The organism is Streptomyces sp. ALB3 (assembly GCF_044385685.1).
Taxonomy (GTDB): Bacteria; Actinomycetota; Actinomycetes; order Streptomycetales; family Streptomycetaceae; genus Streptomyces.
Genome location: NZ_JBISCE010000004.1, coordinates 56,969 through 114,121 on the forward strand (window position 1 = coordinate 56,969; position 57,153 = coordinate 114,121).

50 protein-coding genes and 1 riboswitch (2 of these 51 only partly in view) are annotated in these 57,153 nt (G+C 71.1%); of the genes, 39 read left to right on the forward strand and 11 right to left on the reverse strand.

The features are described from left to right. The 5 genes from ACHFIV_RS05700 to ACHFIV_RS05720 form a co-directional block, all read left to right on the forward strand. On the forward strand, positions 1-1,132 hold the 3' portion of the coding sequence (locus ACHFIV_RS05700; RefSeq protein WP_398964335.1) for a L,D-transpeptidase. Its footprint begins 86 nt before the window's first position; 1,132 of the gene's 1,218 nt are visible here — the last part of the coding sequence; its start codon lies off the left edge, out of view; its stop codon occupies positions 1,130-1,132. 202 nt (positions 1,133-1,334) lie between these two features. Next, positions 1,335-2,585 (forward strand): L,D-transpeptidase, encoded by a 1,251-nt coding sequence (locus ACHFIV_RS05705; protein ID WP_398964337.1) that lies wholly within the window; start codon positions 1,335-1,337, stop codon positions 2,583-2,585. A gap of 96 nt (positions 2,586-2,681) precedes the next feature. Next, positions 2,682-3,449, forward strand: coding sequence for an enoyl-CoA hydratase/isomerase family protein (locus ACHFIV_RS05710; protein WP_398964339.1), 768 nt, complete (start codon positions 2,682-2,684; stop codon positions 3,447-3,449). A gap of 251 nt (positions 3,450-3,700) precedes the next feature. After that, complete coding sequence (locus ACHFIV_RS05715) at positions 3,701-4,216, forward strand: ATP-binding protein (RefSeq protein WP_398964341.1); 516 nt, start codon at positions 3,701-3,703, stop codon at positions 4,214-4,216. Positions 4,217-4,717: 501 nt separating this feature from the next. Next, positions 4,718-4,933 (forward strand): EF-hand domain-containing protein, encoded by a 216-nt coding sequence (locus tag ACHFIV_RS05720; RefSeq protein ID WP_033298481.1) that lies wholly within the window; start codon positions 4,718-4,720, stop codon positions 4,931-4,933. Positions 4,934-5,062: 129 nt separating this feature from the next. Here ACHFIV_RS05720 and ACHFIV_RS05725 read toward each other — a convergent pair whose 3' ends face one another. From ACHFIV_RS05725 to gcvT, 4 genes are all read right to left on the reverse strand, one after another. Continuing rightward, a complete protein-coding gene (locus ACHFIV_RS05725) occupies positions 5,063-6,448 on the reverse strand; it encodes an L-serine ammonia-lyase (RefSeq protein ID WP_398964343.1) in 1,386 nt (461 codons plus the stop codon). A 157-nt stretch (positions 6,449-6,605) separates the two neighbouring features. Continuing rightward, positions 6,606-7,865, reverse strand: a complete 1,260-nt coding sequence (gene glyA, locus ACHFIV_RS05730) for a serine hydroxymethyltransferase (protein WP_398964345.1) — start codon at positions 7,863-7,865, stop codon at positions 6,606-6,608. An 18-nt stretch (positions 7,866-7,883) separates the two neighbouring features. After that, a complete protein-coding gene (gene gcvH / locus ACHFIV_RS05735) occupies positions 7,884-8,261 on the reverse strand; it encodes a glycine cleavage system protein GcvH (RefSeq protein ID WP_099174367.1) in 378 nt (125 codons plus the stop codon). Between the two features lie 90 nt (positions 8,262-8,351). After that, positions 8,352-9,479, reverse strand: a complete 1,128-nt coding sequence (gcvT, locus tag ACHFIV_RS05740; protein WP_398964346.1) for a glycine cleavage system aminomethyltransferase GcvT — start codon at positions 9,477-9,479, stop codon at positions 8,352-8,354. 169 nt (positions 9,480-9,648) lie between these two features. After that, positions 9,649-9,746: riboswitch (glycine riboswitch) on the reverse strand. A gap of 173 nt (positions 9,747-9,919) precedes the next feature. On the opposite strand from gcvT, the gene ACHFIV_RS05745 reads away from it, so the two are divergent. From ACHFIV_RS05745 to ACHFIV_RS05795, 11 genes are all read left to right on the forward strand, one after another. Next, positions 9,920-10,609, forward strand: coding sequence for an AAA family ATPase (locus tag ACHFIV_RS05745; RefSeq protein ID WP_398964348.1), 690 nt, complete (start codon positions 9,920-9,922; stop codon positions 10,607-10,609). A 238-nt stretch (positions 10,610-10,847) separates the two neighbouring features. Next, the gene (locus tag ACHFIV_RS05750) at positions 10,848-11,624 is read left to right on the forward strand and encodes an enhanced serine sensitivity protein SseB (RefSeq protein WP_398964350.1); all 777 of its coding nucleotides are present in this window, start codon (positions 10,848-10,850) and stop codon (positions 11,622-11,624) included. 153 nt (positions 11,625-11,777) lie between these two features. Next, a complete protein-coding gene (locus ACHFIV_RS05755; protein ID WP_398964352.1) occupies positions 11,778-12,611 on the forward strand; it encodes an enhanced serine sensitivity protein SseB C-terminal domain-containing protein in 834 nt (277 codons plus the stop codon). A gap of 354 nt (positions 12,612-12,965) precedes the next feature. Continuing rightward, positions 12,966-13,958: an ABC transporter permease gene (locus tag ACHFIV_RS05760; protein WP_398964353.1), complete on the forward strand. Its 993-nt coding sequence runs from the start codon at positions 12,966-12,968 to the stop codon at positions 13,956-13,958. A gap of 44 nt (positions 13,959-14,002) precedes the next feature. Beyond that, complete coding sequence (locus ACHFIV_RS05765; RefSeq protein WP_398964355.1) at positions 14,003-15,763, forward strand: ABC transporter substrate-binding protein; 1,761 nt, start codon at positions 14,003-14,005, stop codon at positions 15,761-15,763. Between the two features lie 90 nt (positions 15,764-15,853). Then, positions 15,854-16,843 carry an ABC transporter permease gene (locus ACHFIV_RS05770; RefSeq protein WP_398964357.1) on the forward strand — a complete coding sequence of 330 codons (990 nt, stop codon included), beginning with the start codon at positions 15,854-15,856 and terminating at the stop codon, positions 16,841-16,843. Further along, positions 16,840-17,928, forward strand: coding sequence for an ABC transporter ATP-binding protein (locus ACHFIV_RS05775; protein WP_398964358.1), 1,089 nt, complete (start codon positions 16,840-16,842; stop codon positions 17,926-17,928). Before ACHFIV_RS05770 ends, ACHFIV_RS05775 begins: the two co-directional genes overlap by 4 nt. Next, on the forward strand, positions 17,925-19,217 hold the full coding sequence (locus ACHFIV_RS05780; protein WP_398964360.1) for an ABC transporter ATP-binding protein: 1,293 nt from the start codon (positions 17,925-17,927) through the stop codon (positions 19,215-19,217). Before ACHFIV_RS05775 ends, ACHFIV_RS05780 begins: the two co-directional genes overlap by 4 nt. Positions 19,218-19,235: 18 nt before the next feature. After that, the gene (locus tag ACHFIV_RS05785) at positions 19,236-19,907 is read left to right on the forward strand and encodes a trimeric intracellular cation channel family protein (protein ID WP_398964362.1); all 672 of its coding nucleotides are present in this window, start codon (positions 19,236-19,238) and stop codon (positions 19,905-19,907) included. Between the two features lie 61 nt (positions 19,908-19,968). Next, the gene (locus ACHFIV_RS05790; RefSeq protein WP_398964364.1) at positions 19,969-20,835 is read left to right on the forward strand and encodes a thioesterase family protein; all 867 of its coding nucleotides are present in this window, start codon (positions 19,969-19,971) and stop codon (positions 20,833-20,835) included. Between the two features lie 19 nt (positions 20,836-20,854). After that, complete coding sequence (locus tag ACHFIV_RS05795; protein ID WP_398964365.1) at positions 20,855-21,826, forward strand: helix-turn-helix transcriptional regulator; 972 nt, start codon at positions 20,855-20,857, stop codon at positions 21,824-21,826. On the opposite strand, the gene ACHFIV_RS05800 is transcribed toward ACHFIV_RS05795, so the two are convergent. Next, positions 21,798-22,631, reverse strand: coding sequence for an alpha/beta fold hydrolase (locus ACHFIV_RS05800; RefSeq protein ID WP_398964367.1), 834 nt, complete (start codon positions 22,629-22,631; stop codon positions 21,798-21,800). The genes ACHFIV_RS05795 and ACHFIV_RS05800 overlap by 29 nt on opposite strands. Before the next feature lie 10 nt (positions 22,632-22,641). Next, positions 22,642-23,268, reverse strand: coding sequence for a TetR family transcriptional regulator (locus ACHFIV_RS05805; RefSeq protein ID WP_398964369.1), 627 nt, complete (start codon positions 23,266-23,268; stop codon positions 22,642-22,644). A gap of 104 nt (positions 23,269-23,372) precedes the next feature. On the opposite strand from ACHFIV_RS05805, the gene ACHFIV_RS05810 reads away from it, so the two are divergent. The 3 genes from ACHFIV_RS05810 to ACHFIV_RS05820 all read left to right on the forward strand — a co-directional run bounded on the left by ACHFIV_RS05810 (position 23,373) and on the right by ACHFIV_RS05820 (position 25,180). Beyond that, positions 23,373-23,528 (forward strand): hypothetical protein, encoded by a 156-nt coding sequence (locus ACHFIV_RS05810; RefSeq protein WP_398964371.1) that lies wholly within the window; start codon positions 23,373-23,375, stop codon positions 23,526-23,528. 15 nt (positions 23,529-23,543) lie between these two features. Next, a complete protein-coding gene (locus ACHFIV_RS05815) occupies positions 23,544-23,873 on the forward strand; it encodes a DUF4190 domain-containing protein (protein ID WP_398964372.1) in 330 nt (109 codons plus the stop codon). Positions 23,874-24,010: 137 nt separating this feature from the next. After that, complete coding sequence (locus tag ACHFIV_RS05820; protein WP_398964374.1) at positions 24,011-25,180, forward strand: cysteine desulfurase family protein; 1,170 nt, start codon at positions 24,011-24,013, stop codon at positions 25,178-25,180. Here the strand turns inward: ACHFIV_RS05820 and ACHFIV_RS05825 are convergent. Beyond that, entirely contained in the window at positions 25,173-25,859 is a 687-nt protein-coding gene (locus tag ACHFIV_RS05825) for an N-acetylmuramoyl-L-alanine amidase (protein ID WP_398964376.1), read from the reverse strand. The genes ACHFIV_RS05820 and ACHFIV_RS05825 overlap by 8 nt on opposite strands. 61 nt (positions 25,860-25,920) lie before the next feature. Between ACHFIV_RS05825 and mnmA the strand changes: the two genes are divergently transcribed. Further along, positions 25,921-27,054: a tRNA 2-thiouridine(34) synthase MnmA gene (mnmA, locus tag ACHFIV_RS05830; protein WP_398964378.1), complete on the forward strand. Its 1,134-nt coding sequence runs from the start codon at positions 25,921-25,923 to the stop codon at positions 27,052-27,054. Positions 27,055-27,304: 250 nt separating this feature from the next. Continuing rightward, positions 27,305-27,601 (forward strand): DUF3303 family protein, encoded by a 297-nt coding sequence (locus tag ACHFIV_RS05835; protein WP_398964380.1) that lies wholly within the window; start codon positions 27,305-27,307, stop codon positions 27,599-27,601. Positions 27,602-27,659: 58 nt separating this feature from the next. Here the strand turns inward: ACHFIV_RS05835 and ACHFIV_RS05840 are convergent, their stop codons facing one another. Both ACHFIV_RS05840 and ACHFIV_RS05845 read right to left on the reverse strand, forming a co-directional pair. Further along, positions 27,660-28,460: an alpha/beta fold hydrolase gene (locus ACHFIV_RS05840; RefSeq protein WP_398964382.1), complete on the reverse strand. Its 801-nt coding sequence runs from the start codon at positions 28,458-28,460 to the stop codon at positions 27,660-27,662. Between the two features lie 61 nt (positions 28,461-28,521). Beyond that, positions 28,522-28,857 (reverse strand): DUF427 domain-containing protein, encoded by a 336-nt coding sequence (locus tag ACHFIV_RS05845; RefSeq protein ID WP_398964384.1) that lies wholly within the window; start codon positions 28,855-28,857, stop codon positions 28,522-28,524. Positions 28,858-28,958: 101 nt separating this feature from the next. Here ACHFIV_RS05845 and ACHFIV_RS05850 point away from each other — a divergent pair, with 101 nt between their 5' ends. The 15 genes from ACHFIV_RS05850 (at position 28,959) to ACHFIV_RS05920 (ending at position 49,225) form a co-directional block, all read left to right on the forward strand. Beyond that, a complete protein-coding gene (locus ACHFIV_RS05850) occupies positions 28,959-29,498 on the forward strand; it encodes a TIGR00730 family Rossman fold protein (protein WP_398964386.1) in 540 nt (179 codons plus the stop codon). A gap of 15 nt (positions 29,499-29,513) precedes the next feature. After that, positions 29,514-30,203: an SDR family oxidoreductase gene (locus ACHFIV_RS05855; RefSeq protein ID WP_398964388.1), complete on the forward strand. Its 690-nt coding sequence runs from the start codon at positions 29,514-29,516 to the stop codon at positions 30,201-30,203. 32 nt (positions 30,204-30,235) lie between these two features. Beyond that, complete coding sequence (locus tag ACHFIV_RS05860) at positions 30,236-31,261, forward strand: methionine synthase (RefSeq protein ID WP_398964389.1); 1,026 nt, start codon at positions 30,236-30,238, stop codon at positions 31,259-31,261. A gap of 37 nt (positions 31,262-31,298) precedes the next feature. Then, positions 31,299-33,497 carry an NAD-dependent DNA ligase LigA gene (ligA, locus tag ACHFIV_RS05865; protein WP_398964391.1) on the forward strand — a complete coding sequence of 733 codons (2,199 nt, stop codon included), beginning with the start codon at positions 31,299-31,301 and terminating at the stop codon, positions 33,495-33,497. 315 nt (positions 33,498-33,812) lie between these two features. After that, positions 33,813-35,957, forward strand: coding sequence for a putative bifunctional diguanylate cyclase/phosphodiesterase (locus tag ACHFIV_RS05870; protein ID WP_398964392.1), 2,145 nt, complete (start codon positions 33,813-33,815; stop codon positions 35,955-35,957). Positions 35,958-36,145: 188 nt separating this feature from the next. After that, entirely contained in the window at positions 36,146-36,442 is a 297-nt protein-coding gene (gene gatC / locus ACHFIV_RS05875; protein ID WP_014153935.1) for an Asp-tRNA(Asn)/Glu-tRNA(Gln) amidotransferase subunit GatC, read from the forward strand. Between the two features lie 5 nt (positions 36,443-36,447). Next, positions 36,448-37,950, forward strand: coding sequence for an Asp-tRNA(Asn)/Glu-tRNA(Gln) amidotransferase subunit GatA (gene gatA / locus ACHFIV_RS05880; RefSeq protein ID WP_398964395.1), 1,503 nt, complete (start codon positions 36,448-36,450; stop codon positions 37,948-37,950). Further along, on the forward strand, positions 37,947-38,189 hold the full coding sequence (locus ACHFIV_RS05885; RefSeq protein WP_358674480.1) for a hypothetical protein: 243 nt from the start codon (positions 37,947-37,949) through the stop codon (positions 38,187-38,189). The genes gatA and ACHFIV_RS05885 overlap by 4 nt, the downstream gene beginning before the upstream one ends. A gap of 16 nt (positions 38,190-38,205) precedes the next feature. Beyond that, on the forward strand, positions 38,206-39,714 hold the full coding sequence (gene gatB, locus ACHFIV_RS05890; RefSeq protein ID WP_398964397.1) for an Asp-tRNA(Asn)/Glu-tRNA(Gln) amidotransferase subunit GatB: 1,509 nt from the start codon (positions 38,206-38,208) through the stop codon (positions 39,712-39,714). A gap of 169 nt (positions 39,715-39,883) precedes the next feature. Next, positions 39,884-41,995, forward strand: a complete 2,112-nt coding sequence (locus ACHFIV_RS05895; protein ID WP_398964399.1) for a phosphocholine-specific phospholipase C — start codon at positions 39,884-39,886, stop codon at positions 41,993-41,995. 194 nt (positions 41,996-42,189) lie between these two features. Then, positions 42,190-44,406: an MMPL family transporter gene (locus ACHFIV_RS05900; protein WP_398964401.1), complete on the forward strand. Its 2,217-nt coding sequence runs from the start codon at positions 42,190-42,192 to the stop codon at positions 44,404-44,406. A gap of 33 nt (positions 44,407-44,439) precedes the next feature. Next, positions 44,440-44,994, forward strand: coding sequence for a GNAT family N-acetyltransferase (locus tag ACHFIV_RS05905; RefSeq protein ID WP_398964402.1), 555 nt, complete (start codon positions 44,440-44,442; stop codon positions 44,992-44,994). Between the two features lie 50 nt (positions 44,995-45,044). Next, positions 45,045-45,701: a hypothetical protein gene (locus ACHFIV_RS05910; protein WP_398964403.1), complete on the forward strand. Its 657-nt coding sequence runs from the start codon at positions 45,045-45,047 to the stop codon at positions 45,699-45,701. Between the two features lie 255 nt (positions 45,702-45,956). Further along, positions 45,957-46,130 carry a hypothetical protein gene (locus ACHFIV_RS05915; protein WP_398964405.1) on the forward strand — a complete coding sequence of 58 codons (174 nt, stop codon included), beginning with the start codon at positions 45,957-45,959 and terminating at the stop codon, positions 46,128-46,130. A 2-nt stretch (positions 46,131-46,132) separates the two neighbouring features. Beyond that, a complete protein-coding gene (locus ACHFIV_RS05920) occupies positions 46,133-49,225 on the forward strand; it encodes a helix-turn-helix transcriptional regulator (protein WP_398964483.1) in 3,093 nt (1,030 codons plus the stop codon). A 140-nt stretch (positions 49,226-49,365) separates the two neighbouring features. Here the strand turns inward: ACHFIV_RS05920 and ACHFIV_RS05925 are convergent, their stop codons facing one another. After that, the gene (locus ACHFIV_RS05925) at positions 49,366-50,586 is read right to left on the reverse strand and encodes a PQQ-dependent sugar dehydrogenase (RefSeq protein WP_398964407.1); all 1,221 of its coding nucleotides are present in this window, start codon (positions 50,584-50,586) and stop codon (positions 49,366-49,368) included. 125 nt (positions 50,587-50,711) lie between these two features. Further along, on the reverse strand, positions 50,712-51,704 hold the full coding sequence (locus ACHFIV_RS05930) for an aldo/keto reductase (protein ID WP_398964409.1): 993 nt from the start codon (positions 51,702-51,704) through the stop codon (positions 50,712-50,714). Positions 51,705-51,798: 94 nt separating this feature from the next. On the opposite strand from ACHFIV_RS05930, the gene ACHFIV_RS05935 reads away from it, so the two are divergent. The 3 genes from ACHFIV_RS05935 to ACHFIV_RS05945 all read left to right on the forward strand — a co-directional run. Then, positions 51,799-52,749 carry a 2-hydroxyacid dehydrogenase gene (locus tag ACHFIV_RS05935; protein ID WP_398964411.1) on the forward strand — a complete coding sequence of 317 codons (951 nt, stop codon included), beginning with the start codon at positions 51,799-51,801 and terminating at the stop codon, positions 52,747-52,749. 267 nt (positions 52,750-53,016) lie between these two features. Continuing rightward, the gene (locus ACHFIV_RS05940) at positions 53,017-55,848 is read left to right on the forward strand and encodes a putative bifunctional diguanylate cyclase/phosphodiesterase (RefSeq protein ID WP_398964413.1); all 2,832 of its coding nucleotides are present in this window, start codon (positions 53,017-53,019) and stop codon (positions 55,846-55,848) included. Positions 55,849-56,065: 217 nt separating this feature from the next. Further along, positions 56,066-57,153, forward strand: the 5' portion of a protein-coding gene (locus ACHFIV_RS05945; protein WP_398964415.1) for an acetolactate synthase large subunit. The gene runs 769 nt beyond the window's last position; 1,088 of the gene's 1,857 nt are visible here — the first part of the coding sequence; the start codon lies at positions 56,066-56,068; its stop codon lies off the right edge, out of view.

Consider the following 57,153-nt stretch of genomic DNA (forward strand, 5'->3'; position numbering starts at 1 on the left):
GGGCTGCACCGGGGCGTCGTCGTTCTTCGACAACCGCTCACCCGGGGACGCCATCCGTGTCGTCCCCGAGGACGGCGCCGAGGACGTCGGCGCGGACAGCCGGCTGGAGGTGACCGTCCCGGACGGGCGGCTCGAGCGGGTGAAGGTGACCCGGATGGAGGACGCGGAACACCAGGAGGTGCCGGGCCGCATCGCGGAGGACGGCCGTTCGTGGGTCCCACGGGACGACGGGTACCGGCTCGGGCTGGCCGGGAAGTATAGCGTGGAGGCCGTCGCCGTCGACGGTGACGGCCACCGCTCGGCACGCAGCACCACCTTCACCACCCTGGTCCCCAAGGACCGCTTCATCGGCTACTTCAAGCCGGAGAACCGGTCCACCGTGGGCACCGGGATGATCGTCTCCTTCGGCTTCAACCGGCCCGTCACCCGTCGTGCCGCGGTGGAGAAGGCCATCAGAATCACCACGGAACCGAAGGTCGAGGTGGTCGGCCACTGGTTCGGCAAGGACCGGCTCGACTTCAGGCCCGCCACGTACTGGAAGCCCGGCACCGAGGTCACCGTCGACGTGGGCCTGCGCGACGTGGAGGGCGCGCCCGGGGTGTACGGCAGCCAGCGGAAGAAGGTGACCTTCCGGGTGGGCCGCTCCCAGACGTCCGTGGTGGACGCCCGGGCCCACACGATGGAGGTACGCCGCGACGGCGAGCTCGTCAGCACGGTGCCGATCACCGCGGGCGCCGCGAGGACGACCACGTACAACGGGAAGATGGTGGTGTCCGAGCTGCACGACGTGACCCGCATGGACGGCAGTACCGTCGGGTTCGGCGGCGAGTACGACATCAAGGACGTGCCCCACGCGATCCGGCTGACGAAGTCGGGCACCTTCCTGCACGGCAACTACTGGGAGTCCCCGGACATCTTCGGCTCAGAGAACACCAGCCACGGCTGCATCGGCCTGCGTGACGTGAAGGGAGGAAGCTCGGACACCCCGGCCGGCTGGTTCTTCGAGCGGACGCTCGTGGGCGATGTGGTCGAGGTGGTCAACTCCACCGACAGGACCGTCGCTCCGGACAACGGCCTCGGCGGCTGGAACCTCGGCTGGCCGCAGTGGAAGGCGGGATCCGCCCTGCGCTGACCCCCGCCCGACCTGGGCAGGCCCCGGAGGCGCCCCCTCCGGGGCCGCCCGCCGGGGGCCGGCGGGACTTGGGACGGAACAGTGACATTCCGGAGGAGTTCTCCCCACGCGCGGTGTGATTATCTTGCGCCCAGCGTGCATGTACAGCGCGCGGGGGTGCGGGCCATGGCGGGGCCAGGCCGTGCGAGGGGAGACGACCACAATGAACGGGCAGCCGATATCCGGGGCAGGGGCCGGCGCGGGCGGGGGACGGCGCGGGCGCGGAGCCCGCGGACTCTCCGCACTGGCACTGGGAGCGCTGCTGTTGCTGGTGACCGCGTGCGGCGGCAGCGGGTCCGCCGCCGAGAAGGACGGCAAGGCCGGGGGCGCGGGGGCCGGTGACACCAGTGCCTCACAGGCGGTCGTGACCATCGCCCCCAAGGACGGCGCCGACGACGTGGCGACCAGCGGCGCACTGAAGGTCTCGGCGGCCGAGGGCAAGCTGAGCACGGTGAAGGTCGCCGACACCAAGGGCAAAGAGGTCGAGGGCAAGATAGCGAAGGACGGCCTGAGCTGGGTGCCCGACCGGCACCTGGCCGCCGCGACCAAGTACACGGTGCACGCGGTCGCCAAGGACGACAAGGGCCGCCAGTCGGCCAAGGACACCAGCTTCACGACGCTGGTCCCGAAGAACACCTTCATCGGCCAGTACACGCCGGAGGACGGCTCGACCGTCGGCGTGGGCATGCCGGTGTCGATCCACTTCACCCGGGGCATCACCGACCCGGCGGCCGTCGAGAAGGCGATCAGCGTGACGGCGGAGCCCGCCGTGCGCGTCGAGCCCCACTGGTTCGGCAACGACCGCCTCGACTTCCGCCCCGAGAACTACTGGGCGGCCGGCACGAAGGTGACCCTGCGCCTCGACCTCGACGGCGTCGAGGGAAGGCCGGGGGTCTACGGCAAGCAGGCCAAGACGGTGAAGTTCACCATCGGCCGGAGCCAGGTCTCCACGGTCGACGCGAGCTCCCACCGGATGAAGGTGGTCCGTGACGGCAAGCAGATCAAGGACATCCCCATTTCCGCGGGTGCCCCTGCCACGACCACGTACAACGGCCAGATGGTCATCAGCGAGAAGCTCAAGGTGACCCGGATGAACGGTGACACCGTCGGGTTCGGCGGCGAGTACGACATCAAGGACGTGCCGCACGCGATGCGCCTGTCCACGTCGGGCACCTTCATCCACGGCAACTACTGGGGCGCGTCGAGCATCTTCGGCTCGACCAACACCAGCCACGGCTGCGTCGGTCTGCGGGACGTACGGGGCGCCTGGGACAGCAAGACGCCCGCGGCCTGGCTCTTCGACAACTCCCTGATCGGCGACGTGGTCGTCGTGAAGAACTCCAAGGACAAGGTGATCCAGCCGGACAACGGCCTCAACGGCTGGAACATGGACTGGTCGGAGTGGATCAAGTAGCTCCACCGGCCGGCACGCCGGCAGGAAGGGGCGGGCCCGGTGCTGTGACCAACGGCACCGGGCCCGCCCGCGTTAGCGGCGGTTAACCTGCTCCCCATGACCGTAACCCTCGAAGTAAGCGACAGCGTCGGCACGATCCGGCTGGACCGCCCGCCGATGAACGCCCTGGACGTCGCCGTCCAGGACCGGCTGCGGGAACTCGCCGAGGAGGCGGGCCGGCGCGACGACGTGCGCGCGGTGGTCCTGTACGGCGGGGAGAAGGTGTTCGCGGCGGGCGCGGACATCAAGGAGATGCAGGCGATGGACCACGCGGCCATGGTCCTGCGCTCCCGGGCCCTGCAGGAGGCCTTCACGGCGGTGGCCCGCATCCCCAAGCCCGTGGTCGCGGCCGTCACCGGCTACGCCCTGGGCGGAGGCTGCGAGCTGGCGCTCTGCGCCGACTTCAGGATCGCCGCGGACAACGCGAAGCTCGGGCAGCCGGAGATCCTGCTGGGACTGATCCCCGGTGCCGGCGGCACACAGCGCCTGGCCCGCCTGGTGGGCCCGTCCAAGGCCAAAGACCTGATCTTCACGGGCCGTCAGGTGAAGGCCGCAGAAGCGCTCTCGATCGGCCTGGTGGACCGGGTGGTGCCCGCCGCCGAGGTGTACGAGCAGGCGCACGCCTGGGCCGCCCGGCTGGCTCGCGGGCCGGCTCTGGCGCTGCGGGCGGCCAAGGAGTCCGTGGACGCGGGCCTGGAGACGGACATCGACACCGGGCTCACGATCGAGCGCACCTGGTTCGCAGGGCTGTTCGCCACCGAGGACCGGGAGCGGGGCATGCGCAGCTTCGTGGAGGAGGGCCCGGGCAAGGCCGAGTTCGTCTGACCGAGCGTGAGGTGCGTACACAGGCGCGCACGTTCATCCGTGCGGGCGGTCGTGCCGGACCTTAAGAGAGCCTTAAGGCCCGGCGCCCGATCCGCTCGCGCGATGACCCGGCCGCTCGCTGTCGCCGCAGGTGGGCATAGCTGCGGGGGTCTTCTTTCTGCCCCTGGCATATGCCGGAGAACCGGCCCGGAATGACTGGTTCCGGCAGAGGGATTCTGCCGGAACGGTCACGGAGCGCGTTCTGTGCGGCCATGATGGTGCGCATGGCGGGCCTCGAGGGTGTGGAACAGCCGCGACCGCGCAGCGGCGCGACAGCGGCGCGCTGGATGTCTGCCGTCGAAGACGAACAGGCGTTCAAGGCGCTGGAGTTGTTCGGAAATCCGACGGAGGAGGAGGTCCGGCTGCCCTCCCGTCCGGAGTCCGCGGCCACGGCCCGCCGGATCACCTCGTGCGTGATGCTGCGCCAGTGGCAGCTTCCGCCGCAGACTGCGGAGTTCGGCGTCCTGCTGGTCTCCGAGCTCGTGGGGAACGCCGTGCGGCACACCGGCGCGCGCGTCTTCGGCCTGCGGATGCTGCGCCGCCGCGGGTGGGTGCGGATCGAGGTGCGTGACCCCTCGCGCGGGCTGCCGTGCCTGATGCCGGTCGGTGAGATGGATGTCAGCGGGCGAGGTCTCTTCCTGGTCGACAAGCTCTCCGACAGGTGGGGTGTGGACCTCTTACCGCGCGGGAAGACCACCTGGTTCGAGATGCGCACCGCCGACCGGTGACACACAGAAGCCCCCGGGCGGCCTGGGTGTGGCGCGTCGGGGGCCTCTGAGGGGGCCGTGGAATGGGGGGTGTGTCCACGGCCGCACGTGGGACCTGGCTCGGGTCGGAGGAGGTCGTGCCTCCGACTATGACAGACGGGCGCCCCGGGAGCCAAAGCCGTCAATCGGTCGCTACCGGTCAAATCATGCTAATTGCTTTGCGCATCGCAGGTGTGATGAGTCACGCACCTGGCATTCTGCATGTATGCACCGACTTCGCTCGGTAATTCGTTGATCACTTCCTGGCAGTGGCCCCGGGCTCACCGCTCTGGCACCACCGCCGGGCAGACCCTCCCCCTCACCGGGACCGGCTGTCGCCGGCTGAGCGCGGTGAGGACGATGGAACTGCCGTCCTGCGTCCGCACCGTCCGGGCCGGTCCCCGCCGTCGCCCGCCGGAACCGTCACTCGGGGTGCCGGATAATCTGACCTCCGTCAACGACGCTTAACGAAGGGGCGGAACAGTGGCGGACATCGAGTCGGCACGCAAGGCATTCGAGCGCTTCGACCAGAACAGCGACGGCAGCATAACGGCCGCCGAGTACAAGAGCGCGATGGCACAGCTCGGTGACCCCTACGTCACCGAGACGGTGGCCCAGGCCGTCATCAACGCCCACGACGGCAACGGCGACGGTGAGCTCACGTTCGACGAGTTCTGGGCCTCGCAGAACAAGGCCTGACCCCGGGTGTGGCCGGCTCTTCGTGCCGGCCACCACGCTCCCGGACGGAGAGCGCACCCGGCGCCCCGTGAGCAGGGAAGGCCCTGACAGCGCTGAAAGACGTGAACGCGCTGGTCAGGGCCTAGAGCCTCAGCACTCGATGATGTTCACCGCGAGGCCGCCGCGCGCCGTCTCCTTGTACTTGACGCTCATGTCCGCGCCCGTCTCCTTCATCGTCTTGATGACCTTGTCGAGGGAGACCTTGTGGGTGCCGTCGCCGCGCAGCGCCATCCTGGCCGCCGTGACGGCCTTGACCGCCGCCATGCCGTTGCGCTCGATGCAGGGGATCTGCACCAGGCCGCCGACGGGGTCGCAGGTCAGGCCCAGGTTGTGCTCCATACCGATCTCCGCGGCGTTCTCCACCTGCTCGGGGGAGCCGCCCAGGACCTCGGCGAGGGCGCCCGCGGCCATGGAGCAGGCGGAGCCGACCTCGCCCTGGCAGCCGACCTCGGCGCCGGAGATGGAGGCGTTCTCCTTGAAGAGCATGCCGATGGCGCCTGCGGCCAGGAGGAAGCGGACGACACCGTCGTCCTTCTCGGCCTCGGTGCAACTGCCCGCGGCGAAGTTCATGTAGTAGTGCAGGACGGCGGGGATGATGCCCGCCGCACCGTTGGTGGGGGCGGTGACGACGCGCCCACCGGCGGCGTTCTCCTCGTTGACGGCCATGGCGTAGAGGGTGATCCACTCCATGGCGAGCGTCTGGGGGTCGCCCTCCGCGCGCAGCTGCCTGGCCGAGTTGGCCGCGCGGCGCCGGACCTTCAGGCCGCCGGGCAGGATTCCCTCGCGGGACATGCCGCGCGTGACGCAGGCCTGCATGACCCGCCAGATCTCCAGCAGGCCGGCCCGGATCTCGTCCTCGGTCCGCCAGGCCTTCTCGTTCTCCAGCATCAGCGAGGAGATGGACAGGCCGGTCTCCCGGGTGAGCCTCAGCAGCTCGTCGCCGGTGCGGAAGGGATGCTTCAGGACGGTGTCGTCCGGGATGATCGGGTTCTCGCCGGCCACGGCGTCCTCGTCGACGACGAAGCCGCCGCCCACCGAGTAGTACGTCTTCTCCAGGAGCGGCGAGCCCTCCCGGTCGTACGCGAGGACCGTCATCCCGTTGGCGTGGTACGGCAGGGCCTTGCGGCGGTGCAGGACGAGCTGCTCGTCGGCGTCGAAGGGGACCTCGTGCATACCGAGGAGATTGATGCGGCCCGATGCGCGGATCTCCTCCACGCGGGCGTCGGCGCCCTCGACGTCCACCGTGCGGGGCGACTCGCCCTCCAGGCCCAGCAGGACGGCCTTGGGGGTGCCGTGGCCGTGGCCGGTCGCACCGAGGGAGCCGTACAGCTCGGCGCGTATCGAGGCGGTGTGGGCCAGCAGGCCCTCGTTCTTGAGCCGGCGGGCGAACATGCGGGCCGCACGCATCGGGCCGACCGTGTGCGAGCTTGACGGGCCGATGCCGACAGAGAAGAGGTCGAAGACCGAGAGGGCCACGGGGGGTACTCCTAAGGCGTTGGTGGACGTCGTTGTCCGCCGGGTGGTGCGGGGACGGGCCGGTGGGCCCGGGAGCGCGGGGCAAAGGGGTGGGGGCACCGGGCTCACTGGGTTCAGTGTGCGCGGTGCCCCCACCCTGTGTGCAAATTGCGGGTGACTACTTGATGCCGGGGTACAGCGGGAACTTCTCGGCCAGCGCGGTCACGCGGGCCTTGAGGTCGTCGGCGTCGTACGTGGGCTTCAGCGCGGCCGCGATGATCTCGGCGACCTCGGTGAAGTCCTCCGCCTGGAAGCCGCGGGTGGCCAGGGCGGGCGTGCCGATGCGCAGACCCGAGGTGACCATCGGGGGCCGCGGGTCGTTCGGGATGGCGTTCCGGTTGACCGTGATGCCCAGCTCGTGGAGCCGGTCCTCGGCCTGCTGGCCGTCCAGCTCGGAGTTGCGCAGGTCGACCAGGACCAGGTGGACGTCCGTGCCGCCGGAGAGGACGGACACGCCCACCTCGGTGACGTCCGGCTGCACCAGACGCTCGGCGAGGATGCGGGCGCCGTCCAGGGTGCGCTGCTGGCGCTCCTTGAACTCGTCGGTCGCCGCGACCTTGAAGGAGACGGCCTTGGCCGCGATCACGTGCTCCAGCGGGCCGCCCTGCTGACCGGGGAAGACCGCCGAGTTGATCTTCTTGGCGAGCTCCTGCGTCGACAGGATCACGCCGCCGCGCGGACCGCCGAGGGTCTTGTGCGTGGTGGTCGTGACGACGTGGGCGTGCGGCACCGGGTTGGGGTGCAGGCCCGCGGCGACCAGCCCCGCGAAGTGGGCCATGTCGACCATCAGGTACGCGCCGACCTCGTCCGCGATGCGGCGGAAGGCGGCGAAGTCCAGCTGACGGGGGTAGGCGGACCAGCCGGCCACGATGAGCTTCGGCTTCGACTCCTTGGCGAGGCGCTCGACCTCGGCCATGTCCACCACACCGGTGTCGTCGACGTGGTAGGGGACCACGTCGTAGAGCTTGCCGGAGAAGTTGATCTTCATGCCGTGGGTCAGGTGACCGCCGTGGGCCAGGTTGAGACCCATGATCGTGTCGCCCGGCTTCAGCAGCGCGAACATGGCGGCGGCGTTGGCCTGCGCGCCCGAGTGCGGCTGGACGTTCGCGGCCTCGGCGCCGAAGAGCGCCTTGATGCGGTCGATCGCGATCTGCTCGACCACGTCGACGTGCTCGCAACCGCCGTAGTAGCGGCGGCCGGGATAGCCCTCGGCGTACTTGTTGGTGAGGACGGAGCCCTGCGCCTCCATGACCGCGACCGGAGCGAAGTTCTCCGAGGCGATCATCTCGAGGGTGGACTGCTGGCGGTGGAGCTCGGCGTCGACGGCGGCGGCGACGTCCGGGTCCAGCTCGTGGAGGGAGGAGTTGAGAAGCGACATCAGTGGGTCCCTAAGGTCTCAGTTGCCGGAGAACGCGGTGTACTCGTCGGCGGAGAGAAGGTCCTTCGGCTCCTCCGCGACGCGCACCTTGAACAGCCAGCCGCCCTCGAAGGGAGCGGAGTTCACCAGCGACGGGTCGTCCACGACGTCCTGGTTGGCCGCGGTCACCTCGCCGGTCACCGGCGAGTACAGGTCGCTGACCGACTTGGTCGACTCCAGCTCACCGCAGGTCTCGCCCGCGGTCACCGTGTCACCGACCTCCGGGAGCTGGGCGTAGACGACGTCACCGAGCGCGTTCGCCGCGAACTCGGTGATACCGACCGTGGCCACGCCGTCCTCGAGGGCCGACAGCCACTCGTGCTCCTTGCTGTACCGCAGCTGCTGGGGGTTGCTCATGACCTGAATTCTCCTGTACGCGAGGGAGTGGTGGTGAACGGTGGTCTTACGGTGTGAGACACGAATACGTCACGTGCGCGGTGCGCAGCGTCACTTACGGCGCTTGTAGAAGGGAAGAGCCACGACCTCGTACGGCTCGTGCGTGCCCCGGATGTCGACCCCGACGCCCTGGGTGCCGGGCGCGGAGTGCGCCGCGTCCACGTAGGCCATGGCGATCGGCTTGCCCAGGGTCGGTGACGGCGCACCGGAGGTGACCTCGCCCACGACCTCCCCGCCGACGACGACGGGGTAACCGGCGCGCGGCACCCGGCGGCCCTCGGCGACCAGGCCGACCAGCTTGCGGGGCGGGGCCTGCTCGGCCCGCTCGGCCGCGGCGGACAGCGCCTCGCGCCCGACGAAGTCGCCCTCCTTCCCGAACTTCACGACCCTGCCCAGCCCCGCGTCGAAAGGCGTCAGCGCCGTGGTCAGCTCGTGTCCGTACAGCGGCATGCCCGCCTCCAGGCGGAGCGTGTCGCGGCAGGAGAGCCCGCACGGGATGAGGCCGTACGGCGCGCCCGCCTCGGTCAGCGCCTTCCACAGCTGCTCGGCGTGGGCGGGGGCCACGAAGAGCTCGAAGCCGTCCTCACCGGTGTAGCCGGTACGGGCGATGAGCGCGGGGACACCGGCGACCGTTCCGGGGAGTCCGGCGTAGTACTTCAGTCCGTCCAGGTCGGCGTCCGTGACCGACTTCAGTACGGCGGGGGAGTCGGGGCCCTGGACGGCGAGCAGGGCGTACGCGTCGCGGTCGTCGCGTACCTCGGTGTCGAAGTCCCCGGCGCGCCCGGTGAGCGTGTCCAGGACGAGCTGGGCGTTGCCGGCGTTGGCGACGACCATGTACTCCGTGTCCGCCAGGCGGTAGACGATCAGGTCGTCCAGGATGCCGCCGTCCTCCGCGACGATCATCGTGTAGCGGGCCCGGCCCACCCCCACGGTGGCGATGTCGCCGACCAGCGCGTAGCTCAGGAAGGCCGCCGCCTGCGGGCCGGTGACGGTGATCTCGCCCATGTGCGAGAGGTCGAACAGGCCGGCACGGGTGCGGACCGCGTTGTGCTCGTCGCGCTCGCTGGCGTACCGCAGCGGCATGTCCCAGCCGGCGAAGTCGGTCATGGTCGCGCCCAGCGACCGGTGCAGGGCGTCGAGGGCGGTGCGACGGGGGGCGGTGCTCGGGGCAGTGCTCATGGACATGGCTCCAGGGCATGACGACAGGGGGTGTGGTTCCCTCCCCATCTGTCATCGGAACCTGAGAGGTTCGCCGAGAGCCCCTGAAAGGGTCCTGCCGGGATCAGCTCCGGCAGGGTCGGCTTGCACCTTGGGTGGGACCGCGCAGCGGTCCGCTTTTCAGATCTGCCTCATCCACGCGGTACGGGGCCTGAGAGATTCAAGGGAGGAACTTGCTCCTTCGGCGCCCGGCGCACACGGTGACCGGGACTCTCCCGCGCGGATTCGAACGGCCTGTATGCAGTTGGCGGGGTCATCATCGCACGCATTGGGGGAGAGTGGGGTGTCCCGGTGCCGACCCGTACCGGTCCCGACACGTGGGGACGGAAGCAGTTGTGCCGCATTACCTTTTCTTTACACTTCTTGAGCAGGTCGGTGGGTGACTCGGCAGGGGGAAGGCGATGACGTTGCAGCGCTACGCGACTACCGCGGGGGCGGCGCGCGGTGCGATGCCCCAGCAGCCGGGCGTGCCCGCCCGGGAGCTGACGGGCGGGCACGCTCCGGTGGTGCGTGATCTTCGAGGCGGGGGCGGCCGGGGGGCGGACGGCCTCGACTTCGCCGCGGGTGACGTGGTGGTGGTCTCGGGGCTGCCCGGCAGTGGGAAGTCGACGCTGATCCGCCGGGCGGTCCGGGAGCACGCGATCGACTCCCAGGACACGAGGGACCGCTGGGCGGCCGCCCTGCCCCGGTTACTTCCGTACGCCCTCTACCGCCCTCTGGTGCGCGCCGCGCACTACGCCGGACTGTGGCGGGCTCTGAGATCGGGCGGATCCGTCGTCGTCCACGACTGCGGCACGCAGGCCTGGGTGCGCCGCTGGCTGGCCCGTGAGGCCGGGCGCCGGGGCAGCGCCCTGCATCTCGTCCTGCTCGACGTCACCCCCCGGGTGGCCAGGCAGGGGCAGCGGGAGCGGGGGCGCGGTGTCTCCGGATACGCGTTCGCCCGGCACCGGCGCGCGGTCGCCCGGCTGCTGCGCGACACGGAGAGCGGCCTGCTGCCGCCGGGCTGCGCCTCGGCGGTCCTGCTCGACCGGGAGACGGCGGCCGCGATCGGCCGGATCTCGTTCCCGGAGGCGCGGCTGCCGCAGGAGTAGGCCCGGTGGGCCGCCTCCGGCGGGAGGCGGTTCCCCGCCGTCGCGACGGCGGTGCGGGCGCGCCCCGGAGGCGGTCACCGTTCGCATACGCACAGTTCGCGGGCCTCCCGGGGGCTGTCCGGAATCTGGACGGTACGGCGGGTCCGGACGCCGCTCCCGCCCGCGGCACTGCCTCGGGGGCGCGAGCCGGTCTAAGGTTTCTGCCGCACAGGCATGGCGAGAAAGGGATACAGACACCGTGGACATTCCGGCCCAGGCCCAGGCCCCGTCGCATCCGGCGCAGGGGTGGCCGGCCAACGAGCTCGAAGAAGTGCTCAGCGCCTCGCTCGGTGTGCCCGGGGCCGGCGGCCGGCTGGTCGAGGTGCTCGGCCGCAGCCTGGTGTGGGTGCCCCTGCCGAACGGTGGCGGGCCCGACAGCGCCGACCTCGACCTGCCGACGATCGACATCGACGGCGGCGCGTACGTCCCCGTCTTCAGCTCCGAGGCACAGTTCCTCAGCTGCGTCGGCTCCCACCTCTCCTTCACGGTGGCGCCCGCACGTGAGTTCGCCCGTGGACTGCCCCCGCAGCTGGGCGTGGCGGTCAACCCGGGTGGTGCCGTCGGGGTGCCCCTGCCCCCGCCCGCCGTGGCCGAGCTCTGCCGGGCCGGCCGCACTCCGCTGGACGGCCCCGCGAGCGGCGGCCGGGTGCGGCTGTACGAACCGGACTGGAAGGAGGATCCCGTCGACTTCCTCTCCGCGGTGTCCGCCGAATTCCAGGAGACCGGTGTGGTGAGCACCGCGCGCCGGGCGCTGGCCAGCATCGAGGGCGACAGCCCCGTCCTCTTCGTCGGCGTCGAGTTCGCCGTGTGGGACGCCGCGGCGCAGAGCGTCCCGCTGGACGCCCTGGGACGCGCGCTGGGCCGGGTCCAGGTGCCCTGGCCGGTCAACATCGTCCTGCTCGACGTGGCACAGGACCCGGTGGGTGACTGGATGCTGGAGAAGGTGCGCCCGTTCTACCGGCGCGACGGGTACTGAGACCGGGGCCCCCGCTGCCACGTGGCGCCGGGCCGGTGTCGGGCCCTGCGCATAAGCTGGTTGGATGACGAGGCCGCCCCGTGGGCCCGGGAGCGGCACGGCAGCACGGTGGAGCATGCGGGAACAGCGGATCGAAGAGGGGCGGGACCCAGGGTGAGTGCGTCAGGCATGGGGGCGGCCGGCGGGGTCTCCCCTTCCCGTGCGGAGCCGGGAGTCCGGGCAGAGGTCGAACACGTACTTCGCCAGGTGACCCCCGGGCGCCTCGACACCTACGAGGCGCTCCTGCGGTCCCTGTCGGAGGGCCAGGTCTGGATGCTGCTCTGGCACGGCACGGCGGGCTCTCCCGACGCCCAGTACGGCAACATGGAGGTCGACGGCCTGGGTTACGCCCCCTGCGTGACCTCTGCCCAGGAGCTCTCCGCCAGCGGCTGGAACAGGGCCCACGAGGTGACCACGGGCCGCGACATCGCCCGCGCCCTCTTCCCCGACCGCTGGGGCATCTGGCTCAACCCGCACGCCCCCGGTGGTGGCGTGGGCATCCCCTGGCTCGACCTGCGCCGGATCGCCACCGGCCTCGACCGGATGCCCGCGGGGCCGTTGCGGCTCACCGAACCCGCCGTCGAGATCCCGCAGTTCTACGCCCTGCTGTCGCAGAACGCCCACCGCACCCCCGCCGTCCGCGCGTTGCGCCGCGCCTGGGTGCAGCCGGCGCTCGGCGTTCCCTACCTCGCGATCGGACTCGACCTCTACGACACGGGCCGGCCGTCCGTCGACGCCGTCCGCGCGATGATGCAGCAGTCGATCGGTGTCGTCCCCGACGGGCTGCCCGTCTCCACGGTCTCCCTGTCCGACGAGTACGACCCCGTCGCCATGTGGCTGAACGCCAACTCGCGGCCCTTCTACGACCGTGAGGCGCACGCTCCCGCGCCCGCGGCACCGGGCTACGGCTACCCCCCGGCGACCGGCCCCGTCCCGCGCGCATACTGACGGAGCGTCAGCTGAGCGCCCGCCCGGGAGCCGATTGATGGCGACTCCGGCGCAGGTGCGTGCCATGTCCCTTATCGCCGGTTGGTACCCATCGGCACCGCTCAGAAAGCACGGCTGTCCGGATAGCGGAAGCCCCTTGGCAGCATCACGTTTATGCAAACATTCCCCGTCAGGTCTGGCGGGTGATCGCAAAGTGGTTGAAGACTCCACACAGCAGGTCCTCCATGCCCGGCGAACCCCTTTTTCAAACAGGCGAGTTCGATAGGGCATGATCACATCTGTCACTTTTTGTTAGAGCCGCTACAGCGGCGGTCACAGGCCGGCCACCGTCGGCCGAGAGGGGTCTCCAGCGCAATGACGGCACCGATCGAGACCACCGGGGCGGACGCGCGGCCCGAAACGGTGCTGGAAGGCGCCGGGCGCAAGGAGATCGAGGGCCGTTCGCTCGGCCGCATCGCCTGGACGCGCTTCAAGCGGGACAAGGCCGCGATGGCCGGTGGCATCGTTGTCGTGCTGCTGATCCTCACCGCCGTACTGTCCAAGCCGCTGCAGTCGCTGCTCGGGCTCGACCCCAACGCGTTCAACCAGAGCCTGGTCGACCCCGTCCTGCTGGCGCCCAAGGGCGCCCTGGGCGGCATGAGTTGGGACCACCCCCTCGGAGTGGAGCCGCAGACCGGGCGCGACATCCTGGCGCGCATCCTGGAAGGCTCCTGGGTCTCCCTCGTCGTCGCCGTCGGCTCCACGCTGCTCTCGGTCGTCATCGGCGTCGTCATGGGCGTCGTGGCCGGGTTCTACGGCGGCTGGGTGGACAGCTTCATCAGCCGGCTGATGGACACCTTCCTCGCCTTCCCGCTCCTGCTCTTCGCGATCTCCATCTCCGCCTCCCTCCAGGGCAACGCCTTCGGGATGGAAGGGCTCACGCTGCGGATCGCGGTCCTGATCTTCGTGATCGGCTTCTTCAGCTGGCCCTACATCGGCCGTATCGTCCGCGCGCAGACCCTGTCACTGCGCGAGCGCGAGTTCGTCGAGGCCGCCAGGTCGCTCGGCGCCCGGGGCCCGTTCATCCTGTTCCGCGAGCTGCTGCCGAACCTGATCGCGCCGATCCTCGTGTACGCGACGCTGCTGATCCCCACGAACATCCTCTTCGAGGCCTCCCTGTCGTTCCTCGGCGTCGGCATCGCGCCTCCGCAGGCGTCCTGGGGCGGCATGCTCACGCAGGCGGTCGACCTCTACGAGGTGGACCCGATGTTCATGGTCATCCCCGGTATGGCGATCTTCATCACCGTGCTGGCCTTCAATCTGCTGGGGGACGGGCTGCGTGACGCACTCGACCCTCGTGGCAAGTAATCGCGGCAGTGCCGCACCGGACTAGCGAGGGGGCTTTCCTCAGCATGCAGAACAGAAAGACAGCAGCGGCCATAGCCGTGGCCGTAGCGGTGTCGCTCGGCGCGTCGGCCTGCAGTGGCAGTGACAAGGGCGGTGACAGCAACGGCGGTGGGGGCAACGCCAAGACGGACGCCGCGCTGACGAGCATCGTCAACGCGACCGACAAGAAGGGGGGGACGGTCACGTACGAGCACTCCAGTGGCCCGGACTCCCTCGACCCGGGCAACACGTACTACGGCTGGGTGCAGAACTTCTCCCGCCTGTACGCCCGTTCCCTGGTGACCTTCAAGCCGGCCGCCGGCAAGGAGAGCCTCCAGGTCGTCCCCGACCTGGCCACCAGCCTCGGCAAGGCGAGCGCCGACGCCAAGACCTGGACCTACACGATCCGCAAGGGCGTGAAGTTCGAGGACGGCACCGAGATCACCTCGAAGGACGTCAAGTACGCCGTCGAGCGCTCCAACTTCGCGCCGGAGGCCCTGTCCAACGGCCCGACGTACTTCAAGGCCTACCTCGAGGGCGGCGACAAGTACAAGGGTCCGTACAAGGACAAGTCCGCCGGGGGCCTCAAGTCCATCGAGACCCCGGACGACCACACCATCGTCTTCAAGCTGAACAAGCCGTTCGCGGACATGGACTACCTCGCCGCCTTCTCGCAGACCGCTCCGGTCCCGCAGAAGGCCGACACGGGTGCCAGCTACGTCCAGAAGATGGTCTCGTCCGGCCCCTACAAGTTCTCGGCGTACGACGAGAGCAAGGGCGCGACGCTCGTCCGCAACCCGGAGTGGGACCCGAAGACGGACCCGATCCGCAAGGCGCTGCCGGACAAGATCGAGCTGAAGCTCAACGTCAACCCCACCACGGTCGACGACCACCTGCTCAACGACGTGAGCACCGCTGACGTCGCGGGCACGGGTCTGCAGTCCAAGACGCAGCCCAAGGTCCTCGTCAAGGCGGCGGAGAAGGCCAAGACGGACAACCCGTACGCCGGCGCCCTTCAGTACATGGCGCTGAACGTCAACGTGAAGCCGTTCGACAACATCGAGTGCCGCAAGGCCGTGCAGTACGCGGTCGACAAGCAGAGCCTGATCGACTCGATCGGCGGCTCGGTCAAGGGCGACCCGGCCAGCACGGTCATCCCGCCGACCGTCGCCGGTTACAAGAAGTTCGACCTGTACCCGTCCGAGGGCAGCAAGGGCGACATCGCCAAGGCGAAGGAGCACCTGACCAAGTGCGGTCAGCCCAAGGGCTTCAAGACCACGCTGACGGCGCGCTCGGACCGTCCTGACGAGATCACTGCCGCCACGCAGCTCCAGGGCAGCCTGAAGGCGATCGGCATCACCGCCGAGATCAAGCAGTTCCCGTCGGACAAGTACTTCACGGACTTCGCGGGCGTCCCCGCGTGGGTCCACAAGAACAACGCCGGCATGATGATGATGCAGTGGGGCGCCGACTGGCCGACCGGCTTCGGCTTCCTGGACCAGATCGTGAACGGCTCGGCCATCAAGCCGTCCGGTGGCACGAACCTGATGGAGCTGAACGACAAGGCCGTCAACGAGGCCCTCGTCAAGGGCATCGGCACGGTGGACACCACGGCGCGCAACGCCGCGTGGGGCGAGGTCGACCAGAAGGTCATGGAGAACGCCTCCCTCGTTCCGCTCGTCTACCGCAAGAACCTGCTCTACCGCCCGGACTCCGCGGCGAACGTCACGGTCACGGACGCGTACCTCGGCATGTACGACTACGTGCTGATGACGTCCACCAAGTAACACCTGTTCATCGACAGCATCCCCTGAAAGGCAGGTGAAGGCGCCGGGCCGGCGGGCGTACCCCGTCCGCCCGCCCGGCGCCGCACGGCTGTGGCTGCGTACATCATCCGACGCGTATTCGCCGCGGTGTTGCTGCTGCTGGTGGTCAGCGCAGTCACGTTCGCGATCTTCTTCCTGGTGCCCCGTCTCGGCGGGCAGACCCTCGACTCGATGGCCGCCCAGTACGTCGGGAAGAGCCCCGACCCCGACGTCATCGCCGCGGTCAAGAAGAACCTGGGGCTCGACCAGCCCCTCTACATGCAGTACTGGAACTTCATCAAGGGCATCGTCGTCGGCGCCGAATACCAGTTCGGCCCCGACCCGGTCACCTGCAACGCCCCGTGCTTCGGCTACTCCTTCAAGACCCACACCGAGATCTGGCCCCAGCTCGTCGACCGTGTACCGGTCACGCTGTCGCTGGCCGTCGGTGCCGCGGTCATCTGGGTCGTCTCCGGTGTCGCGATCGGTGTCCTGTCCGCTCTGAAGCGCGGCTCGTTCTTCGACCGCCTCTCCATGGGCGTCGCCCTCGCCGGCGTCTCCCTGCCGATGTTCTTCACCGGTCTCGTCGTGCTGGCGCTGTTCGGCAACGGGGAGTACGTCCCGTTCGCCGACAGTCCGCTCGAGTGGGCGGGCAGTCTGGTGCTGCCCTGGTGCACGCTCGCCCTGCTGTACTCCGCGCTCTACGCCCGGCTCACCCGGGCCGGGATGCTGGAGACGATGGGCGAGGACTACATCAGAACCGCGCGGGCCAAGGGCCTCGAGGAACGCAAGGTGGTCGTCAAGCACGGGCTCCGCTCGGCGCTCACCCCGCTCGTCACCATCTTCGGCATGGACTTCGCGCTCCTGCTCGGCGGCGCGGTCATCACCGAACGGGTCTTCTCCTTCCAGGGGCTGGGTGCCTTCGCCATCCAGGGCGTGACCACGGCCGACCTGCCCAAGGTGATGGGCGTGACCCTGGTCGCCGCCTTCTTCATCGTCATCTGCAACCTGCTGGTGGACCTCGTGTACGCCGCGATCGACCCCCGGGTGAGGCTCTCATGAGCGACGCGACCAAGAAGGACTCCCCGGCGGCGGAGGCCGTTCCGGCGCCCCGCTCCGGCGACGGCAAGGAATTCCTGTCCGTCCGCAACCTCAGTGTCCACTTCGACACCGACGACGGCCTGGTCAAGTCCGTCGACGGCGTCAGCTTCGACCTGAAGGCGGGCCAGACCCTCGGCATCGTCGGCGAGTCCGGCTCCGGCAAGTCCGTGACCTCGCTGGGGATCATGGGCCTGCACACCTCGGAGCGTGCCCGCATCGGCGGTGAGATCTGGCTCGACGGCGAGGAACTCATCAGCGCCGGACCCGAGCGCGTACGCCGGCTCTGCGGCCAGAAGATGGCCATGATCTTCCAGGACCCGCTGTCCGCCCTGCACCCGTACTACAGCATCGGCGCGCAGATCGTGGAGGCCCACCGGGTCCACAACAAGGTCGACAAGAAGGCCGCGAAGAAGCGTGCCATCGAGATGCTCGACCGTGTCGGTATCCCCGAGCCGCACCGCCGGTACGAGGACTACCCGCACCAGTTCTCCGGCGGTATGCGCCAGCGCGCGATGATCGCGATGGCCCTGGTCAACAACCCGCAGCTGCTCATCGCTGACGAGCCGACGACCGCCCTCGACGTCACCGTCCAGGCGCAGATCCTCGACCTGATCCGCGATCTGCAGAAGGAGTTCGGCTCCGCGGTCGTCATGATCACCCACGACCTCGGTGTCGTGGCCGAGATCGCCGACAACCTGCTCGTCATGTACGCGGGGCGCTGCATCGAGCGCGGCAGCGCCGAGAAGGTGTTCTACGAGCCCCAGCACCCCTACACCTGGGGCCTGCTCGGCTCGATGCCGCGCATCGACCGGGAGCAGACGGAGCGGCTCATCCCCGTCAAGGGCTCGCCGCCCAGCCTCATCAACGTCCCGTCGGGCTGCGCCTTCCACCCGCGCTGCCCGTACGCCGACGTCCCGCCGGACAACATCACCCGCACCGAGCGCCCGGAGCTGCAGCAGGTCAGCGACGGGCACTACTCCGCGTGCCACATGTCGCGTGAGCAGCGCGACCGGATCTGGACCGAAGAGATTGCGCCGAAGCTGTGACTGATCTGAACAAGAAGACTCCCGCGCCCGCCGCGGCCGGGTCGGACGGGTCCGGTTCCGAGCCGCTCCTCAAGGTCGAGGGTCTGGTCAAGCACTTCCCGATCACCAAGGGCGTGCTGAAGCGCAAGGTCGGGGCGGTCCAGGCCGTGGACGGGCTGACCTTCGACGTACGCCCCGGTGAGACCCTGGGTGTCGTCGGGGAGTCGGGCTGCGGCAAGTCGACCATGGGCCGGCTGGTGACCCGGCTGCTGGAGCCGACCGGCGGCAAGATCGAGTTCCAGGGCCGCGACATCACCCACATGTCCGCGGGGCGGTTGCGGCCGATGCGCCGCGACATCCAGATGATCTTCCAGGACCCCTACGGCTCGCTGAACCCGCGCCACACGGTCGGCGGGATCGTCGGGACCCCCTTCCGGCTCCAGGGCGTCAAGCCCGAGGGGGGTGTGAAGGCGGAGGTCCAGCGGCTGCTGGAACTGGTGGGGCTCAACCCCGAGCACTACAACCGCTATCCGCACGAGTTCTCCGGGGGCCAGCGCCAGCGCATCGGCATCGCCCGGGCGCTCGCGCTGAAGCCGAAGCTGGTCGTCGCGGACGAGCCGGTCTCGGCGCTGGACGTGTCGATCCAGGCCCAGGTGGTGAACCTGCTGGACGACCTCCAGGAGGAGCTCGGGCTCACCTACATGATCATCGCGCACGACCTGTCGGTCATCCGTCACGTCTCGGACCGGATCGCGGTCATGTACCTCGGCAAGATCGTCGAGCTGGCGGACCGCACGTCGCTGTACACGGCTCCGATGCACCCGTACACGAACGCGCTGATGTCCGCGGTGCCGGTGCCGGACCCGCGCCGGCGCGGGGCCAAGAGCGAGCGCATCCTGCTCAAGGGCGACGTGCCGTCGCCGATCTCGCCGCCGAGCGGCTGCCGCTTCCACACCCGGTGCTGGAAGGCGACGCAGATCTGCAAGACCACCGAGCCGCCGCTGCTCCAGCTGAAGACCGGGCACCAGGTGGCGTGCCACCACCCGGAGAACGGCGAGGACCAGGCGCCTGGGGACGCGCCGCTCGTGGCGGACGTGATCACCGTGAAGTCCGCGGGCACCGCGGAGCCGGCCGCCGCGTCGGAGGCGGAGAAGGTTTCCGAGCCGGCCGCCGCACCGGTCGCGGGGAAGGTTTCCGAGCCGGCCGCCGCACCGGAGGGGCCGGAGAAGTCTGCCGGGCCCGCCCCCGACAGCGACGGCAAGGGTTCCCCCGCACCGTCCACGGGTGCGGAGGACAAGGGGAAGGAGTAGTACCGGCACAATTGCCCGGTGCTCAACGAACTCTTCACCCCCTCCGTCCAGCATGCGCTCGACATCGTCGGGATCTTCGTCTTCGCGATCTCGGGCGCGCTGCTCGCCGTACGCAAGAACTTCGATGTCTTCGGCATCGCGGTCCTCGCCGAGGTGACGGCGCTGGGCGGGGGGATCTTCCGTGACGTGATGATCGGCGCGCTGCCTCCCGCGGCCTTCACGGACCTCGGCTACTTCGTGACCCCGCTGATCGCCGCCGGCCTGGTCTTCTTCCTGCACCCGCACGTGGAGCGGATCCAGGCCGGGGTCAACGTCTTCGACGCGGCGGGACTGGGGCTCTTCTGCGTGGCCGGCACGATCAAGGCGTACGAGTACGGCCTCGGCCTCACCGCGTCCGCCGCGCTCGGCCTGGCCACCGCGGTCGGCGGCGGCGTGCTCCGCGACGTCCTGGCCAACGAGGTGCCGTCCCTGCTGCGCTGGGACCGCGACCTCTACGCCGTGCCCGCGATCGTCGGAGCGGTCATGGTGGTCCTCTGCATCCGTTTCGAGGCCCTCAACGCCTACACCAGCGGCGCCGCCGCGATCACCGCGTTCGTCCTGCGGCTGTTCGCCATGCGCTTCCACTGGAGGGCGCCGCGTGCCTACAACAGGCGTTCGGCCACGGCGGAGGAGACCCCGGCCGTCATCTGACGACAACCGTGCGGGCGAAAAAGCTACCGCTCAGTAATACGATCGGTGTACGGTGCATGCCATGGCACAGGCAGCAGCGCAGGAGTCGCGCGACGTACAGGCGACCATCGGTGACAGCGAGTTCGACCGCGACACCGCCGTGACCCTCCGGGAGGAGGGCGTCTACGACGCGGAACTCTCCGCGGGCTGGACGATCATCCACGCGGTCAACGGTGGTTACCTGCTGGCCATGCTCGGCCGCGCACTCGGCGAGGCGCTCCCGCACTCCGACCCCTTCTCGGTCTCCGCGCACTACCTCACGGCGTCCGTCCCGGGACCCGCGGTGATCCGCACCCAGGTCGTCCGCGCCGGCCGCACCCTCTCCACCGGCGAGGCCTCGCTCTTCCAGTTCGCGGAGGACGGCACGGAGATCGAACGCATCCGGGTGCTGGCCACCTACGGTGATCTCGGCGGCCTGACCGACGAGATCCGTACGTCGGCCCGTCCGCCGGTCATGCCGCCCCTGGCGCAGTGCCTCGGGGCGAGCGACGGCACGGCGCCGATCCCCGGCAGCTCGGCCATCACCGAACGGCTCGACGTCAAGCTCGACCCGGCGACGGTCGGCTGGGCCGTCGGCGCACCGTCGGGCAGGGGCGAGATGCGGGGCTGGTTCGGGCTGGCGGACGGCCGTGACGCCGACCCGCTCTCCCTGCTGCTCACCGTGGACGCCCTGCCCCCGACCTCCTTCGAGCTGGGCCTGAAGGGCTGGACGCCCACCATCGAGCTGACCACCCACATCCGCTGCCGCCCCGCCCCCGGGCCGCTGCGCGTCTCCATCACCACCCGCAACCTCGCGGGCGGCTTCCTGGAGGAGGACGCGGAGGTCTGGGACAGCGCGGACCGCCTCGTCGCCCAGTCCCGCCAGCTGGCCCGCGCGCCCCGCGGCTGAGGTCCGCCAGGATGGTGCGGTGAAGTCCGACAGGCTCCTCTCCGTCCTGCTCCTGCTCCAGACCCGCGGCCTGGTCCCCGCAACGGAGCTGGCCGAGCGTCTCGAAGTCTCCGTACGCACCATCTACCGGGACGTCGAGGCGCTCTCGGCCTCCGGCGTGCCCGTGTACACGGAGCGGGGACGCAACGGGGGGATCGCCCTGCTGCCGGGCTTCCGCACCGATGTCACCGGGCTCACCGCGGACGAGGCGCGCGCCCTCTTCGTCCTCGCCGCACAGGGGGCGCACGCCGCGCTCGGGCTGGACGCCGCACTCGGTTCCGCGCTGCGCAAGGTGATGGCCGCGCTCCCGGCCCCGCACCGGCCCGCCGCCGAACAGACCAGCCGCCGCATCCTGGTGGATCCCGTCCGCTGGATGAAGGGACCGCAGGCCGCCGTCGACGTGGGTGAACTGCACGACGCGGTCTTCGCCGACCGGAGACTGCTGCTGCGCTACCGGCACAGCGGCACGGACACCCCGTGCGTCCACACCGTCGATCCTTACGGCCTCGTCGTGAAGGCCGGCGTCTGGTATCTGATCGCCGACCTGGACGGAGCACCCCGGCTCTTCCGCGCGGACCGGGTGGAGCGGGCGGACCTCACGCAGGAGCCCGTGGTGCGCAGGGAGGGAGTGGAGCCCGCCGACGTGTGGGAGGAGCTGCGCCGGCGGGTCGAGGAGCGGCCGGGGGACGTCCGGCTCCACGTCCGCGTGCGCCGGTCCCGGCTGGACCTCTTCGTGCGCCTGTGCGCGGGAGTGCTGACCGGCCGGCCGGAGCCGGATGAGGAGTCGGCGGGGGAGTGGCTGGTGGCCGAACTCGCCGTGCCGGAGACCGGGTGGGCGCGTTCCCTGCTCTCCTTCGGCCCCGACCTCGAGGTCCTCGCGCCCCCGGAAGCCCGCCGCCTGCTCGCCGAGGCGGCGGCGGCGGTCACCGAGCTGTACGCAGGAAACGGGTGAGCGCCGCCGTCAGCTCGGCGGGCGCGTCCTCCTGCACCAGGTGCCCGGCGCCTTCGATCAGCTGCAGCTCGGCGCCCGGGATCATTCCGGCGAGTTCACGGCCGCGGGCGACCGGGATCCAGGTGTCCTCCGCGCCCCAGCAGACCAGCACCGGCAGCTCCAGTTCTCCGTAGCGGTGCTGGATGTCGTCGGTGAACCGCTGGTCGTTCTGGGCGATCTGCCGGTAGAACGCGGGCTGCCCGGAGCCGGTGCACCAGGGGGCGACGAGCCTGTCCAGGACCGCCGGGTGGAGTCCTCGGTGGCTGGCCGAGCCGACGTACTCGGTCACCAGCGCCCGGTGCAGGTCCGGCGGCAGCTCGCCGAATACCTCGGCCCGGCCGCCGAGCAGCCGGTAGGCGGGTGAACCCCAGGGCGCCAGCGCCACCGGGTCCACCAGGGCCAGCCTCCGGTAGCGGGCGCCGTGCAGCAGGTGCGCGCGCAGAGCGACACAGCCCCCGAAGTCGTGCGCGGCCACGGCCGGTCCGTCCAGCCCCCAGTGTCCGAGGAGGTCGGTGAGCACCCGGGCCTGGGCGCGCAGCGACACGTCCTGGCCGGCGTACTGCGCGGAGGCGCCGTAGCCCGGCAGGTCCCACACGTACACGCGGTGGTCCTGTGCGAGCCCCCGGGCGATGCCGCGCCAGACGTACGACGAGAAGGGCGTGCCGTGCACCAGGACGACGGGCGGTGCCTGCCGGGGGCCGAGAGCGGCCCAGCGGACCTCTCCCGAGGAGCTGGCGAAGGTCCGGTCCAGAGTCCAGTCACTCATGTCACCGACCCTACGGCGGCGTGTCCAGCCAGTGGGCCCGGCCCAGTGTGACCAGGCGCAGCCTGCGGCGCGCCACCCGGACGACCTCCTGTTCGCCCTCCGGCCCGGCGTCCAGCAGTGCCGAGGCGGTGAGCACCATGTGGTCGACGTACAGCCCGCCCAGCATCAGGAGGTCCTCCCGGTCCCATCCCGCCGACTCGGGCTCCGCGGCGAGTACGTGGGCGACCTCCTCGGCGAAGCCGCGCAACTGTGCCGCGATCGCGGCGCGGACCTGACCGACGCCGCCGTGCTGCTCGCGGGCGATGAACCGGAAATGGGCGGGCTGGCGCGTGACGTGACGGGTTATCAGTCCGACGCTGCGGTCGAGCCGTTCCTCGCTGTCCCCGGTGTCGGCGAGGATCGCGCCGATCATGCCGTGCAGGCTCCCCAGCGTCTCCTCGACCAGGGCGACGCCCAGGGCCGCCGTGCCGTCGAAATGCCGGTAGAAGGCTGTCGGGGTAACGCCCACGGCCCGCGTCACCTCGCGAAGGCCCAGGCTGCTGAGGCTCTGGTGCTCCAGCAGTTCCAGTGCCGCGTCGAGCAGTGCCTGGCGGGTCCTCTGCTTCTGGGCCTGGCGGACGCCGATGGTGTGACTCATGCCATTCAGTAAACAACCGTTCTCCGAGTCCAGGAAGGGGTACAAGGTCCTAGACTCGAACTCGGTGAACAGTTGTACTCTCAAAGCTCGCAGAAAGGCCGGACATGCTCGTCCTCGTAGCCGCCCTGCTCCTGCTGGGCGTCGTCCTCGGAGCGGTCGCACACCTCCCGCTCCCCGTGGCCCTGACCGCCGCGGCCGTGATCGGTCTCTGGCTGGCGGTCTTCGGCGTACGTGAACGCCTCGCCCGCCGCACCCGCTGACGAAGGAGCCGCACCATGGCACTCACCACCGCGCGCACCGCTGAATCCGACGCACGTTCCGCCGAGTCCCGCCGGGCCGGTGCCACCTCCGGCGGCGGCCAGCCGGTGGGCCGGGAGGCCGACGGCCTCGCCGTCGCCTCGTTCGTGCTCGGACTGCTCGGCCTCCTGGTGATGAACATCCTGCTCGGCCCGGTCGCCATCGTCATGGCGGTCGTCGCCCTCTCCCGGTCCCCCGCCCGCCGTGGCCGTGCTCTGCTCGGGCTGGGCCTCGGCGTCGCCGACCTGGTCGTCCTCGCGGCCCTGGTCACGGCCAACGGCACCGTGTCCTGGAGCCTGGCGGGCTGATCCCGCTGCCGCACGCGCCGGCCGGCCCGCCCACCGTACGACCGGACCGTGGCCGAGGGCGCCGGCGAGGCCGTCGAGGCTCCGGGGCACCGCCCTCGGCACGCTCCGCGCCACGGGCTCGTAGAATCGTCTCCACCATGGCCTACCTCGACCACGCCGCGACCACGCCGATGCTTCCGGAGGCGATCGCGGCGATGACCGCGCAGCTCGCCGTCACCGGGAACGCGTCCTCCCTGCACGCTGCCGGGCGCCGGGCCCGCCGTACCGTCGAGGAGTCCAGAGAGACCCTCGCCGACGCGCTCGGCGCGCGCCCCAGCGAGGTGGTCCTGACCTCCGGCGGAACCGAGGCCGACAACCTCGCCGTGAAGGGCCTCTACTGGGCCCGCCGCGACGCCGACCCCCGGCGCACCCGGGTGCTCGCCAGCCTCGTGGAGCACCACGCCGTGCTCGACGCCGTGGACTGGCTCGCCGAGCACGAGGGCGCCACCGTCGAGTACCTCCCGGTCGACCCGTACGGACGTGTCCACCCGGAAGCGCTGCGGGAGACGCTCGCCCGCAGCAGCGACGACGTCGCCCTGGTCACCGTCATGTGGGCCAACAACGAGATCGGCACCATCATGCCGATACGTGAACTCGCCGAGGTGGCGCGCGAGTTCGACGTCCCCATGCACTCCGACGCGGTGCAGGCGTTCGGGCAGCTGGAAGTCGACTTCGCCCGTTCCGGGCTGGCCGCGATGACGGTCAGCGCACACAAGATCGGGGGTCCGTTCGGCATCGGGGCGCTGTTGCTCGGACGTGACCAGAGCCCCGTGCCCGTGCTGCACGGCGGAGGCCAGGAGCGGCACGTGCGCTCGGGCACCCTGGACGTGCCGGCGGTGGCCGCCTTCGCCGTGGCCGGCCGGCAGGCGGCCGACGGTCGCGAGGACTTCGCCCACGGCATCGGCGCGCTCCGTGACGAGCTGGCCGCCGCCGTGCTGAAGGCCGTCCCCGACGCCCTCCTCGGCGGCGACCCGGCCCCCGGCGGGCGGCTGCCGGCCAACGCGCACTTCACCTTCCCCGGCTGCGAGGGCGACTCCCTCCTCCTGCTGCTCGACGCCCAGGGCATCGAGTGCTCCACCGGGTCGGCCTGCACCGCGGGCATCGCCCAGCCCAGCCACGTGCTGCTGGCCACCGGCACCGACCCCGCCCTGGCGCGCGGCACGCTGCGCTTCTCGCTCGGGCACACGTCGACCGGGCAGGACGTGAGGGAACTCGCGCGGGCGATCGGCCCCGCGGTCGAGCGGGCCAGGACGGCAGGGCTCAGCTAGCCCGCGCCCCCGCCGTGGACGCCGCGCGCACCAGCTTCATGTAGCGGGGCCAGTCCCAGTGCGGTCCCGGGTCGGTGTGGTCCGTGCCGGGCACCTCGACGTGCCCGATGATGTGCTCGCGGTCCACCGGGATCCCGTGCCGCCTGCATATGGCGGCCGTGAGCCGCGCGGAGGACTCGTACATCTCGGCGGTGAAGTCCTGCGGCCGGTCGACGAAGCCCTCGTGCTCGATACCGACACTGCGTTCGTTGAACGAGCGGTTGCCCGCGTGGTACGCCACGTCGAGCTCCCGGATCATCTGCGTCACCCGGCCGTCCTGCCCGACGATGTAATGCGTCGCCGCCTGGTGCGCCGGGTCCTGGAAGACCTTGACCGCGCTGGCGTAACTGCCCTGGGTGACATGGACGATCACCCGGTCCACGCCGTAGTCGTCGGGGCGGTCGGCCCGCCGCCAGTTCGCCTCGGAGGCCGCGATCCAGCTCGCCGGGGCGTAGTCCAGCTCCCCGGCCCTGCGGGGCTTCTCCACACCCGGCACCCGCCACCAGACGCGCCGGATCTCCTCCGCGGCCAGTACGGCCGTGCCCGCCGCAGCCACCCCGCCGCCGATCAGAAGCGTGCGCCGGCTGATGCCGTGACCAGGGCCTTCGGCCGACGGTCCGGCACTCCCGTTGTTCCCCATGTGCTGCTCAACGCTTATCCGCGAGCATTCGGTTCCCGGAGCCCCGTACTCTGGTGAAGCTATGACTCAGACCTCCCAGCGCCCCCTCCGTGTACTCGCCGCCATGTCGGGCGGAGTCGATTCCGCCGTCGCGGCCGCGCGAGCCGTCGAGGCAGGCCACGACGTGACCGGTGTGCACCTCGCTCTCTCGGCGAACCCGCAGTCCTTCCGTACGGGCGCACGCGGCTGTTGCACCATCGAGGACTCCCGGGACGCCCGCCGCGCGGCCGACGTCATCGGTATCCCGTTCTACGTCTGGGACCTGGCGGAACGCTTCCGCGAGGACGTCGTGGACGACTTCGTCGCGGAGTACGAGGCCGGGCGCACGCCCAACCCCTGCCTGCGCTGCAACGAGAAGATCAAGTTCGCCGCCCTGCTCGACAAGGCACTGGCCCTCGGCTTCGACGCCGTCTGCACCGGCCACTACGCCACCGTCGTGCTCAAGCAGGACGGGACCCGGGAGCTGCACAGGGCCTCGGACATGGCCAAGGACCAGAGCTACGTCCTCGGCGTCCTGGACGAGAAGCAGCTCGCCCACGCGATGTTCCCGCTCGGCGACACCCTCACCACCAAGGACGAGATCCGGGCCGAGGCCGAGCGCCGGGGCCTGGCGGTCGCCAAGAAGCCCGACAGCCACGACATCTGCTTCATCGCCGACGGCGACACCCAGGGCTTCCTCGCGAGCCGTCTCGGAGGTCCCGCCGAGGGCGACATCGTCGACGAGTCGGGCACGAAGGTCGGCACCCACGAGGGCGCCTTCGGCTTCACCATCGGCCAGCGCAAGGGCCTGCGGATCGGCCACCCCGCCCCCGACGGCAAGCCGCGCTACGTCCTGGACATCTCCCCGGTGGACAACACGGTGACGGTCGGCCCGGCCGAGGCCCTGGACGTCACCGCGCTCACCGCGATCAGGCCCCGCTGGTGCGGCACGGCCCCCACGGGCCCCGGGACGTACACCGCCCAGCTCCGCGCCCACGGCGGCGAGACCGAGGTGACGGCGGAGGTCACCGACGGCACCCTGTCCGTCACCTTCACCGAGCCGGTGCGGGGTGTGGCCCCGGGCCAGGCGGTGGTGCTGTACGACGGCACCCGGGTCGTCGGCTCGGCGACCATCGCGACGACGGTGCGGCGAGAGACGGCACCGGCCGCCGGCTGAGGGGCCGGGGCCGGCACGGCCGGAACGCGGCGTCATCGGTTGCACGCGCGGATCGTCCGCACGCGGTGTACGTACGACGGGGTCGGCCTCCCCGTCCCGTCGGCAGGCCGAGGGTGCTGCCGCGCTTCCGGGTGGCCGGTACCCAGCCCTGACGGAAGCCCTGCGTCCCTCGAATGGCGTGGCCCGGGTGCGGCCCGGTCACACCGCTCCAACACTGGAGCGGCTTGCCGTCGAGAGGAACGAGGCACCCATGAGAACGATGCTGGTGATCCACATGGACACACAGAAGTCCAGCCAGATGATCCAGAACAACGAGATGGCGCAGTTCATGCGGTCCATGCTGGAGCAGCTGCGGCCGGAAGCCGCCTACTTCGGGCCGCACGATGGAGTGCGTACCGCTTTCGTCGTCATCGACCTGGAGGACCCTTCTCAGCTCCCGAGCATCTCCGAGCCGTTCTTCGCGCAGCTCGGTGCCAGGGTCGAGATGTTCCCGGTGATGACCGCCGAGGACGTACGGACGGGTCTGGAGCGATACGCGTCGTCCTGAACGTGACCCCGCACAGTCACGTCCGACCCCTGTACGGGCGTGGCTGCGCGGGGCGGTCTCAGGACGCCTGGCGTGCGTGCACAGGCCTGTCGAAGAACTCCGCCAGCACCGGTGCGATCACGTGCGGCGCCAGCTCGCGGGTCTGACCCGTCAGCGTGCGGTGCCTGGCCCTGGGGATCGCGGCGGCGAGCGCGAGGGTCGTCGCGTGTGCCTGCGCCGTGCTGAAGCCACCGGTCACCACCAGGGTGCGGGCGGTGACCGACGCGAACCTCGCGGCGGGCACCGAGCCGTCACCCAGCAGCGCGTCGTCGTAGGCGAGGGTGTGGGCCACCGCCTCCAGGCCGGACCACAGCGGGGCCCGTCGCATCCGCGTGATCGTGTCCTCGGGTACTCCGGTCCGGGACAGGTACAGCTCGACGGCACCGCCCCGGTCACCGTCCGCCAGCAGCCGGTGCAACCGGGCCGTGCAGCGGGACTTGTACAGGAGGCCGGTGGTGCCCGGGGTGTACGGAGGCTCGTAGACCGCGAGGAGGTCCACCGGCAGCCCCGCCGCCTGCGCCTCCAGGGCCAGCGCCCCGCCCGACAGCATGCCGAACACCGAGACCCGCTCACCCGTCGCGGCCACGACCGCCGCCAGGTCCTCGATCTCGCGGCGGACCGTGTACGGCCCGCCGTCGCCGCTCACCCCGCGCCCCCGGCGGTCGTAGGTGACGACCGTGAAGCGCGGGACCAGCAGGGCGGCCAGCGCCGCCCCGTCGGCCGCCGTGCTCAGGGCCCCGCCGACCAGGAGCACGGTCGGTCCGTCGCCGCGCCGGCGATACGCGATCGACGTGCCGTCACGGGAGAGAGTCTTGTCCATGTGAGGGTGGACTGCGGTGCCGCGTGGAACTCATCGCCACGGCGCGGAAGAACTTCCCGGGTCAGCCGGCGACGACATCGGTGGCGTAGAAGCAGAAGTGGTCCCTGATGGCGGCGACCTGCTCCTTGGGCTCCGGATACGCCCAGACCAGGTCCGCCGCACCGGGCAGCGACCAGTACGAGGCGTCCCCCTTGAAGGGGCAGTGCGTGCGGGTGTCCGAGGGCGTCAGCATCTCGGTGCGGACGTCCTCGGGCGGCAGGTAGTAGCGGTCGGGGCAGCCCGTCTCGCGCAGCACCAGCGGGCGGCGGCTCTCGGCGACGACCTGCCCGTCGTGCACGGCGCGCACATGCACTTCGGCGGGTCCGACGGTGATCGTGTGTCCGGTGAGGGAGGTCATGTCCGGTTCAGCCGCGGAGAAGGCCCGTTTCTTCCCGGGCCCGGGAGTCGTCCCGCCGCCCGGGAGTCCCGGAGGCGCGGGAGCGGCCGTACGGTGTCCGCATGAACATCTGCGTCTTCCTCTCCGCCGCCGACCTCGACGACCGGTACACCGTGCCCGCCCGTGAATTCGCCGACCTGCTGGGCAGGGGCGGACACACCCTGGTCTGGGGCGGGTCGGAGAGCGGGCTGATGAAGGTCGTGGCGGACGGCGTCCAGGAGGCCGGGGGGCGGCTCGTCGGGGTGTCGGTGGAGTTCCTGGCGGCGAAGGCGCGCGCGAACGCCGACGAGATGGTGATCGCCAAGGACCTCGCCGAGCGCAAGGCCCTGCTCCTGGAGAAGGCCGACGCGATCGTGATCATGGTCGGCGGCACGGGGACACTCGACGAGGCGACCGAGATCCTGGAGCTGAAGAAGCACGGCAAGCACACCAAGCCGGTCGTCCTGCTGAACACCGCCGGGTTCTACGACGGCCTGCACCAGCAGTTCCAGCGCATGGAGGACGAGGGCTTCCTCCCGGTCCCGCTGACCGAGCTGGTCTTCTTCGCCAAGGACGGCGTCGGGGCGCTGGCCTACCTGGAGGAGTGGGCCGGTCTGCAGTGATGCGAGCATGAGGGCATGCCTACTCACCTCATCACCGGTGCCGGCTCCGGTATCGGCGCGGCGGTCGCCCGCCGGCTCCTGGAGCGCGGCGACGAACTCGTGCTGCTGGCCCGGGACGCGGGCCGTGCCAAGGAACTGGCCGCGCTCCACCCCGGCGCCCGCACACTCGTCGGTGACCTCGGGAACCCCGACCGGCTCTCCTGGGCCTTCGGACAGCAGCCCATGCCCGAACGCCTCGACTCGCTGCTGCACATCGCGGGCGTCGTCGAACTCGGCACGGTCGGCGACCTCACCCCCAAGGCCTGGCACTTCCAGCTCAACGCCAACCTGGTCTCCCCGGCCGAACTGACGCGCCTGCTCCTGCCGCAGCTACGCGTCACCCACGGCCACGTCGTCTTCGTGAACTCCGGCGCCGGGCTCGCGGCGCACGCCGAATGGGGCGCCTACGCCGCCAGCAAGCACGGGCTGAAGGCGCTCGCCGACTCGCTGCGCCACGAGGAGCACGGCAACGGCGTCAGGGTCACCTCCGTCTACCCGGGCCGCACCGCCAGCCCCATGCAGGCCAAGGTCCACCAGCAGGAGGGCAAGGAGTACGACGCATCGCGCTGGATCGACCCCGAGTCGGTGGCCACCACGATCCTGCTGGCCCTCGATCTGCCGCGGGACGCCGAGATCAACGACCTGACGGTCCGACCCGGCCGCTGAGGGCACGCGCCCGGGGACCGTAGGCTTTCCGCGTGAGCGACAAGAGCAGGTTCAGCGCGAGTGCAGCCACCGGGATCGGGTCCATGCCGGGAGGAGACGCCCGGGAGGCGGCCAGGACCGTCACCGGCTCGTTCGCCGACGGGCAGGGCATGCCGTACCTGGCGGAGCTGCCCGCGCGGGGTCCGGGCGCGGACATGACCGGGCGGACCATCGGCCTGCTCGTGGAGATGTACGGCCATGTGGAGCCCAGCGGCTGGCGCATCAGCGACAGGCCGGGCCGCGACACGCGCCGGGCCCGCTCCTGGCTGGGCGAGGACCTCGACGCCCTGGAGGAGTTCTCCCAGGGGTACGAGGGGCTGCTCAAGGTCCAGGCCGTCGGCCCGTGGACCCTCGCGGCAGGACTGGAACTGCGGGGCGGCGAGGCCATGCTCGGCGACCCGGGAGCCTGCCGTGATCTGGCGGGCTCGCTGGCCGAAGGACTCCGCTCCCACCTCGCCGAGGTGCGGCGCAGGGTCCCCGGCGCCGAGGTCGTGCTCCAGCTCGACGAACCCTCCCTGACCGCGGTGCTCCTGGGGCGGGTCCGGTCGGCGAGCGGTTACCGCACCTACCGCGCGGTGGACCGCCAGGTGGTCGAAGGAACGCTGCGCGAGGTGCTCGCGGCCAACGGCGAAGAGCCCACGGTGGTCCACTCGTGCGCCCCCGAGGTGCCGTTCGCGCTGCTGCGACGCGCCGGGGCGGACGCGGTCTCCTTCGACTTCTCGCTGCTCACCGAGCGTGAGGAGGAGGCGATCGGGGAAGCCGTCGAAGGCGGTACCCAGCTCTTCCTCGGCGTGGTGCCCGGACTCGAAGCCGCGTCGACCCCATTGTCGGACCCGGGCGGTAGCGTCAAGGACGTCAGGACGTTGTGGAGCAGGCTGGGGCTGAATCCGGGGACTCTGAGCGAGTCCGTCGTGATCACCCCGTCCTGCGGGCTGGCGGGAGCGTCGCCCGCGTACGCGCGCGCCGCGCTCGCCCACTGCGCCCGCGCCGCGAGGTCACTCGCGGACAACCCTGAGTAACGGGTCAGGTCGACGGGGTAACGGGAGGAAACAGGCGATGGCCGGCGAACAGCAGGCGCAGCAGCTCACCGGTGTGACGGCGGAGGTGCGGGAACAGCACGCACTTCTCGCCGAGCAGATCGAGGAGCACCGCTTCCGGTACTACGTGAAGGACCAGCCCGTCATCGACGACGCCGGGTTCGACCGGCTGATGCGCGAGCTGGAGGCCATCGAGGAGCAGCACCCCGAGCTGCGCACCCCGGACTCGCCGACCCAGAAGGTGGCGGGGCCCTACACCACGGAGTTCACCTCCGTCGAGCACCGTGAGCGCCTGCTCTCCCTGGACAACGCCTTCGACGACGCGGAGCTCGCGGCCTGGGCCGAGCGCGTGGCCAAGGACGTGGGCAGGGGCGGGTACCACTTCCTGTGCGAGCTCAAGGTGGACGGCCTCGCCGTCAACCTCACCTACGAGCACGGCAGACTGACCCGGGCGGCGACCCGCGGCGACGGCCGCACGGGGGAGGACATCACCCCCAACGTCCGTACGATCGCCGACATCCCGCTCCGCCTCAAGGGCGACCGCATCCCCGCACTCGTCGAGATCCGGGGCGAGGTCTTCTTCCCCATGGAGGCCTTCGAGGGGCTCAACGCCCGGCTCGTCGAGGCCGGTGACAAGCCCTTCGCCAACCCGCGCAACGCGGCGGCCGGGTCGCTGAGGCAGAAGGACCCGAAGGTCACCGCCACCCGCCCGCTGCACATGGTGGTGCACGGCATCGGCGCCCGTGAGGGCTTCGACATCGACCGGCTCTCCCAGGCCTACGACCTGCTGAGGGAGTGGGGCCTGCCGACCGCCAGGCACAACAAGGTGGTCGGGTCCCTCGACGAGGCGCGGGAGTTCATCGCCCACTTCGGTGAGCACCGCCAGTCCGTCGAGCACGAGATCGACGGCGTCGTCATCAAGCTCGACGAGATCCCGCTCCAGGGCAGGCTGGGCTCCACCTCGCGCGCGCCCCGCTGGGCGATCGCCTGGAAGTACGCGCCGCAGGAGGTCAACACCAAGCTGGTCAACATCCGGGTCGGCGTCGGGCGGACCGGCCGGGTCACGCCGTACGCCCAGGTGGAGCCGGTCGAGGTGGCGGGATCGGAGGTCGAGTTCGCCACCCTGCACAACCAGAACGTGGTGAAGGCCAAGGGCGTCCTCATCGGCGACACGGTGGTCCTGCGCAAGGCGGGAGACGTCATCCCGGAGATCCTCGGGCCGGTCGTCGATCTGCGTGACGGCAGCGAGCGGGAGTTCGTCATGCCGTCGGAGTGCCCCGAGTGCGGGACGCCGCTGCGTCCCATGAAGGAGGCCGACATCGACCTCCGCTGCCCCAACGCCCGCTCCTGTCCCGCCCAGCTGCGGGAGCGCCTGGCCTATCTCGCGGGCCGCAAGTGCCTGGACATCGACCACTTCGGCTACGTGGCCGCCGCCGCCCTGACCAAGCCCCTGGAGCCGGCCGAGCCGCCGCTGCTCGACGAGGGGGACCTCTTCGGCCTGACGGTGGAACAGCTGCTGCCGATCCGCGCGTACGTCCTGGACGCGGACAGCGGGCTGCCCAAGCGCGACCCGAAGACGGGCGAGGAGAAGATCGCCACGGTCTTCGCCAACCAGCAGGGCGAGCCGAAGAAGAACGCCCTCAGCATGCTGGAGGGGATCGCCGAGGCACGGCAGGCCCCTCTCGCCCGCATCCTCACCGGACTCTCGATCCGGCATGTCGGGCCCGTGGCCGCCGTCGAACTGGCCCGGCAGTTCCGGTCCGTCGACCGGATCGACGAGGCGTCCGAGGAGGAGCTCGCCGCGGCGGACGGGGTGGGGCCCATCATCGCCGCCTCCGTCAAGCAGTGGTTCGCCGAGGACTGGCACCGCGAGATCCTGCGCAAATGGCGCGAGGCCGGGGTGCGCATGGAGGACGAGGGCGCGGGACAGGACGAGGGGCCGAGGCCGCTGGAGGGGCTCACCGTCGTCGTCACCGGCACGCTGACCGCGCACACCAGGGACGGCGCCAAGGAAGCGCTCCAGAGCCGCGGCGCCAAGGTCACCGGATCCGTCTCGAAGAAGACGTCCTTCGTGGTGGTGGGCGACAACCCGGGGTCGAAGTACGACAAGGCGATGCAGCTGAAGGTGCCCGTGCTCGACGAGGAGGGCTTCGCGGTACTCCTCGAAGAGGGCCCGGACGCGGCCCGGGAGGCCGCCGTACCCGTCGAGGAAGCCTGATCGAGGCGCGATCGAGACGTGCGCGGCGCGTGGTCATGAGCGACGGGGGAAAAAAGCGGACGAGGCGGAGAGGCGGGGCGCCGGAAAGCCCGGCCCGGCTCGCCCGTCTCACCCGTTCGGCGCATATCGGAAAGTCAGGAGTGTCGGGCCGCATTCGGGCAAGAGCTGCAGAGCGCTGCCCGTGGGGGGCTTCGTCGGCCTACTGTTGAACGAGCGCCTGCCCGTGCCCGGCCGCCTCGTGGGATCCGGGTCGTGGTGGCATGGGAGCGGGGGCCACCATGGGACATCGGCACCGCCGGCTGTGAGAGGGACGGAATGGAACCGACCGAGAGCGCCGCACCGGTGTCGCGGCTGCAGGGTTTCGTGGACCTCACGCCCAAGGTGGGCGCCGTCGTCGTGGCGGTCGCCGCCGCGCAGCTCGCGACCGGGTTCTACCGGACGGTCCAGGACGGCCGCGCCCTCTTCCCCGACGGGACCGCGGGCTGGTCGCTCGCCCTGCTCACCGGAATCATCGTGGGCCACCTGGTCGCCCTCGGCAGGGACCGCTGGTGGGGCGGAACAGGCTCGGGCGCGGCACTCACCCTCGCCGTCCTGCTGCTCTACGGCTGGGTGGCCGCCGGCCTGGTCAGCCTCGTCGTCGTGGTGCTCGTGGGCACCGCCAGGCGTCACCGCTGGTGGCAGGGGCTGCTCCACGGAGCGGTCGACATACTCGGCATCGGCGCGGCCGCGCTCGTGCTGTCCGCCCTCGGTGAGGCGCCGAGCGTGGAGGCGCCCTGGCGGCCGCTCCACTGGGGCATCGGGTCCTTACCGGACGTGCTGCTCGCGGCCGGTGCCTATCTCCTGGTCACCCGCGTCCTGCTCTGGTACGCCAGGGCGTCCCAGCACGGCGGGCTGCCGACGATCGCCCGCACCGCGCTGCTGCGCCAGGGCCTCGTCGCGGTCGCCCTGCTCGGCATCGCCCCGCTGATCTGTGTGGTGGCGTCGGCGAAACCGGTGCTCCTGCCGCTCTTCGCCGTCCCGCTGATCGCCCTCGACTCCACGCTGTGGATCGCCCGCGCGCGGGCCGAGGAGCAGCTGAGGGATCCGCTCACCGGCCTGCCCAACCGGCAGTGGCTCCTGGAGCGGACGTGGACGGCGCTGGACGAGGCCGACGGCACCGGTGCCAGGTCCGCACTCGTCCTGATCGACCTGGACCGCTTCCGGGCCGTCAACGACACCCTCGGACATCTCGCCGGGGACCGCCTCCTGCTCCAGATAGCGGAGCGACTGCGGCTCGCCCTGCCACGCGGGGCGGAGGCCGCGCGGCTCGGCGGCGACGAGTTCGCCGTGCTGCTGCCGACCGCGGACTCGATCACCAGTGCCCAGCGCATCGCCCGCCACCTGGTCGCCGCACTCTCCTCGCCCCTCGACCTGGACGGGCTCACGCTGGTGCTGGAGGCGAGCGCGGGGGTCGCCGTCCACCCCGACCACGCTCTCGACGCCGAAGGGCTGCTCCGGCGGGCGGACGTCGCCATGTACCAGGCCAAGCGGGACCGCACGGGCGTGGAGGTCTACGAGTCCAAGCGCGACAGCAACACCCCCGACCGTCTCGGTCTGCTGGGTGATCTGCGCCGGGCCCTGGACGCCCGTGAGGTCGAACTCCACTACCAGCCCAAGGTCCGCTTCGACGGCCAGGTCGCCGGCCTCGAGGCGCTCGTGCGCTGGGTCCATCCGGAGCGTGGCCGGGTCCCCCCGGACGAGTTCATCGCGATCGCGGAATCCTCCGGACTGATGCCGCACCTCACCGAGTACGTGCTGGAGACGGCGCTGGCGCAGGTGGCCAGGTGGCGGGCGCAGGGGCTGTTCGTCCCCGTCGCGGTCAACGTCTCGCCGCGCGACGTCCACACCCCCGGCTTCGCCGGCAGCGTCGCCGCACGGCTCGCCCGGCACGGAGTCCCGGCCGGCGCCCTGCAACTGGAGATAACCGAGCACGTCCTGCTGGAGGACCCGCAGCGGGCCGCCGACACCCTGGCGGGGCTGACCGGGCACGGGGTGAAGATGTCCCTCGACGACTTCGGCACGGGCTACTCCTCCCTCGTCCACCTGCGGAAGCTGCCGGTCAGCGAACTCAAGATCGACCGGTCGTTCGTGGCGCGGCTGGCCGTGGACCACGAGGACGCCGAGATCGTCCGCTGCACCATCGACCTGGCCCACTCGCTGGGACTGATCGTCGTCGCCGAGGGGGTCGAGGACGACGAGACCTGGGAGCGGCTGCGGGACCTGCAGTGCGACGCGGTCCAGGGGTGGCTCGTCGCCGCCGCGATGCCGCCGCAGGAGACGACGGCCTGGCTGCGGGCGCGCGGCGAGCACGGATGGCGACGGCCGGGGGAGCGGGAAGCCGCTGCCGAGCCGGCAGTGGCGGCCGAGCCGGCGCCCAGGCCCGCGGGACGCGCCCTGAACCCCGGCACGGCGACGGCCTGAGGCCCGGCAACGCCCGGTCCGGTGCGGGTCCGAGGCCCGGCAACGCCCCGGGGCGCTGCGGGCGAAGGCCCGACCCGGGGTCGTTTTGTCCCTAATCGGTGGCCGGGCTCGATCCGCCCGCCGCGGAGGTGCCCGGCGACCCCATAGGATTGGGCCAAAACCACACACCAAACCCTGAGGATCGCTGCATGCCTGGCATCACGCGCGAGGAGGTCGCCCACCTCGCCCGGCTGGCGCGTCTGGAGCTGAAGGGCGAAGAGCTCGAGCACTTCGCCGGTCAGCTCGACGACATCATCGGCGCGGTCGCCCGCGTCTCCGAGGTCGCCGACCAAGACGTACCGCCGACCTCCCACCCGCTGCCGCTGACCAACGTCATGCGCGCGGACGAGGTCCGTCCGTCGCTCACCCCCGAGCAGGCGCTCTCCGGCGCCCCGGCCCAGGAGCAGCAGCGTTTCAAGGTGCCGCAGATCCTGGGGGAGGACTAACCGCCATGACGGACATCAGCACCATCATCAAGCTCACCGCGGCCCAGATCGCCGCGAAGATCGCCTCAGGCGAGCTGACGGCCGTCGAGGTCACCGAGGCCCACCTGGCCCGGATCGACGCCATCGACGAGAAGGTCCACGCCTTCCTGCACATCGACCGCGAGGGGGCGCTCGCGCAGGCCCGCGCCGTCGACGCCAAGCGCGAGGCGGGCGAGAAGCTCGGCCCGCTGGCCGGCGTCCCGCTCGCGCTCAAGGACATCTTCACCACGCGGGACATGCCGACCACCGTCGGTTCGAAGATCCTCGAGGGCTGGGTCCCGCCGTACGACGCGACCCTCACGAAGAAGCTGAAGGCGGCCGACGTCGTCATCCTCGGCAAGACCAACATGGACGAGTTCGCCATGGGGTCCTCCACCGAGAACAGCGCCTACGGCCCGACCGGCAACCCCTGGGACCTCACCCGCATCCCGGGCGGTTCCGGCGGCGGCTCCTCCGCCGCGCTGGCCTCCTTCGAGGCGCCGCTCGCCATCGGCACGGACACCGGCGGCTCCATCCGCCAGCCCGCCGCCGTCACCGGGACCGTCGGCGTGAAGCCCACCTACGGCGGAGTCTCCCGCTACGGCATGGTCGCCTTCTCGTCCTCCCTCGACCAGGGCGGCCCCTGCGCCCGCACGGTCCTGGACGCGGCGCTGCTGCACGAGGTCATCGGCGGACACGACCCGCTCGACTCGACGTCCATCGACTCGCCGGTGCCGCCGGTCGTCGAGGCCGCCCGCAACGGCTCCGTGCAGGGCATGCGCGTCGGCGTGGTCAAGCAGTTCGCCGGTGAGGGCTACCAGGCCGGGGTCGTCCAGCGGTTCAACGAGTCGGTCGAGCTGCTGAAGTCCCTCGGCGCCACGATCGTCGAGCTGGACTGCCCGTCCTTCGACCTCGCCCTGTCGGCGTACTACCTCATCGCGCCCTCGGAGTGCTCCTCGAACCTGGCGCGCTTCGACGCCATGCGCTACGGCCTGCGGGTCGGCGACGACGGCACGCGCTCCGCCGAGGACGTCACCGCCCTCACCCGCGAGGCCGGCTTCGGCGACGAGGTCAAGCGCCGCATCATCCTCGGTACGTACGCGCTCAGCTCCGGCTACTACGACGCGTACTACGGCTCGGCGCAGAAGGTCCGCACCCTCATCACCCAGGACTTCGAGAAGGCGTTCGAGCAGGTGGACGTCATCGTCTCGCCGACGACGCCCACCACCGCCTTCCCGATCGGCGAGCGCGCCGACGACCCGATGGCGATGTACCTCGCGGACCTGTGCACCATTCCGACCAACCTCGCCGGCAACTCCGCCATGTCGCTGCCCTGCGGCCTGGCCCCGGAGGACGGCCTGCCGGTCGGACTGCAGATCATCGCCCCCGCCATGAAGGACGACCGGCTGTACAAGGTCGGAGCAGCCGTCGAGGCCGCTTTCGTGGAAAAGTGGGGGCACCCGCTGCTTGAGGAGGCTCCGTCACTATGAGCGCAATGGCTAAGAAGGCCAAGAACTTCAAGAAGTCCAAGTCCGGCGTGTACGTGTCCCTGGGCACCACCGCCTTCGGCGCGCTCAGCGTCGTCAAGCAGGCGAGGATGGCCCGCCAGGACAACGACACGCTGCGGCTGATCGACGCCGCCGTATCCGCCGCCGCGATCGTGACCGGTATCGCGATCCTCTACCGCGAGCTCAAGCGTCTCGGCGACGACGACGTCCTGCTGGGCTGAGAGGGAAAGTTTCATCGTGACTGTCATCGACCTGGAGTCGTACGAGGATGCCCTCGCGACGTACGACCCCGTCATGGGCCTCGAGGTCCATGTGGAGCTCGGCACCAAGACGAAGATGTTCTGCGGGTGCTCGACCGAGCTCAAGCAGGACGCGAACTCGCAGACCTGCCCGGTCTGCCTCGGGCTGCCGGGCGCTCTGCCGGTCGTCAACGAGATCGGCGTCGAGTCCGCCATCAAGATCGGGCTCGCGCTGAACTGCGAGATCGCCGAGTGGTGCCGCTTCGCCCGGAAGAACTACTTCTATCCGGACATGCCGAAGAACTTCCAGACCTCCCAGTACGACGAGCCGATCGCCTACGACGGCTATCTGGACGTCCAGCTGGAGGACGGGGAGATCTTCCGCGTGCAGATCGAGCGCGCGCACATGGAGGAGGACACCGGCAAGTCGACGCACGTCGGCGGGGCCACGGGCCGTATCCACGGCGCCTCCCACTCGCTGCTCGACTACAACCGCGCGGGCATCCCGCTCATCGAGATCGTCACCAAGCCGATCGAGGGCGCGGGCGCACGTGCCCCCGAGGTGGCCAAGGCGTACGTCGCCGAGCTCCGCGAGCTCATCAAGGCGCTCGGCGTCTCGGAGGCCCGGATGGAGATGGGCCAGATGCGCTGCGACGTCAACCTGTCGCTGCGCCCCCACGGCACCGAGACGTTCGGCACCCGCTCCGAGACGAAGAACGTCAACTCGCTGCGCTCCGTCGAGCGGGCCGCCCGCTTCGAGATCCAGCGCCACGCCGCGGTGCTGAACTCCGGCGGGACGATCGTGCAGGAGACCCGGCACTTCCACGAGGAGGACGGCTCCACCACGGCCGGCCGCATCAAGGACAACGCCGAGGACTACCGCTACTTCCCCGAGCCGGACCTGGTACCGGTCGCCCCTTCCCGCGACTGGGTCGAGGAGCTCCGCAAGGGGCTTCCCGAACTGCCCCGGCTGCGCCGCAAGCGGCTGAAGGAGGAGTGGGGTGTCAACGAGCACGACATGCAGTCCATCCTCAACGCGGGCGCCGTCGACCTGATCGTCGCGACGACGGACGCGGGCGCTCCCTCCGACCAGGCGCGCAAGTGGTGGATGGGCGAGCTCGCCCGTAACGCCAACGAGACCGGCCGCAGCCTGGACGAGCTGCCGGTCACCCCCGCCCAGGTCGCCCGGGTGGCGGAGCTGGTCACCTCCGGCGACCTCAACGACAAGCTGGCGCGCCAGGTCCTCGAGGGCGTCCTCGCGGGTGAGGGCGACCCGGACACCGTCGTCGAGAAGCGCGGGCTGAAGGTCGTCTCGGACGAGGGCGCGCTGGGCACCGCCGTGGACGAGGCCATCGCGGCCAACGCGGCCATCGCGGACAAGATCCGTGGCGGCAAGGTGGCGGCGGCCGGCGCGCTGGTGGGCGCTGTCATGAAGGCCACCCGTGGCCAGGCGGACGCGGCGCGTGTGCGTGAGCTGATCCTGGAGAAGCTCGGCGTCGAGGGCTGATCCCCCGAGCGCCCCTGGGGGGCGGTGCACCCGTTCACCGGGTGTGCCGCCCCCTTCGCCTTGCCCGGGCCGGCCTGCGGGACGTTCACCGCCAGGCCGTACGGCGGTCTTTCCGCAGCCATCCGGCGTGGCTAGCTTCCAGCCGTAGGCACGGAATCGGGAGGCTCATTTGACCACGGACATGTCACGGCGGCGGCTCCTCGCGCTCGGGGGCGGTGCTCTCGGCGCAGCGGCGGCGGGATCGTTCCTGCCCCCGTCGCTCCAGGCCGCGATCGCCGCACAGCCCTCGGCCGGGCGGTCCGGTGGTGCGGGACTCGACGCCATCGAGCACGTGGTGATCCTGATGCAGGAGAACCGTTCCTTCGATCACTACTTCGGGACACTGCGCGGGGTGCGCGGCTTCGGCGACCGCAACGCGATCGAACTCCCCTCCGGCCGGTCCGTCTTCGAGCAGCCGGGTCCTACGGGCTCGGCCGTGCTGCCGTTCCCCGTGCGCGGGGCAGCGGAGGCGCAGAAGAAGGACCTGCAGTACATCGGCGCGCTCGACCACTCCTGGAACGGCGGCGCCACGGCGTGGGCCGGCGGCTGGATGAACGGATGGGTCACCGCCAAGACCGCCGCGACGATGGCCTACTACGACCGCGGCGACATCCCGCTGCACTACGAACTCGCCGACACCTTCACGGTCTGCGACGCCTACCACTCCTCGATCCACACCTCCACCAGCCCCAACCGCAACCACCTGTGGAGCGGCAGGACGGGTCACGAGTCCAACGGCGAGCGGGCCGTGGGCAACGACGCGTACGACGAGGGCAACCATCCCGGATACGACTGGGGTACCTACGCGGAGCGGCTGGAGAAGGCCGGACGCAGCTGGAAGACGTACACCGAGTGGGAGAACTTCACCGACAACCAGATCGAGTTCTTCGCCACCTTCAAGGCCATCGCCCGCAAGGCCCTCGCGAGGACGGGCGGTCACACCTACATGGAGTCCTTCTACGCCACCGTGCGCGACGCGGACGGCGACGTGGAGAGGGAGCGGCTGCTGGGGCTGCTCGACGAGGGCGTCGCCGCCCTGCCGGCGGCCGAGCGCAGTCTGTTCGAACGGGGACTGCGACGGGTGCGCACGGGCACCCTCGCGGAGGAGTTCGCCAAGGACGTGGCGGCTGGGACACTGCCCGAGGTCTCCTATCTGGTCCCCTCGGCAGTCGACTCCGAGCATCCGAGCGTCTCCTCGCCGGCGCACAGCGCGACGATCGTCTACAAGGTCCTGGACGCGCTCGGCAGGCACCCCGACGTGTGGCGGCGCACCGCCGTCCTCATCAACTACGACGAGAACGACGGCTTCTTCGACCACGTGCCGCCGCCGGTCGCTCCGGTGGAGGTGACGGAGGAGCACTGGAAGGGCAGCCCCACCGGACTCGGCGTCCGGGTCCCGCTGCTGGTCGTCTCCCCGTGGTCGGTCGGCGGATACGTCTGCTCCGAGGTCTTCGACCACACCTCCGTGATCCGCCTCCTGGAGCGCCTGACGGGGGTCGGGGAGCCGAACATCGGTGACTGGCGCCGCCGGATCACCGGCGACCTGACCTCCGCGTTCGACTTCACCCGCCCACGGCGGCAGCCGGAGACGGAGCCGCCCGCCGCGATCCCTCCGTACGGCGGACGCTGGCAGCCGAGGCCGCCGGCCGTTCAGCACATGCCCGTCCAGGAGCCGGGCGTCCGCCCGGCCCGCTCCCTGCCCTACCAGCCGGACGCGCAGGCCAGGCGCGTGGACGCCGGGCTGCGCCTGGACCTCGTCAACACCGGCAGGTCCTCCGCCCACTTCACCCTCTATCCGTACGCGGGGGAGTTCCCCGTCCCGCAGCACCGGGACGTCAGGGGCACCGCACGGTGGACGGTGCCGCTGCCCGGTGAGGCCTACCGCTTCACGGTCACCGGACCGAACGGTTTCCGGCGGGAGTTCGAGGGAGCGTCCGACGGTGCCGCGGAAGTCTCCTCCCGCATCGACGCCCACGAGCGGGACCTGCACCTCACGCTGCGCAACAACGGCGGGCGGACGCTGACCTACACCGTGCGGCCCCTCGGATACGTCGAGGAGGACGACCTGCGGGACTGGACCCGGACGGTCGCGGTCAAGCCGGGGCGCAGCCGTACGGTCGTGCACTCGGCGGCCGACGCCCACGGCTGGTACGACATCGAGGTGACGGCCGGCGAAGCGGGCTCCTTCCGGCGCCGTCTGATGGGTCACATCGAGAACGGCAGGGCGAGCGTCTCCGGCTGACGGACGGGACGGACGGCGGGCCGGGTGAGCGCGCGCGAGCGTGCGGTGACGTCGAGAACAAGCCATGTGAGCATGACCACGAAAGCGGCACATGGCTGGAAATCGCTGACAGAGTGAAGCTCTCAGGTCATGCGACTTGGTGGGATGTACCCCTCATGTCCCCCTACGGTCCACGAACCCCAGGAGCACGTCCGTTGGCCGCCATCGCACGCTGGTGTCTCGAGCACCGCCTCGCCGCCGTCCTCATCTGGCTGTTCGCACTCGGGGGCACGGCCACCGCGGCGGGCTTCGCGGGGTCCGCGTACTCCCACGACTACGAGGTTCCGGGCACCGAGTCCGGCCGCGCGGGTGAGCTCCTGGAGAGGGGGTTCGGAGACCTCGGCGGCGACACCGCGACCGTCGTCTGGCACACCCCTGAAGCCACTGTCCGCGACGCCGGCGTGGAGCGGACGATGACCACGACGCTGCACACGATCGGCACCCTGCCCGGTGTCGGTGACGTCACCGGCCCCTACGGGCCGCAGGCGCGGGGACAGATCAGCGCGGACGGCCGCACCGCCTACGCGACGGTCACCTTCGACCACCGGGCCGGCGACCTCCCGCCGGGACAGGCACAGGCCGTCGTCGACACAGCGCAGGAGGCCGCGGGTGAAGGGCTCCAGGTCGAGCTCGGGGGCGTCGCCGTCGCACCGGCCGAAGCTCCCACCCTCCACCTGAGCGAGGCCATCGGGGTGGTCGTCGCCGGGGTCGTCCTCTTCCTGGCCTTCGGCTCGCTCGCCGCGAGCCTGCTGCCCATCGCCACCGCCCTGGTCTCCGTCGGCACCGCGTACGCGGGCACGGTGCTGCTCGGGCACGTCATGACCGTCGCGGACTTCGCGCCGATGCTCGGCATGCTCATCGGGCTCGGCGTCGGTATCGACTACGCCCTCTTCATCGTCACCCGGCACAGACGAGGACTGCGGAGCGGCCTGTCCGTCCCCGAAGCGGCCCGGAACGCCGTCGCGACGACGGGGCGCGCAGTCGTCTTCGCCGGAGCCACCGTCTGCGTCGCCCTGCTGGGCATGCTGGTCCTGAGGCTCGGTTTCCTCAACGGTGTCGCGGTCGCCGCCTCCCTCACCGTCGTGCTGACCGTAGCCGCCTCCGTGACCCTGCTCCCCGCCCTGCTCTCCTTCATCGGCATGCGGGCCCTGGGCCGGCGAGAGCGCGTGCGGCTGGCGGAGAACGGACCGCGGGCCGGACGGACCACCGGCTTCGCCGCCCGCTGGTCGGCCTTCGTCGAGCGCCGCCCCCGTCTCCTGGGAGCGGTCGCGGCGGCCTTCATGGCGGTGCTCGCCGTCCCCACGTTCTCCCTGCACCTGGGCACCTCCGACCAGGGCCACAATCCCGCCACGGCCACCACCCGGCAGGCATACGACCTCCTGGCCGACGGATTCGGCGCCGGAGTCAACGGACCGCTGACACTGGCCGCCCGACTCGACGGAGCCGACGACCGGCTCGCCCTGGACGGCCTGCCCGCGGTGCTGCGGGACACCGACGGCGTCGCCTCGGTGAGTCCGGTGACGTACAACAGCAGTGGCGACACCGCCTTCCTCACCGTCGTGCCCGAGACCTCACCGCAGTCGCAGCGGACCAGCGAACTCGTCGACCGGCTGCGTCGCGACGTGCTGCCGCCGATGGAGGACACCACCTCGCTCCGCGTCCACGTGGGCGGCGTGACGGCCGGCTACGACGACTTCGCGGACATCATCATCGGCAAACTGCCGCTCTTCGTCGGGGTGGTCGTCGGACTCGGCTGTCTCCTGCTGCTGCTGGCCTTCCGCTCCCTCGCCGTCCCCCTCAAGGCCGCCGTGATGAACGTGGCCGCCGTGGCCGCCTCCTTCGGGGTCGTCGTCGCGGTGTTCCAGTGGGGGTGGGGGAGCGAGCTGATGGGGCTCGGGAGCGCGGGCCCCATCGAGCCCTTCCTCCCGGTGATCATGGTCTCGGTGCTCTTCGGGCTGTCGATGGACTACCAGGTCTTCCTCGTCGGCCGGATGTACGAGGAATGGCTGGCGACCGGTGACAACCGCCGGTCGGTGCGGGTCGGCCTCGCCGAGACCGGCCGGGTGATCAACTCGGCGGCCGTGATCATGATCGCGGTCTTCCTCGCCTTCGTCCTCAGCGGCGACCGCGTCATCGCGATGTTCGGCACCGCGCTGGCCGCCGCCGTCGCGCTCGACGCCTTCGTCCTGCGAACCCTGCTGGTGCCCGCCCTGATGCACATGCTCGGAGGTGCCAACTGGTGGCTTCCCGCCCGGCTGGACCGGATGCTCCCGCACTTCAGCATCGAGCCGCCGGACCGCACGGCACCGCGTGCGAAAATCCCGGGGAAGCGCACCGACGAAGCCGGCCGGACCGTCGCGCGCGTCCACTGAGTCCCGAGAGCGAGAAGACCGAGGAGAGCCACTGTGTTCACGGTGTCACTGGGTGAGGACGGGGCCGAGCTCCGCCCGCTGGAGCCCTGGCAGGCGGAGGAGTTCCTGGCACACATGGACCGGGCGCGCGGCCTCGTCGATCCGTGGATCCCGTTCGCCGCGGCAGCCACGGATCCCGCCTCGGCACGCGCACTGCTCCAGCGGTACGCGGACAAGCAGGCCGCCGACACCGGCCGTCTCTACGGCATCTGGCTGGACGGCGCACTGGTCGGCGGCGTCCTGTTCCGGATATTCGAGGCGGAGACAGGGAACTGCGAGATCGGCTGCTGGCTGGAGCCGGCCGGGCAGGGGCGGGGCCTGGTCAACCGCGCGTCGAGAACGCTGATCGACTGGGCCTTCGACGTGCGGGGGATGCACCGGGTGGAATGGGTCGCCTCCGCCGCCAACACCCGCAGCGTCGCCGCGGCCGAGCGGCTCGGCATGACGCGCGAGGGCGTCCTGCGGGAGGCCTACCCGTACCGCGGCAAGCGTCACGACCAGGAGATCTGGGCGGTCCTGGCCTCCGAGTGGCGTAAGGGGCGGGACTGAGGCGCTCGGTGTTAAGGAGGTTCTCATACGGGCCCCCTAGCGTGCGGCACATGAACACCACCCCCTCCACTCCGACCACTGACGACACCGAGGAGAAGAAGGCGGCGGACGGGACCACCGCCGCACCGGACGTGACGAAGAAGGCCGGCTCCCCCGAGGGCGGGGCACCGGCCGACGCGGCACCGGGCGTTCCCGCCTCCGACGTGACCGCCATGGACGTCGCCGCGACGGACGCGGCCGCGGAGGACGGCCTGGAGGTCGAGCTGGAGCCCGACCCCTACGACGAGGCCGAGGCAGCCGCGGCCGCCGGGGTCGGCACCGGAGCCGCAGCCGTCGTGGCCGCCGGCCTCGGCATCGTCTCGCTCTCGGGCGCCTGGACCGGCCGTGTCGCAGCTGAGCGCGAGACCCTGATCGGCCAGATCAAGACCTCCGGCGGCGGCAGCGCCGCCCAGCAGATCTCCGAGCTCTACGGGGACGCCTGGCACAGCACGGCCCTCGTCAACGGGCTCTTCGCACTGCTCGCCCTGCTCGTCGGCGTGTTCGTCCTGGTGCGGCCCGCCTTCGGCACCCCCTCGCTCCGCCCCATGGCCGGCTGGGTCCGCTCCGTCGCCACGGCGGGCATCGCGCTCGGAGTGCTCGGCCTGCTGATCTCCGTGGGCATGTACCTCGACCTCTTCGTCGCGATGCCGTCCGCAGCCGGCGGCTGAGGGCCCTCACGGCTGAGCCTCCCGGCCTGAGGGCCCGGGTGGCCGAGCCTCCTTACGGTTGAGGGCCGGGCGGCCGGGGTTCCTGACGGCTGAGGTCCTCGTGGCGCCCCCTAAGGCATCCGTCACCCGGGCCTAAGGCCTCCCGCCCGCGGACATGCGGCACTCGCCCGATGTGGCGGCGACCCCTGTGGGACGAGAGTGGGGGCACGGCAGCAAGCCGTGCCCCCACTCTCGTCCCACACCAGGGAGAACACGATGTACGAGTACGAGATCCACCAGCTCGCCGTGGCCGAGCTGATCCGCAGGGCCGAGGAACAGCGCGCCGTCCGGCGGGCGGTGCTCGCCCGCCGTGCCGCCCGCCGCGCAGGACGCCACGACACCGAAGGGCGGGTGGGAAAGAACCGGAGCTGGTTCGTCCGCGCCGCGTGACCATGGACGTCCGGCGAAAATCGGTCGCGGGGACGTCGTACGCGTATGCGATGCTCGGCGACGTGGAGACCAACACCGTCAGCCCCGTCTTCGTCGGCCGAGCCGGTGAACTCGCCGCGCTCACCGACACGCTCGTCCGCGCCGCCGCCGGGGAGCCGCAGGCCCTGCTCCTCGGTGGCGAAGCGGGCGTCGGGAAGACCCGGCTGGTCGAGGAGTTCATCACGGCGGCCCGCCGTCGCGAGGCCGTCGTGGCCGTCGGCGGATGCGTGGAGATCGGGGCGGACGGCCTGCCCTACGCCCCGTTCGCCACGGCGCTCCGGGCCCTGCGCCGGGCGCTTCCGGAGGAGCTGACCGAGGCGCTGGCAGGGCAGGAGGGCGAACTGGCCCGGCTGCTGCCCGAACTGGGCGAGGCGGACCGGACGCCGAACGACGAGCACGGCACCGCCCGGCTTTTCGAACTCGCCGCCCGGCTGCTGGAACGGGTCTCGGCGATCCGTACGGTCGTCCTCGTCCTGGAGGACCTGCACTGGGCTGACGCCTCCACCCGCCATCTGCTCGCCTACCTCTTCCGGACCCTCCGCAGCGGCCGCCTCGTCGTGATCGGGACGTACCGCGCCGACGACGTCCACCGCCGCCACCCCCTGCGCCCGCTGCTGGCCGAGCTGGACCGGCTCCGCACGGTCCGCCGGATCGAACTCGACCGTTTCAGCCGCGCTGAGGTCGGCCGGCAGCTGACCGGCATCCTCGCGATCGTCCCCGACACCGCACTGGTCGACGACATCTTCGAACGCTCCGACGGCAACGCCTTCTTCGTCGAGGAGCTCGCCCGCAGTGTGGAGTGCTGCGGCGACAGCTCCGGGCTCTCCGACTCGCTGCGCGACCTCCTCCTGGTACGCGTCGAGGCGCTGCCCGAGGACGCGCAACGCGTCGCCCGGATCATTGCCGAGGGTGGCTCCACGGTCGAGCATCCGCTCCTCGCCGCCGTCGCCGGCCTCGCCGAGGACGACCTCGACGAGGCGCTGCGGGCGGCGGTCGGCGCCAACCTGCTGCTGCCCGCTCCCGACACCGACGGATACCGCTTCCGGCACTCGCTGGTCCGCGAGGCCGTCAGCGACGACCTGCTGCCCGGCGAACGCACGCGCCTCAACCGCCGTTACGCGGAAGCACTGGAGAGCGAACCCTCGCTCGTACGCACCGATGAGCGCGCCGCGCGTCTCGCCAGCTACTGGTACGCCGCGCACGACGTGGCCAAGGCACTGCCCGCCGTGCTCCAGGCAGCGGTGGAAGCAAGGCGCCGCTACGCGTACAGCGAGCAACTCAAGCTGCTCGAAAGAGCGATGGAGCTCTGGGACGACGTCCCCGACACGGTACGCGCCACGCTGCGGCCGCTCGACCACGCCGAGGCCTATCCGGGGTGCGGCTGCGAGCCGGCCGATCCGCTGCGCTACCTCGACCTGATGGCCGAGGCGACGGTCGCCGCCCGCTTCGGCGGAGACCGCGAACGGTCCCTGGCCATCGCGAAGAAAGCCCTGCGCATCCTGGACGGGGACACGGACCCGCTGCGCGCGGCCTGGTTCTGGGTGCAGCGGTCCTTGTTGATGCAGGGCCTCTCCCGGGGGGACGGCAGGGCCGAGCTGGCCACCGCCGAGGACCTGGTGCGCGGTCTCCAGCCGTCCGCGGTGCACGCCGACGTCCTGGCGGCCGTCGCCAGCTGGGGCGCCCTGCACGAACCCGGGCCGGAGACCCTGGTAGCCGCCGACCGGGCCGTGGAGTACGCCCGGCTCGTCGGCGAGGAGTCCATCGAACTGCACGCCCGGCTCACCCGCGGGTGGCTCACGATCGACGCGGGCGACGTGGAGGAGGGCATCGCCGAGATGTGCGCCGTCCGGGACCGGTCCGAGGAACTGCACCTGGTGGGCGTCATGAGCCGGGCCGCCATCAACCTGCCCTCCTCGCTCGAATCCACCGGCCGCTCCCTCGAAGCGGTGTCGGCCGCCGACCACGGCATCGACATCTGCCACGGCCACGGCCTTCCCGAGTCCGAGGCGTGGGTACGGGCCAACCAGGCGCAGTCGTACTTCTCGCTGGGGCTCTGGGAGGAGAGCCGGGCGGCGGCGGACGCGGCGGCCCCGCTGGCCCGGTCCCGCAAGTCGAACGGACTCGTGGCCGCCCGCCGCACCGATCTCGCTCTGGCTCGCGGGGACTTCGAGGAGGCAGAGGAGCAACTCGCCCTGAACCGCCGCCATCTCGGCCTTCACGACCCGCAGCCGCAGCACCTGATCTGCCCGGTCCGGCATGCCATGACCCTCGCTGCCCAGCACGGCCGGCTCCTCGAGGCCCGCGCCATGTTCGAGGCGCAGTCCGACATCGGCCTGCCGGCGGGGACCCAGCGTTACTCCCTGCCGCTGCTCCACGCCGCCGCCGCGATCGAGGGCGACGCCCGAGGGCTGCCTGCCACCGATCCCGGGCGCCCGGCGGTCCTCGCACGGATCCGGGGCCATCTCAGGCGGCTGCCGATGCTGGTGCCCGTATGGGCCGCCTACGGGGTGCTCATAGAGGCGGAACTGGCACGCGCGGAAGGCCTGGACACCCCGGACCACTGGAGCCGTGCCGCGACGGCCTTCGCTCCGCTCCAGCGCCCCTACGAGCTGGCCCAGATCCGTCACCGCTGGGCGGAAGCCGTCCTCACCGCCTCCGGCGACCGGGAGCCGGCGGCCGGACTCCTGCGCGAGGCACACACGGTGGCGGTCCGGCTCGGTGCCCGGCCGCTCGCCGAAGGCATCGAACTGCTGGCAGGCCGGGCCCGTATCACCCTCGCGGTCCCCGGCGGTGCGGCCGGTGACGGAGCAGCCCGGCCGGCCGCACCCGTCCCGGCGGTGGACGCCATCGAGTCGTTCGGGCTGACGTCACGGGAGCGGGAAGTGCACCGGCTGGTCGCGGCGGGATACACCAACCGCCGGATCGCGGAGGAGCTGTACATCTCCCCGAAGACAGCCAGCGTGCATGTGTCCAACATTCTGGCCAAGCTGAGCGTCTCCAGCCGTGGCGAGGCGGCCGCTCTCGCACACCGGTTCCGGCTGTACACCGTGGGGTGAGCCGGGGCCCCGGGCGCCGGCGGGGAGCGCCGGGGGGCACGACCGGCCGGAGAACCACGGGCCGGCGCGGACTCCTGCGCGAACAGTTCCTCGAAGAAGTCGCACACCCGCTGTGCTCCCTCCGGCATGGCACCCGCCGGCTACCGCACCTCCAGAAGCAGCACGCGGTCGTCGCCCGGCTTCACGGTGCCGCGTCCGTCCGTGTTGCTCGTGACCAGCCACAGCTTGTCGCCACCCGCGGCGAGCACCGTGCGCAGGCGGCCGTACTTCCCCTCCAGGAACGCCTGGGGGGCGGCCAGCGGTTCCCCGTCCGCCTCGCCCGACAGCGGGATCCGCCACAGCCGCTCGCCCCGGAGCCCCGCCATCCAGATCGATCCCGCCGCGTAGGCGATCCCGCTCGGCGACGCCTCGGAGGTCTTCCACTGGGCCACCGGGTCGACGAACCCCGCCTTCTTCCCCTTGCCCTCGACATCGGGCCAGCCGTAATTCCCGCCCGGCTCGATCAGATTCAGCTCGTCCCAGGTGTCCTGGCCGAACTCCGCCGCCCAGAGCCGCTTCCCGCCGTCCCACGCCAGGCCCTGCACGTTGCGGTGCCCGTACGAATAGACGACTGAGTCGGCTTCGGGATTGCCGTGTACCGGCTCACCGTCGGGCGTCATGCGCAGAATCTTGCCCGAGAGCGACGCCTTGTCCTGGGACAGGCCCGTGTCACCCGTCTCGCCGGTGCCCGCGTAGAGCATGCGGTCGGGGCCGAACGCGATCCGCCCGCCGTTGTGCACGGAGCCCTTCGGGATGCCCCGGAGGATGGTGTCCGGAGCCCCCAACTGCTGGCCGGCGGGCCTCTTCTCGTCGTACTGGAGGCGGACGACGCGGTTGTCGGACTCGGTGGTGAGGTACGCGTAGACGAGATGGTCCGCGGCGTACGTCGGGGCGACCGCGAGGCCCAGCAGCCCGCCCTCACTCGCGGGCGCGACCCCCGGCACGGAACCCAGCAGGGTCTTCCTGCCGGTCTCTCCGTCGATCCGGGTGATCGTCGCCTCGTCACGTGAGGCGACCAGCAGGTCACCGCCGGGCAGTGCCGCGAGGCCCCAGGGGGACGCGAGGCCGTCCGTGAGCGTCTTCACCACCTCGACCGAGCCCTTGGCCGGCGGCAGGTCCGCCGACGGGCTCACCGAGGCGGGGGGAGCGGACGCGGCGCCCGCCGGGGGAGAGGAGCCGTCCTCACCGGCCGCCCGGCCGTCGTCGGACGAGCAGGCGGACAGCAGGAGGGAGGCCGAGACGAGCAGGGCCACCGCCCCTTTGCGCAGCACGGGACTTTGCACAGCACCGATCCTTTCGACGGTCGCACGACTACTGTTCATACACCGGTGCCCCGCCCCGGGTTCCCGGTCCTCGTCGATTCTCCCGCCGCCGAGCCGGTCCCACGACGCGGGACGCGTGTCCTTCGGTCAGCCGGACGGAGATCAGTCCCGCGGACCCACGGGCATCAGTCCCACGAACCCCGGGCGCGCGGCAGCCCGGCGATCGCGGCCAGGTCCCGGTCCGTGAGCCTCAGCTCCGCCGCCCCCGCGTTCTCCACGGCCCACTGCTCGCGCTTCGTGCCGGGCACGGGCACCACATGACGGCCCTGCCGCAGCACCCACGCCAGAGCCACCTGCGCCGGAGTGGCGCCGTGCCGCTCCGCGATCCTGCGCAGCTCCGCCACGACCGGCTGGTTCGCCGCCATCATCTCCGCGGTGAAGCGGGGATGTCTCGCCCGCGGGTCGTCCGGCTCGAAGCCGTGGCCGGGCTTGAGCGTGCCCGTGAGATAGCCGCTGCCCAGCGGCATCGCGGCCAGCACCCCCACCCCCCGGGCCGCGCACCACGGCAGCAGGTCCTCCAGCGCCTGGGGCGACCACACGGAGAGCTCCGCCTGTACCGCGCTGACGGGAAAGACCTGCTGCATCCGTTCCAGCTGCCGGATGGTCGCGTCATGCATCCGCGCCCCCGGCCCGCGGCCGGCCCTGGCGCCCACCGCGCACAGGCCGAGGGCCCGCACCTTGCCGGCCGTCACCAGGTCGGCCATCGCGCCCCAGGTCTCCTCGACCGGCACCTCGGGGTCCGCGCGGTGCAGCTGGTAGAGATCGATGACATCGGTCTGGAGCCGCCGCAGCGAGGCGTCGCAGGCCCGCCGCACATAACCGGGACGCCCGTTGGCCACGATGTGCTGATCACCCACCAGCAGCCCGCACTTGGTGGAGAGGAAGGCCTCGGACCGGCGGCCCTTGAGCGCCCGCCCGACGAGCAGCTCGTTGGTGAAGGGCCCGTACATGTCGGCCGTGTCGAGCAGTTGGACGCCCGCGTCCAGCGCCGCGTGCACGGTCCGCACCGAGCGGTCACCGCGCTGTTGCGACGTGCTGTAGGCCCAGCTCATCGGCATACAGCCCAGCCCGACCGCGCCCACGGCGAGCGCCGCCGCACCGATAGTCCTGCGCTCCAACTCCCCGCACCCTCCCTCGGCCCCATGATCACGGGACCACCAGCACCCCAAAGTAACCTCTGCGGTTCCGCGTCCTTCGCATAGCCTCCTGACCATGACTTCCGCATCTGCCGCCGACGTGTGGCTGCCGTTCGACGCCGCCGAGATCGAGGGTCTCCCCGAGGGTCTCAACTACCGTTTCTGGGACGGCGGCCGGGACTACCCGGCGGACCCCTCCGACTGTGCGTTCTACGTCGTCCCGTACATGAAGGGGCCGGAGGTCGCGGTCCGTCCGCTCGGGGGGATGCACGCGGTCCAGGTCGTCCAGACGCTGTCCGCGGGCATCGACCACGTGCAGCCGGGGCTCGGCCTGCTGCACGCGGGGGTGAGGCTGTGCAACGCGAAGGGCGTGCACGAGGCCTCGACGGCGGAGCTCGCACTCGCCCTGGTCCTCGCCTCGCTCCGCGGACTGCCCGGCTTCGTACACGGCCAAGACAAGGAGGAGTGGCGGTCCGGGTTCTATCCGGCCCTCGCCGACAAGTCCGTCCTCGTGGTGGGCTACGGATCGATCGGCGCTGCCATAGAGGACCGGCTCGCGCCCTTCGAGTGTGCGCGGGTGATGCGCGTCGCGCGCTCCGCACGGGCAACCGCACGCGGCCCCGTACACGCGATCGAAGAGCTTCCCGCCCTGCTCCCCGAGGCCGACGTCGTCATCCTGTCCACTCCGCTGAACCCCTCCACACAAGGGCTGGTGGGCCCCGGCTTCCTCTCCGCGATGCGGGACGGCGCCCTGCTCGTGAACGTCGCGCGGGGCGCCGTCGTCGACACGTCGGCCCTGCTGTCCGAACTCGAGTCCGGGCGACTGCGCGCCGCTCTCGACGTGACCGACCCCGAGCCCCTGCCCGAGGGTCATCCTCTCTGGCATGCTCCGAACACTCTGATCACTCCCCATGTGGGGGGCAGCACCTCCGCGTTCCTGCCACGGGCCAAGCGCCTGCTGGCCGGACAGCTCAGCCGCTTCGCCGCCGGGGAGCCGGTCGGCAACCTCGTGCTCACCACCGTCTGAGCACGCTCCGGAACCGACCGGGCGCACTGTGTACCGGCAACGCCCCAGGTGGTAACGGAGAGTAGGCCGACTATGTCCCTGAGTGACGACTCTGGTGTATCGTCCCCAACAGGGCTGCGCCGTGGAAGGGATGGCGCCGGGGAGAAAGCGGAACGCGAGGGGGCGACGGGCGATGTTCGGCCAGTGGAGAGACGATCCGACGCGGCAGGGCGTACACGACAGGTCGGCGGCAGCGAGGGCGCCCGGCCCTGTCCGCGAGGCTCTCCGGTGAGCGCACTCGGGGCCCTGCTCTCCCGGAGGCCCGCCTCCGGGCGGACCCTGGGGCCGCGCTCCCAGCTCGTCCTCGCCGCCGTGTGCGCCGGCTACGCGGTGGGCGCCGCCTTCGGCTGGGGATCTCCCGGAGTCGCCACGTTCATGGGTGACTTCGGCCTCAGTATCGCCGCCCTGATCGCCGCGGTGTCGTGCTTCCTCTACGCCCGCACCAGCGGCAGCCGGTTCCGTCCCGCCTGGCTCCTCTTCTCGCTCTCCTCGGCCATGGCCGCCGGAGGCAACGCGGTCTGGGGGTGGTACGAGGTGGTGCTGGGCCGCTCGGTGCCCACCCCCTCCCTGGCTGACCTCTTCTTCCTCTGCTTCGCGCCACCCGCCATCGTGGGTCTGCTCGTCCTGGCCAAACGGCCCGTCACGCGGGCCGGCTGGGTGTGCCTGGTGCTGGACGCGTGGCTCATCGGGGGGTCCCTGCTGACGCTCTCCTGGAGCCTCGCCCTGGCCCATACGGCGCACGCCGCCAACGCCGCCGGCGAGAGCGTCGCCCGGGCCGCGCTCTCGCTGGCCTACCCGCTGCTCGACATCGTGCTGGTCTCCATGGTCCTCGCACTGCACTTCCGGCGGGTCAGCGCCAATCGCTCCGCAGTGCACACCGCCATCGCCGGACTCGCCCTGACCGTGCTGTGCGACGCCCTGTTCACGGCCCCGCTGCTCCGCTCGTCCTACCACTCCGGCCAACTGCTGGACGCGGGCTGGTTCGCCGGTTCCCTGCTCCTCGCGTACGCCCCCTGGGGGGCACGCCGCAGCCAGGACAACGGTGTCGAGAGCCCGGGCCCCGACCCGCGTGCCGTGAGCCGCCCCATCGCCGGGTCCCTCGCCGCGCTCACGCCCTATCTGGCCGCCGCGGTCTGCACCCTCAGCATCCTGTACAACGTCGTGGAGGGCCGCAGGGTCGACCGCGTCGTGGTCCTCACCGGCTGCACGGTCGTGCTCGCGCTGGTCCTGCGGCAGGCCATCATGCTCCTCGACAACATCGCGCTCACCCAGGAACTGGCCCAGAAGGAGAACCACTTCCGCTCCCTGGTGCAGGGATCCAGCGATGTCATCATGATCGCCGAGCCCAGTGGCGTCCTCCGCTACGTGAGCCCCGCGGCGGCCGGGGTGTACCGGCGCGACGCCGAGGACCTCGAGGGTGCGGCGCTCTCGTCGATCATCCATCCCGACGACCTCGGGGGAGTCGTCCACGAACTGCGGCGCTTCCTCGCCGCACCGTCCCGCGACGAGCCGACCACCCGCATCGAGTGCCGCTTCAGGTCGGGCACGGGTGACTGGCTGCACGTCGAGTCCACCGTCAACCGTCACCAGGGAGGACTGCTCCTCAACAGCCGGGACGTGACCGAGCGGGTGAGGCTCCAGGCGCAGCTCCAGCACAACGCCGAGCACGACCCGCTCACCGACCTGCCCAACCGCGCCCTCTTCACCACCCGGGTCGGCCAGGCGCTCGGCGGCCGGCGGGCCGGCGATCCGGGCACCGCCGTGCTCTTCATCGATCTGGACGGCTTCAAGGCGGTCAACGACTCCATCGGACACCAGGCGGGCGACGAGCTCCTCGTCCAGGCGGCACGACGCCTCCAGGAGTCCGTACGCGCCACGGACACCGCGGCGCGACTCGGCGGCGACGAGTTCGCCGCGCTCATCGTCGGCGACGGCACACGCGACCAGGCCGCCCGGGAGGACCAGGTCCACGAGATCGCCGACCGGCTGCGGCTCAGACTCTCCCAGCCGTACCGGATCGGCACCGGGGAGGTCCGGGTGGCGGCCTCCATCGGAGTCGCCTTCGCCGAGCCCTCCATCACGCCCAAGGACCTCATGCGCAACGCCGACCTCGCCATGTACCGGGCGAAGGCGGGCGGCAAGGACCGGGTCGAGCTGTACGCCCCTCAGATGCAGGCCGACGTCGTACGTCGCTCGGAGCTCGCGACACGGCTGCGCACGGCTCTGCGCGACGGTGAGTTCGCCCTGCTCCACCAGCCCGTCGTCCACCTGGCCAGCGGCTCGGTGGCGGCCGTCGCCGCCCAGGCCCGCTGGCGCTCCGCCCAGGGCATCCTCTTCACCCCCGCCGAGTTCCTCCGTGTCTCCGAGGACAGCGACCGTGCCGCCGAGCTGGGCACCTGGATGCTGGAGGAGGCGGTCGCGCAGGCCGCCGAACGGTCCAGGGCCGGACATCCCGTCCCCGTCTCCGTCCGGGTCTCCGCCGCCCGGCTCCTGGACCGGGCCCTGCCCCCGAAGTCCGTCGAGGCGCTCCTGACCCGGCACGGGCTGCCGTCCGGCGCCCTGATGATCGAAGTGGCCGACAGCGACCCGCGGATCTCCTTCGACGAGCTGGAACAACGGCTGGTCGCGCTGCGCCGGCTCGGCGTCAGGATCGCCCTCGACGGCTTCGGCAGCGGGTACGCCGCCGTCAACGCCCTGCGCAGGCTCCCCATCGACGTACTGAAGCTGGACAGGTGCCTGGTGGAGGGGGTCGTCGAGTCGGCGAGACTGCACAAGATCACCAGCGGTCTGCTCCGCATCGCGGGAGATCTCGGTATGCAGTCCGTGGCCGACGGCGTCGACGTGCCCGAGCAGGTACGGGCGCTACGCGCCATGGGATGCACGCACGGCCAGGGGATGGCCTTCGCCGGCCCCCTGGACGAGTACCGGCTGCGGCGCACCCTCGTCCGGGGGACGTACCCCGTACCGGGCAGGGGCACGGCCGCTCAGCCGGTGCTCGCGGGGGGTGTGATCCCGCCCCAGGGCTGCTCACATGATGAGACGTCCGTCCCACCCACTTGACACCGCGTGTGTGCCGGAGAGAGGGTCAATGCCATGCGCACCCGAATTCTCGTACTTGGAAAGCGCGTCGGCTGAAGCAGGGTCACTCATGGACACCTTGCAGACCGCACCGGCGCGCTCCCCTCGCTTGCCTCACGGCACGAGGGGTTTTTTGTTGCACCGGGACCTCTCAAAACCCCGCAAAAACACCGCATAAACCCTCAGCTTCGAGAAGAGAATGCCGATGACCGAGCAGGCCACCGGGGCCCAGCACCCGCAGCCGCGGGCCCGTAACGGCGGACCGTCCTCCGCCTCCGTTGAGCACCTCACGGGCGCGCAGTCCCTCATCCGTTCTCTCGAGGAAGTCGGCGCCGACACGGTATTCGGCCTCCCCGGCGGTTGCATCCTGCCGGCGTACGACCCCCTGATGGACTCCACCCGGGTCCGTCACATCCTCGTCCGCCACGAGCAGGGTGCGGGTCACGCGGCCACCGGCTACGCACAGGCGACCGGCAAGGTCGGCGTGTGCATGGTCACCTCGGGTCCCGGTGCCACCAACCTGGTGACGCCGATCGCCGACGCGGCCATGGACTCCGTGCCGCTGGTCGCGATCACCGGCCAGGTCGCGTCCGCCGCCATCGGCACGGACGCCTTCCAGGAAGCCGACATCTGCGGCATCACGATGCCCATCACGAAGCACAACTTCCTGGTGACCCGCGCCGAGGACATCGCGCACACGGTCGCCGAGGCCTTCCACATCGCCTCCACCGGCCGCCCGGGACCGGTCCTCGTCGACATCGCCAAGGACGCGCTGCAGGCGAAGACGGTCTTCAGCTGGCCGCCGACGATGGACCTGCCCGGCTACCGCCCGGTCACCAAGCCGCACGCCAAGCAGATCCGCGAGGCCGCCAAGCTCATCACACAGGCCAAGCGGCCCGTGCTCTACGTCGGCGGCGGCGTCATGAAGGCCGGCGCCACCGCCGAGCTGAAGGTCCTGGCAGAGCTCACCGGAGCGCCCGTCACCACCACGCTGATGGCGCTCGGCTCCTTCCCCGACAGCCACCCGCTGCACGTGGGGATGCCCGGCATGCACGGCTCGGTCACCGCCGTCACCGCGCTGCAGAAGGCCGACCTGATCGTCGCGCTCGGGGCCAGGTTCGACGACCGTGTCACCGGCAAGCTGGACAGCTTCGCGCCGTACGCCAAGATCGTCCACGCGGACATCGACCCGGCCGAGATCGGCAAGAACCGCGCGGCCGACGTCCCGATCGTCGGTGACGCCCGCGAGGTCATCGCCGACCTGGTCCAGGCGGTCCAGGCCGAGCA

Excerpts from the sequence above, each read along its gene's own strand:
- ACHFIV_RS05805 (WP_398964369.1), bottom strand. The coding sequence starts at position 23,268 with ATGAGTCACACCATCGGCGTCCGCCAGGCCCAGAAGCAGAGGACCCGC.
- ACHFIV_RS05835 (WP_398964380.1), top strand. The coding sequence starts at position 27,305 with ATGAGAACGATGCTGGTGATCCACATGGACACACAGAAGTCCAGCCAG.
- ligA (WP_398964391.1), top strand. The coding sequence starts at position 31,299 with ATGGCCGGCGAACAGCAGGCGCAGCAGCTCACCGGTGTGACGGCGGAG.
- ACHFIV_RS05925 (WP_398964407.1), bottom strand. The coding sequence starts at position 50,586 with ATGAACAGTAGTCGTGCGACCGTCGAAAGGATCGGTGCTGTGCAAAGT.
- ACHFIV_RS05840 (WP_398964382.1), bottom strand. The coding sequence starts at position 28,460 with ATGGACAAGACTCTCTCCCGTGACGGCACGTCGATCGCGTATCGCCGG.
- ACHFIV_RS05845 (WP_398964384.1), bottom strand. The coding sequence starts at position 28,857 with ATGACCTCCCTCACCGGACACACGATCACCGTCGGACCCGCCGAAGTG.
- mnmA (WP_398964378.1), top strand. The coding sequence starts at position 25,921 with ATGACTCAGACCTCCCAGCGCCCCCTCCGTGTACTCGCCGCCATGTCG.
- ACHFIV_RS05760 (WP_398964353.1), top strand. The coding sequence starts at position 12,966 with ATGACGGCACCGATCGAGACCACCGGGGCGGACGCGCGGCCCGAAACG.
- ACHFIV_RS05715 (WP_398964341.1), top strand. The coding sequence starts at position 3,701 with ATGATGGTGCGCATGGCGGGCCTCGAGGGTGTGGAACAGCCGCGACCG.
- ACHFIV_RS05920 (WP_398964483.1), top strand. The coding sequence starts at position 46,133 with ATGGACGTCCGGCGAAAATCGGTCGCGGGGACGTCGTACGCGTATGCG.
- ACHFIV_RS05815 (WP_398964372.1), top strand. The coding sequence starts at position 23,544 with ATGGCACTCACCACCGCGCGCACCGCTGAATCCGACGCACGTTCCGCC.
- gcvT (WP_398964346.1), bottom strand. The coding sequence starts at position 9,479 with ATGAGCACTGCCCCGAGCACCGCCCCCCGTCGCACCGCCCTCGACGCC.
- glyA (WP_398964345.1), bottom strand. The coding sequence starts at position 7,865 with ATGTCGCTTCTCAACTCCTCCCTCCACGAGCTGGACCCGGACGTCGCC.
- ACHFIV_RS05855 (WP_398964388.1), top strand. The coding sequence starts at position 29,514 with ATGCCTACTCACCTCATCACCGGTGCCGGCTCCGGTATCGGCGCGGCG.
- ACHFIV_RS05765 (WP_398964355.1), top strand. The coding sequence starts at position 14,003 with ATGCAGAACAGAAAGACAGCAGCGGCCATAGCCGTGGCCGTAGCGGTG.
- ACHFIV_RS05935 (WP_398964411.1), top strand. The coding sequence starts at position 51,799 with ATGACTTCCGCATCTGCCGCCGACGTGTGGCTGCCGTTCGACGCCGCC.
- ACHFIV_RS05910 (WP_398964403.1), top strand. The coding sequence starts at position 45,045 with ATGAACACCACCCCCTCCACTCCGACCACTGACGACACCGAGGAGAAG.
- ACHFIV_RS05710 (WP_398964339.1), top strand. The coding sequence starts at position 2,682 with ATGACCGTAACCCTCGAAGTAAGCGACAGCGTCGGCACGATCCGGCTG.
- gatA (WP_398964395.1), top strand. The coding sequence starts at position 36,448 with ATGACGGACATCAGCACCATCATCAAGCTCACCGCGGCCCAGATCGCC.
- gcvH (WP_099174367.1), bottom strand. The coding sequence starts at position 8,261 with ATGAGCAACCCCCAGCAGCTGCGGTACAGCAAGGAGCACGAGTGGCTG.
- gatC (WP_014153935.1), top strand. The coding sequence starts at position 36,146 with ATGCCTGGCATCACGCGCGAGGAGGTCGCCCACCTCGCCCGGCTGGCG.
- ACHFIV_RS05775 (WP_398964358.1), top strand. The coding sequence starts at position 16,840 with ATGAGCGACGCGACCAAGAAGGACTCCCCGGCGGCGGAGGCCGTTCCG.
- ACHFIV_RS05800 (WP_398964367.1), bottom strand. The coding sequence starts at position 22,631 with ATGAGTGACTGGACTCTGGACCGGACCTTCGCCAGCTCCTCGGGAGAG.
- ACHFIV_RS05915 (WP_398964405.1), top strand. The coding sequence starts at position 45,957 with ATGTACGAGTACGAGATCCACCAGCTCGCCGTGGCCGAGCTGATCCGC.
- ACHFIV_RS05790 (WP_398964364.1), top strand. The coding sequence starts at position 19,969 with ATGGCACAGGCAGCAGCGCAGGAGTCGCGCGACGTACAGGCGACCATC.
- ACHFIV_RS05870 (WP_398964392.1), top strand. The coding sequence starts at position 33,813 with ATGGAACCGACCGAGAGCGCCGCACCGGTGTCGCGGCTGCAGGGTTTC.
- ACHFIV_RS05745 (WP_398964348.1), top strand. The coding sequence starts at position 9,920 with ATGACGTTGCAGCGCTACGCGACTACCGCGGGGGCGGCGCGCGGTGCG.
- ACHFIV_RS05810 (WP_398964371.1), top strand. The coding sequence starts at position 23,373 with ATGCTCGTCCTCGTAGCCGCCCTGCTCCTGCTGGGCGTCGTCCTCGGA.
- ACHFIV_RS05825 (WP_398964376.1), bottom strand. The coding sequence starts at position 25,859 with ATGGGGAACAACGGGAGTGCCGGACCGTCGGCCGAAGGCCCTGGTCAC.
- ACHFIV_RS05850 (WP_398964386.1), top strand. The coding sequence starts at position 28,959 with ATGAACATCTGCGTCTTCCTCTCCGCCGCCGACCTCGACGACCGGTAC.
- ACHFIV_RS05705 (WP_398964337.1), top strand. The coding sequence starts at position 1,335 with ATGAACGGGCAGCCGATATCCGGGGCAGGGGCCGGCGCGGGCGGGGGA.
- ACHFIV_RS05820 (WP_398964374.1), top strand. The coding sequence starts at position 24,011 with ATGGCCTACCTCGACCACGCCGCGACCACGCCGATGCTTCCGGAGGCG.
- ACHFIV_RS05885 (WP_358674480.1), top strand. The coding sequence starts at position 37,947 with ATGAGCGCAATGGCTAAGAAGGCCAAGAACTTCAAGAAGTCCAAGTCC.